This is a genomic window from Massilia sp. NP310, from assembly GCF_019443485.1.
Taxonomy (GTDB): domain Bacteria; phylum Pseudomonadota; class Gammaproteobacteria; order Burkholderiales; family Burkholderiaceae_D; genus Telluria; species Telluria timonae.
Window position 1 is genome coordinate 3267003 of sequence record NZ_CP080379.1, and the last position, 57671, is coordinate 3324673.

Consider the following 57671-nt stretch of genomic DNA (forward strand, 5'->3'; position numbering starts at 1 on the left):
GTTCAGGGCCTGGCCGGCATTGCCGCCGGCCTGCTTCAGGTTCTGCTCGAATGCAGCAGTGTAGATCCGCTTGTTGAGCGTCATGTCGAACTTGGCGCCAACGCGCACCAGCACGAAGGAGCGGACCACTTCCAGCGCGCCGATGAACAGATACGCGCCCAGCATGAGCAGCGTCAGCATCAGCAGCGTGATTTCGTTGCGGCTGGCCAGCACGCGATCGTACACCTGCAGCATGTAGATGGACGGCGTGAGCATCAGTATGTTGATGATCGCACTGAACACCCCGATGGTGATGAACGTGCTTTTGAACCCGAGTAAGGCGCGTTGGATCTCGTTTTTTTCGTCTAGCAGTTTTTTCATGGGCTGTGATCTGGAATGCAGAACAGTATCGAGCGGAACTCGGACTGGCCCCACAAGTTGCCGAAACACAAGCAAATTGCTCAGCACGCGTATTATGACCTAAAACAAACGGAAGATGTGATCCTCGTCACAAATAATTGTCATGATAGTCATTGTTCAGTGGCTCGCCATCCACAGCTGTCCCATAAAAAAAACCCGCCACCTTGCGGTGGCGGGTTTCGACTGTTTCATGCTGGCCCGCTAATGCGGGCAAAACATTAGGCGGTCGGTGCTTTCAGCGAGATGATGCCGTTGCTCAGTTGCAGGTCGTCAGCATCAACGCCGATCAGGGTGATGACGCTCACAGCGCCGCTGTCCGAACCGTAAGCAGCTTGCTCGACGTGGACTTCGGTGCGGGTGCCGTTCTGGATGAAGAAGACTTCCATCACTGCGTCGTTGCCTGCATCCAGGTCGCCGGTGTTCAGGGTGAACTGCGAACCGATGAACAGCGAGTCCGAACCCGAACGGCCGAAGCTGGTGATCGACACGGTGTCAGCGTCGCCCAGGACGAAGATGTCCGAACCCGAGGTAGCGGCTTGAGGACCGTCGACATCCAGGAACTTAGGAGCAACGTAGCCAGCAGCGGTGAATGCGGCGCCTGCATCGGTGACAGCCTTGGTCAGAGCGTTGAACTCGGTCAGGTCAGCACGTGCTTCGGTCAGGTCGGCGACGGCGTCGGTCAGCTTCTCGATGTTTTCGTTAGCGGTGTTCACGCCGGTGACAGCGGTTTCAACGCGGAGCACGACAGCAGCGTTAGCGCCACCCAGGACTGGCTCGTTCGAAGCTTGGGTCAGGGCGGTAGCAGCCAGGCCAGCGTCGATGTCAGCGGCGATGTCGGTTGCCAGTGCGTCGCGCAGGGCGGTCACGCCTGGGTAGTCAGCTTCGGTCACGCCGTTGGTCAGGACCAGGTTGCCACGAGCATTGATCGAGATCAGGTTGACGGTGTCACCGTCGGCGTTTTCGAAGGTCACGACCGGGGTGGTGCCGGTAGCAGGTGCAGCGACCAGGGTCACGTCCAGGGTGCCGCCGACACGTGCGTTCAGCGAAGCTTGAGCGACGTCCAGTTCGACTTGCGATGCAGCAGCAGCTTCCTTGGCTTCTTCGTTAGCCACGGTAGCCGAACGCTTGTTGGCGATCGCTGCGACCAGAGCTGCGCTCACGGCAGCGGCTGCGGCATTGGCATCGGTCAGTTCGGTGTTGGCGCTGGTCAGAGCGACGTTGTTCAGACGAACTTGCTCAGCCAGCAGAGCTGCCTGGACGCCAGCAGGTGCGCCGGCGTATGGAGCACCACCGACCAGCAGGTCGACCGCATCGATTGCGTCGTCGCGAGCGTCGGTCAGGGTGGTCAGTGCGGTACCCGAAGTCAGTTCGTGATCTTCCAGGAAGTCAGCCAGATTGTCCTGAGCAGTTTCATAAGCGGCCAGGCCGGCGGTCACGGTGAACGGGGTGCCAGCCTTGACGACTTCGGCGACTTTCGCGTTCAGGTTAGCGGTGCCGATGGCGGTAGCCAGCGATGCGTCGGTGGTCACGCCGGTGATGAATGCCTTGGCCAGGGCCACGGCTGCGGTGCCGTTGTAGCCAGCGATTTCAGCTTCGGTGTCGACAGCAGCGGTGAAGGCGGTAGCGGCAGCAACCTTGTTCTCGATGATTTCAGCGTCGGTGGTCAGTGCGGCAGCAGCGACTTCAGCGACGATGGTGTCGACCTTGATGGTGCCGTTGTTCAGCAGGTTGATCCAGTAAGCGCGGCCAGCGGCGTCAGCAGGACGACCAAACAGGTTGGTGTAGATCTGGTCAACGATCTGGGCGTTGGTCTTGCCGAAGTACGAAACGATGTACTCTGGCGAAGCAGCGAAGGTTGCCGACACAGCAGCGGTCGAGCCTTGGGCTTCGACGATGTTGGTCCAGTAGTCCAGGCCAGCTGGGTCAGCTGGACGGCCGAAGTATGCGACGTACAGTTCTTGAACTGCTGCGACGTGGGTAGCGACGATTGCCATGTATTACTCCAATAAAATAGATCGATCGATCGAAATGTTGTTTCGTTATTGCAAGAGTGCTGGCACCCTTGAAGCCCAACGGACCGCATCATGACAGAAGCGGACTCATGTGTTGTGTGATGGCCGTCACACAACGGACAAAGTTCTCGAAAAAATTACAAAATCTGGACAAATTCTTTGCCTTCGTCCGTACTCAACGGCGATTCTCTAACATTCTCACCTGCGGCAGAGCGTCAATATCTCGTCTTTATTCCGTGTCGGCGCTTACATTTTGAAACACTCGATACATATCATTTAATTTCGCATTTAAATATGTGGGAAATAAAAAAAACCCCGGTTACCCGGGGTTTGCAAAATACGTGAGCAAGTGGATCAACGCCATGTAGCGCCACCGTTGACTGTCCGCCGGTCGTCGATCCGACCGTCAAAAATCGTCGCAGCGGTGCTGGATGGACCACGCTCGTTGGTGATCAACCCCTGGATGTTCAGGTAGCCCAGGCGGCCGTCGGCAGTGCTGTACAAGCGCCCATCGCCGGTCATGGTGCCCTCCCCGCGCAGCTTGACGGTATCGGTCCGCGTGACGAGGTCCATATTGGTGGAGAAGCTTCGCTTGCCGAAGTCCACATTCAAGCTGCCCCCGGATAAAGTCGCCTTGCTGGTCACCGTATTACCGCTGCCATATTCGGTCACGACATATGCCTCGCTGCTGCGCAGGCCAAAGCCAACGCTGCCGTTATTCGGCGTGACATATTCATTCCCGCGGGAGCGATACAGCGCAAAATAACCGTTCAGTGCAATCAGCTCTCTGTCCTTGCCCTGGGTCGCATAATCGATCACCGGAGGCTCGCCTTCAAAGGGCTGCCAACGGCCCCAGATCGCCGTGCGTTCGAGCGGGTTGGGCACGCCGACCGGCGGCCCGACCGGGTCGACCGGACCTGGCGCTGGCGCCGGCGCCGGCTCCGGCACTGGCACCGGCGTTGGCGTCGGTCCAGGCCCCGGATCGACCGGGAGGCCCGGATTGGCATTGACGACCTTGTCGATTGCCTCGTTCAAGCCGATGTTCTTGGCCACCTCGACGTTGACCTTCGGCTGGTCGTTATCTTTCTTGGACAGCGGCTCGTCCGGCCGCGCCGGCGCGGCTTTCCCCGCTCCCTGCGCGCTTTCTTCCAGCACCTGCGGCGCGGCCTGGCCGCGCGTGACCTGCACCAGCTGTCCGCGCTGGGCCGCGCTCAATTCGCGGCTGGTCGCGCCTTCGCACGGCCCGGCGCCATCCGGACGGCAACCACCCACGAAGCCACTGACCACCACGCCGCCCGAGAACACCGACACGCGCGAGGTGTCGTTATCGGTAAACACGGTGAAGTCCGTGCCGCGCACGCCGATCGCGGCAACCGGAGTGTTGAAGCGGAAATTCTGGCGCGCGTGCTTGACCGCGTCGCCCGATTTGCTGCGCGCCGTGCCGCTGATCAGCTCGAACTTGACGCGGGTATTGGCCGGGTTCTTTTCGTCGATACGGTAGGTGACGATGCGCGCCTGGGTCTGCGGGCGCAGGATGAACAGGCCGTTATCGGCCGTTTTCACATAGATATAACCGTCGGCGCCAGTGGAGAGCATCTGCCCTTCCTCGACCTGGCTTCCTTCCACGGCGGGACGGTCGCCGGCCTTTGCAGCCCCGGCGACGAAGACGATCTTGCCCGCGTCGGCGGCATGGGCGAACTGTGCGGCGCATGCGAGCGTTGCGATCAACAATAATTTTTGCAAGATGGTTCCCCTTTCTTCTCCACTGTACCGTGCCGTCAAGACAGTGATCTGTGATAACCATCACATTCTAGCGCAAAGGCCCGATCCGACCCATCAGCCGACCTATCAATTACTATTGATGACGTTTCAATAAAAACAATGCAATTGAGCAACCCGAACGCTATACTTGCTCACCTTTTCTGATCGACCGACCTAATATAAGAGCGCAGCGCGTGGCTGAACCGAGAAATCAAGCACGACCCCGGGGACGCTGGGTCATCGCTGCGCTGGCCTTCGTCGTGACCCTGTGGTCGCAATATGGCATGCACGCGCCGTTGTCGCTTTCCGACAACAGCTGGATGCGGCTGACGCTCAACCAGGTGTCGTTCCTGCCCAACGAATGGCTGCGCGATGCTTTCCTGCGCCTGCAGGTGAGCGATGCCCCCGAGCCGCGCATCCTGGTGGTCGACATCGACGAAGCCTCGCTGGACGAACTCGGTCCCTGGCCCTGGCCGCGCGAACGCCTGGCCCACCTGGTCGAGATCCTGCTCACCGGCTACGAGGCGCGCGGCGTCGCGCTCGACATCCTGCTGCCGGCGCCGACCGGCACGGAGGGCGACACCCGCCTGGCCCTGCTGGCGGCGCACGGCCCGGTGGTGCCGGCCCAGGCCTTCGACTTCGATTTCGCCGGCAACCGGCCGCAGCCGGTGCTCGACGGCCACCTGGGCGGCGCCGTCAAGGGCTACGCCGGCGGCGTCCCCGCCACCGGCTATATCGGCAACTATCCCGCGCTGGCGGCGGCGCCCCATATCGGCGCGATCGGCTTCATCCCGGATCCCGACGGCGCCCTGCGCCACGTGCCGCTGGTGACCCGCTTCGGCGGCCAGGCTTACCCTGCGCTGGGCCTGGCCCTGCTCAACTGCTGCAGCGGCAAGGCGCCGCCGGCGCTGGACGACACCGGCATGATGCGCATTCCCTACGCACGCGACTGGCGCGCCTACACCGTGGTGAGCGCCGCCGATATCCTGGCCCAGCGCATCGTCCCGGCCAGCGCCAGCGGACGCCTGGCGCTGGTCGGCTCGTCCTCGCTCGGCATGGGCGACCGGGTCTCGACCCCGCTCGCCGCCAACCGTCCGGGCCTGGGCGTGCAGGCCACCATCCTGTCGGCCCTGCTCGACCGCCAGGAGGGCAAGCTGCCCGCGCCGTGGCCGGGACGCCTGATCGCCTGCCTGTTCGCCGCCGCCTCGTGCATCGCCTGCACGCTGCTGTTCCCGCGCCTGTCGGCCGCGGCCGGCGTGGTCCTGCTGGGCGCCAGCTCGGCGCTGTGGCTGCTGCTCGCCTGCCTGGCGGCGCCGCACGATCCGGACTTCGCGCCGGTCGGCCCGCTGGCGACCAATCTGTTCCTGCTGGCGGTGGCCGTTCCCTACCAATGGCAACAGGCCCAGCGCCGTTCGCGTCACCTGCTGCAGACGCTGCGCCAATACGTGGCCCCGGCCGTGGTCGAGCAACTGCTGCGCAGCGAAGAGCAGGACCCGTTGCGTCCGCGCCGGCGCGACGTCACCACCCTGGTGGCCGACATGGAAGGCTATACCAGCCAGGTCGAGACCCTGCCGGTGGAAGAAGCGGCCAGGCTGACGCGCGATTTCCTCGACTGCCTGACCGGCCCCGTGATCGCTCACCAGGGCACGCTCGACAAATATACCGGCGACGGCATGATGGCGTTCTGGGGTGCGCCGCTGCCGCTCGACGAGCACGCCGACCTGGCGCTGGACGCCGCCTGCGCCATGCGCCGCCGCGTTGCCGAACTGAGCGCGGCGCGGGTGGCGCAGGGCCACAAGCCGCTGCGGGTGCGCATCGGCATCGAAAGCGGCGCCGCGATGGCCGGCGACTTCGGCACCTCGTTCCGCAGCATCTATACTGCCGTCGGCGACAGCGTCAACACGGCCGCCCGCCTGGAGCAGGTCGCGCGCGATTTTCCGCACGATATGATCATCGGGCCCGGCACGGTCGAGCACAGCCGGCGTCACCGCTTTCTCCCACTGGGCGAACGCCACTTGCGCGGCAAGGAAAAAGCAACTCCCCTCTATACTCTCGATACCAGCATGAATCCGCAGGCCAGCGCCAGTCGCGCCACCATGGAGGGCGCGCCGTGAGCCAGCCGTCCGCCATCATCCGCTCGCTCGTTTGCCTGGCCGTCGCGCTGGCCCCCTGCTGGGGGCTGGCGCAGTCCGCCGCCGCGCCGTCCGCCACGCCGGGCGCGCCGACCGCCGCGGAGCTGCTGTACCAGGAAGCCCTGCAATCGTTGGCCGAGGGCCGCAGGAACGACGCCACCGAGCAGATGGCGCGGCTGATCGGGATGGTGCCGCAGCATGCCGGCGCCTGGCTCGACCTGGCGCTGATCCAGTGCAGCCTGGGCCAGGGCGACGAGGCCGAACGCCTGTTCGCCAACGTCGAAACGCGCTTCAATCCACGGCGCGAGATCCTGGAACTGATCGCCGAGGCGCGCGACACGGGCTGCGTCAGCTGGACCCCGACCGTCTCGGGCACCGTCAGCCTGACCCGCGGCGTGGACGACAACGTCAACCAGGGCGCCAGCAACTCGTCCTTCGTGGTGGAGGGGCCGGACGGCAGCGTCGAACTGCCGCTGCTGGAAGACTTCCTGCCCAAGCGCGACGGGTACACGCAAGTGAGCGCCGACTACGTGCGCGACGTCACCGCCAACGGCACCCTCGGCTTCCTGCAGTTGCAGGGCCGGCGCTACGACCAGCTGCGCGACTACGACACGGCGGCGCTGTATGGCGGCCTGGAGTCGGCCTGGCGCCTGAAGACCTGGCTGCTGCGCGCCACCGGCTCGCTTGGCGTCTCGGGCATGGGCGGCCACCTGTACCAGCGCCAGGGCCAGGCCCAGTTGCGAGTGACGCCGCCGTTGCCGCTGCCGGCGCGCACCCAGCTGCACCTGATCGGCGCCGTCACCCGCAACGATTACGCAACGCTGAGCGCCTTCGATTCGAACCTGTTCGAGGGCCGCGTGCTGCTCAGCCATCATCTGGACGGCTTCAGCGCCACCGCCAGCGCCGGCCTGATGTCCGACCGGGCGCTGGGCGACCGCCCGGGCGGCAACCGTCACGGCAATTACCTGAGCCTGAACCTGCGCCAGCCGATCGCCTGGGGCCTGACCGGCGAACTCGCCTGGACGCGCCAGACCTGGGACAGCGCCAGCCCTTATTCGCCCGAACTGCTGATCGACCAGGTGCGCGCCCAGCGCACCCAGGTGGCGCGCGCCTCGCTGAGTTACCGGATAGGCAAGCAGCAGAGCGTCGTGCTGGAAGCACGCGCGGTGCGCAACCGCGAGAACATCTCGATCTTTCAGTACAATAACCGCCAGCTGCAGCTGAGTTGGCAGTGGCATACTCAGTGATCCAGGCGGTACAATCGCTGTCTTGAATCTGGCGGGAAGCGATTGGCGAGATGGGTCTGGATGTGATGTTGTTCGTATGCGCGGCCCTCGGGCTATGCGTAGGGTGCCTGGTGCCCAACCGCTGGCTGCCGCCGCTGCCGAACGATAAATTCCTGCATTTCGCCGCCTATGCCGTATTGACCGTGCTGGCGCTGCGCATCGCCCGGACCGGAAGCGAGGCCGCATGGTGGCTGGCCGGCCTGCTGATCGGCGGCTGGCTGATCGAATGCCTGCAGGCGCTGGTGCCTGACCGCCGCTTCTGCTGGCGCGACATCGGCGCCAACGCCGCCGGCATTGGCGGCGCCGCCATCGCCATGTTCCTGATCGGGCATTTTTGACGAGACCGAAGCAATCGATGAGTTCCACTACCAAGCTATCAGCACTCGCCAGCGCTGCCGACGCCGCCAACGGGGCCGCCCCGCAGTTACAGGAACGCCAGATCCAGGTCCACCTGCGCAAGATTCCGCTCCTGGCCGACCTGAGCGACGAGGAAATCGCCCAGGTCAAGGGTGAGCTGCGCTACCGCCACTTCCCGAAGCGCTCGGTCGTCCTGCACAAGGGCGGCATCGGCGACGCCCTCCTGTTCCTGCTGTCGGGCCAGTTGCAGGTGATCGACGTGACCGAGGACGGGCGCGCGGTCGGCCTGCGCATGCTCGCGGCCGGCGACTTCTTCGGCGAGATCGCCCTGATCAACGGCTCGACCCGCTCGGCCTCGGTGATCGCCACCTCCGAGGTGCTGGTCGCGTTCTTGCCGGCCTCGACCGCCATGCACCTGTTCTCGCACTCGCCGTCGGTGGCGCGCAAGATGCTCGGCCACCTGGCGCAGAAGATCCAGCGCGATTCCGAATTCCGCGCCTTGCTCAGCATTAACAACACGACGCGCCGCATCTATACCTATATCACCCTGATGCAGCAGAGCGAAGACAAGGACGGCCGCCGCGTGGTCGAGAACCTGCCGACGCACCAGGACATCGCCAACATGATCAATACCAGCCGCGAAACCGTCACCCGGGCGCTCTTGCTGCTGGCCCAGCAGGGAATCGTGCAAAAGGATGCGCACCGCTTGATCATTCTCGATCCCGATGGCCTGCACAGGCTGGCGCAGGGCGGCTGAAGCGCCGGCTGCGGGAAGCGTGTCGCGGCCTGTCTCGCCAATTGACAGGTCGTTACAATTGAACAATTTGTGTGCTGGACCGTGGGGTATAATTCCGCTCTTCACGCTCAGCATTACTATGACGACAACTCTCCTGCCCTCCCCCGAGGCGCCTCTGACGACGACCCCATGATTTCGCCCCTGATGCTGCGAGGCCTGTGGGCCTACCGCGGTTTCGTGCTGGGCAGCGTCAAACGCGAATTCCAGTCGAAATACGCCAATGCCATTCTGGGCGCCCTGTGGTCGGTGCTCAGCCCCCTGGCCATGATCCTGGTGTACACCGTGATCTTTTCCGAGGTCATGCGCACCAGGCTGCCCGGCGCCGAATCCGGTTTCGCCTACTCGATCTACCTGTGCGCCGGCATCCTGACCTGGGGCCTGTTCGCCGAAATCGTGGCGCGTGGCCAGAACATGTTCATCGAACAGGCCAACGTCATCAAGAAGATCAGTTTCCCACGCATTTGCCTGCCGGTAATCGTGGTGCTCAATGCCCTGGTCAATTTCGGCATCATCTTCGGCCTGTTCCTGGTATTCCTGATCGCGACCGGCAACTTCCCGGGCCTGATGTTCGCCGCCTTGCTGCCGGTGCTGCTGGTGCAGGTGCTGCTGGCGATCGGGCTGGCCATGATCGTCGGCGTGCTCAATGTGTTCTTCCGCGACGTCGGCCAGTTCGTGACGATCGCGATGCAGTTCTGGTTCTGGCTGACGCCGATCGTCTATCCGGCCTCGATCCTGCCGCCGGAAGTGCGCGGGATGCTGGCCTGGAACCCGATGGTGCCGCTGATCGAAGCCTGGCAGGCGATCCTGGTGCACGGCACGGCGCCCGACTGGACATCGATCGGATGGGTCGCGCTGCTGGCCCTGCTGCTGTGCGTGTTCGGCATGCGCCTGTTCCGCAAGCGCGCCGGCGAAATGGTGGATGAACTCTGATGGGCACGATTACCGTTTCCAACCTGGGCAAGGCGTACAAGACCTACCCTACCCGGCTGTCGCGCCTGGCGGAGTGGATCCTGCCGTTCCGCGGTCCACGCCATTCCCTCAAATGGGTGCTGCGCGACGTCAGCTTCCAGGTCTCGCCGGGCGAAGCCGTGGGCCTGATCGGCATCAACGGCGCCGGCAAAAGCACCCTGCTCAAGCTGATCACCGGCACCACCCAGCCCAGCACCGGCCACGTGGCGATGGAAGGCAGCGTCGCCGCCCTGCTCGAGCTCGGCATGGGCTTCCATCCCGACTTCACCGGCCGCCAGAACGCCTACATGGCGGGCCAGCTGCTGGGCATGTCGGTCGAACAGATCCGCGAGCTGATGCCGCAGATCGAGGCCTTCGCCGACATCGGCGACTACATGGACCAGCCGGTGCGCGTGTATTCGAGCGGGATGCAGATGCGGGTCGCGTTCTCGGTCGCCACCGCGCGCCGTCCCGACATCCTGATCGTCGACGAGGCGCTGTCGGTGGGCGACGCCTATTTCCAGCACAAGAGCTTCGACCGCATCCGCCAGTTCCGCAAGGAGGGCACCACCCTGCTGCTGGTCTCGCATGACAAGCAGGCGATCCAGTCGGTGTGCGACCGCGCCATCCTGCTCGACGGCGGGCGCCTGGCGCGCGAAGGCCGGCCCGAGGAAATCATGGATTACTACAACGCCATGATCGCCGAGCGCGAGAACGACACCGTGCGCCTCAAGGAGATCGCCGACGGCAAGGTGCAGACCGTGTCCGGCACCGGCGAAGCGACCGTGGCCGATATCGCGCTGCTGGACGAGAACGGCGAGCGGGTCGAAGTGGTCGACGTCGGCAGCCCGGTCACGCTCGAAGTGAAGGTGAAGGTCAACGCGCCGATCCCGCGCATGGTGCTCGGCTACATGATCAAGGACCGTCTCGGCCAGGCGATGTACGGCACCAATACCCATCTCAAGGCGCTGCCGCTCGACGACGTCGCGGCCGGCGAGGAAGTGGTCTACCGCTTCGCCTTCCCGATGAACCTGGGGCCGGGCACCTATTCGGTCGCCACCGCGATCGTCAGCACCGACACCCACCTGGTCAACAACTACGAATGGCGCGACCTGGCGCTGGTGTTCACGGTGATGAACATGCGCCGTCCCCATTTCGAAGGTTCGGCCTGGCTCGACCCGGCCATCGACATCCAACGCACATGACTTTCGTATCCTACGCCCAGAATTCCGAGGACGTGCTGCTGTGGCGCGCGCTCGGCCACGTCAAGCACGGCTTCTACATCGACGTCGGCGCCAACGACCCGGTCGAACACTCGGTCACCAAGGCCTTCTACGAGCGCGGCTGGCGCGGCATCAGCATCGAGCCGCTGCCCTCCTTCCACCAGGCGTTCGAAGAGCAGCGCCCGCACGACGTCAACCTGGCCATCGCGGCCGGCGCCGCCGACGGCGAGCTGACCCTGTATGACGTGCCCGCCGTGCGCGGCTGGGCCTCGCCCGAGCAGTCGGTGGCCGAGATGCACCGCGCCGAGGGCCACGACGTGGCCGAACTCAAGGTGCCGGTGCGCACCCTGGCGTCGGTCTGCGCGGAACACGTGCGCGGCGAGATCCACTTCCTCAAGGTGGACGTCGAAGGATTCGAGGGCGAGGTGCTGCGCGGGATGGACTTCGCGCGCTGGCGCCCGTGGGTGCTGGTGATCGAGGCGACCCTGCCCAACAGCCGCGAGACCAACCACGAAAGCTGGGAGCACCTGGTGACCGGCCAGCGCTACCGCTTCGCCTGGTTCGATGGACTGAACCGCTATTACGTGGCCGAGGAGCATCCCGAGCTGCTGGTCCACTTCGGCATCCAGCCGAACGTGTTCGACGGGTTCATCTCCTGGCACCTGGAGCATGCCTGGCAGGCCGAACGCACGCTCAACGAGGCGCTGGCCGGGGCCGGCCAGCGGGTGCGCGAGATGTCCGAGCAGAGCGAGCACTACCGCGCGCAGAACACCGAGCTGCTGTGGCAGATGGACGGCGCCAACCAGCGCGCCGACCAGGCCAACGCGCGCGCCGACTATGCGCACGAACGCGCCGAACTCGCCGAAGGCCGCATCGCCGCCGTGAACCAGGAGCTCGACCGCGTCCACGCCGACGCCGCCAAAATGCATGCCTGGGCGATCGGCATGCAGAACCAGATCGCCGCCATGGAACAGAGCACGTCCTGGCGCGTGACGCGTCCGCTGCGCCGCGCGGGCAGCCTGGCGCGCAAGCTGCGCGGCCCGAACCTGCTGGCGCGCATCGTCAAGCGCCTGACCAGGGTCGAACTGCTGCGCCGCCTGTTGATACCGATCCTGCTGCGCTATCCGGCGCTGGGCCGGCGCGTGGCGGTGACGCTGGTCGCCGTCAAGCAGGCGGCGCCCGATCCGCTGCCGGCGGACGTCACCCACGTCCCCGACGAACTGAGGGGATTGCCGGTCTCGGTCCGCAACGTGCTGGCCGACCTGCAGCGCGCCCGCAATCCACACACAGGCACTTGAATCATGCGCATCATTATCGATCTTCTCGCTCATCCCGGCAGCGTCGCGCCGGCCGCCCTGGAACTGTGCGCCGCGCTGGCGCGCCAGGCGGATGGGCGGTGCGAGTTGTGGGTGGCCGCGCCCCTGCACGACATGGACGCGCTGGAAATCCTGCGTCTCGAACCAAGGCTGGCCGGGCGCGTGCGCGCCTTCGAGCTGTCATCCGACACGCGCGTCGGCGCGCTGCTGCGCCGCCATGCGATTGCCGGCCTGGCGCCGGCCGCGGTGCTCGTCCTCGAAGGGCAGCCCGGCGCCGCTGAAGCCACGCCCTGGCCGGTGCTGTCGCGCGACCCCGCCGGCGCCCACGCGCCGGACGCGCTGCTCGACGCGCTGGTGGCCGCGGCCACGACGGCACACGCGCAGCCCGCGCCGATGCCGTCCGGCCGCCCGAAACTGGCCTACGTCTCGCCGCTGCCCCCGGTCCATTCCGGCATCGCCGACTACAGCGCCGAACTGGTGCCCGAGCTGTCGGCGTTCTACGACGTCGAGCTGGTGGTGGCCCAGGACAAGGTCGACGACCGCCGCCTGGACGGCATGCGCCTGCGCGACCCCGACTGGCTGCGCGCCCACGCCCACGAGTTCGAGCGCGTGGTCTACCACTTCGGCAATTCGCACGCCCACCAGCACATGTTCGAGCTGCTGCGCGACGTGCCCGGCACCGTGGTGCTGCACGACTTTTATTTCTCGGGCGTGCTCGACAACCTCGAGCGCGAAAAATACCTGCCCAAGGGCTTCCTGCGCGCGCTCTACGAATCGCACGGCTATACCGGCCTGCTGTCGCACCGCAAGGAAGGCCGCAATCCGTCGATCTGGACCTATCCGCTCAACAAGGCGGTGCTCGACCACGCCAACGGCGTGATCGTGCACTCCGACTTCTCGCGCACCCTGGCCGACGAATGGTATGGCCCCGGCGCCGCCGACGGCTGGCGCACGATCCCGCTGCTGCGCGGCCGCCCGGACGGCGCCGCCAGCGACGCCGAACGCGCCGCGGCGCGCGCCGCCGCGCGCGGCCGCCTGGGCCTCGACGACGATGCCTTCGTGGTCTGCACCTTCGGCATGCTGGGCAGCACCAAGCTCAATGCCGAACTGCTGGACGCCTTCCTGGCGTCGCCGCTGGGCGCCGATCCGCACTGCCGGCTGGTGTTCGTCGGCGCCAACGATCCCGGCCCCTATGGCGAGCAGCTGGCCGAACGGATCGCCGCCAGCGCCGCGGCCAACCGCATCCGCATCACCGGCTTCGTCGACGCCGCGGCGTACGCCGACTGGCTGGCCGCCTGCGACGGCGCGGTGCAGCTGCGCAATGCGACCCGCGGCGAGACCTCGGCCTCGGTGCTCGACTGCCTGCTGTACGGCGTGCCGACCGTGGTCAACGCCCACGGCTCGACCGCACTGCTGCCGGACGACGTCCTGGTCAAGCTCGAGGACCGCTTCGAGACCGCCGACCTGGCGGCCGGCCTGGCCGGCCTGCGCGCCGACCGCGCGCTGCGCGAACGCCTGTCCGGCAACGCGCTGGAACACATGGCGCGCCATCACGCGCCGCCACAGGTCGGCCGCCTGTACCTCGAGGCGATCGAGGACTTCGCGCGCAATGGCCGCGACGCCGTCTACCGCCGCGTGGTGAACTCCGCGGCGCCGCTGGCGGCCCAGGCCGAGCTGCCGGCGCTGGCCGCCGCGATCGCGTTCAACCGCGCGCCGGCGCCGCAGCGCCAGCTGCTGGTCGACGTCTCGGCCATGGTGCAGTCCGACCTCAAGACCGGCATCCAGCGCGTGGTGCGCAGCATCCTGCTGTCGCTGTTCGCCGCGCCGCCGGCGGGCTTCCGGATCGAGCCCGTGTACTCGGTCGGCGCGAATCAGCCGTATTGCTATGCGCGCGGCTTCGGCATGAAGCAGGTGGGCGAATCCGAGCTGGCGCTGGAAGACGCGCCGTGCGAGATCCGTCCCGGCGACGTGTTCTTCGGCCTCGACCTGTTCACCAACGGCACCTCGCAGAACGAGCAGCGCCTGCTCGAGATGCGCGCGCGCGGCGTGGAGGTCTATTTCGTCGTCTACGACGTGCTGCCGATCCTTCGGCCCGAGGTGTTCCCGTTCGGGACCGAACAGTATTTCGGCGACTTCCTGCGCACCGTGCATAAAGTGGCCGACGGCGTGCTGTGCATCTCGCGCGCCGTGGCCGACGAACTGGCCGGCTGGGTGGAGAAGGAAAAGCTCGAGCGCCGCAGCCCGCTCAAGCTGGCCCACTTCCACCTGGGCGCCGACATCGACGCCAGCGCCCCGAGCTTCGGCCTGCCGCCGGACGCCGACCAGGTGCTGGCCGCCCTCGGCCAGCGCCCCAGCTTCCTGATGGTCGGCACGGTGGAGCCGCGCAAGGGCCACGCCCAGGCGCTGGCCGCCTTCGAGCTGCTGTGGGAGAGCGGGGTCGACGTCAACCTGGTGGTGGTCGGCAAGCAGGGCTGGATGGTCGAGAAGGTGTGCGAGCGCATGGCCGCCCACCCCGAAAAGGCCAAGCGCCTGTTCTGGCTGGCCGGCATCTCGGACGAGATGCTGCTCAAGCTGTATGCGAATTCCTCGGCCCTGCTGGCGCCGTCCGAAGGCGAAGGCTTCGGCCTGCCGCTGATCGAAGCCGCCCAGCACGGCATCCCGATCCTGGCGCGCAGCCTGCCGGTGTTCCGCGAGGTGGCCGGCGAGCACGCCGCCTACTTCGAAGGCCTGGCGCCGCAAGACCTGGCCGACGCCGTCACCGGCTGGCTGGCGCTGCAGCGCGCCGGCACGGCGCCGCCGTCGACCGGCATGCCGTGGCTGACCTGGGACGGCAGCGCCCGGCAAGTGCTGGACGCGCTGGTGCGCCAGCGCTGGTACAAGACCCTGCCTGGATCAGCACAGGCGGGCGTCAATACCCGATAATAATAAAACCCCATGAACGTCACCGTCACCCAAGCCATGAACGCCATCGACCAACCGGCCGGCGCCCGCGCCGCCGGCGCCGCACCTGCGCCCGCAACGATCGCAGTGGTGATCCCCAGCTACCGCGTCACCCGCCACATCATCGGCGTCATCGCCGGCATCGGCCCCGAAGTGGCGCGCGTCTACGTGGTCGACGACCGCTGCCCGGACGGCAGCGGCGAGTTCGTGCGCGCCAACTGCCGCGACCCGCGCGTGACCGTGCTCGAGCACGCCGAGAACCAGGGCGTGGGCGGCGCCGTCATGACCGGCTACCGCGCCGCCATCGCGGACGGCGCCAGCGTGATCGTCAAGATCGACGGCGACGGCCAGATGGACGCGTCCCTGATCCCGGTGTTCGTGGCCCCGATCCTGGCCGGCGAAGCCGACTACACCAAGGGCAACCGCTTCTTCAACCTCGAACGGCTGGGCGCGATGCCGCCGGTGCGCCTGTTCGGCAACGCCATGCTGTCGTTCATGACCAAGCTGTCCTCGGGCTACTGGCACCTGTTCGATCCGACCAACGGCTATACCGCGATCCACGCCGATGCCGCGCGCTACCTCCCCTTCGACAAGATCAGCAAGCGCTACTTCTTCGAAAGCGACATGCTGTTCCGCCTGAACACGCTGGGCGCGGTGGCGGTCGACGTGCCGATGGACGCGGTGTATGGCGACGAAGTGAGCAACCTGAAGGTCTCGAAGGTCATCACCGAGTTCGCGGTCAAGAACGTGCGCAACTTCTTCAAGCGCCTGTTCTACAACTACTACCTGCGCAATCTGTCGGTGGCCTCGCTCGAGCTGCCGATCGGCGTGCTGCTCACCACCTTCGGCCTGGTGTATGGCGTCGCGCACTGGATCGCCTCGGCCCAGAGCGACGTCGAGACCCCGGCCGGCACCGTGATGCTGGCCGCGCTGCCGGTGATCATGGGCGTGCAGCTGATCCTGGCCTTCCTGAACTACGACATCGCCTCGGTGCCGAGCCGGCCGCTGCACAAGAAGACGCTGTTCCGGCGCCGCCGCGATGATTGACGCCGCGCGCCTGCGCCAGTTCGGCGTATTCGTGGCCGGCGGCCTGCTGTGCGCCGGCATCGACGTCGGCCTGATGCAGCTGCTGGTCATGAAAGGATTCCACCACACGGCCGCCGCCAGCGCCGGCTTCGTGGCCGGCCTGCTGGTCAACTACGCCTTCCACAGCCGGGTCACGTTCGACCAGGCGGCGTCGAAAAGCAGCTTTGCCCGCTACATGTGCGTGGTGGGCCTGAACTATGGTTTGACCATCGCCTGCGTCGCGCTGACGGTGGCCCTCGTCGACAACCCGCTGGCCGGGAAGATCCTGTCGCTGCCGCTGGTGGCGGTGAACGGATACCTGCTCAGCCGCTACTGGATCTTCAAGTGATGCGCATCGCTTCCATTGCCCATGACCAGGCCACGCTGGCGCAATACGGCGCCCTGTTCGCCGCCTGCTTCCCCGGCGCCGACAAGTTCACGTCCGAGTATCTCACCTGGCTGTACGCCGCCAACCCGGACGGCCCCGCGGTCGGCATGGATGCCTGGGACGGCGAGCGCCTGGCGGCCCACTACGTCTGCATCCCGCAGCGCGCCTGGGTCGAGGGCCGCGAGGCGCTGGTCCTGCTGTCGCTGAACACCGCCACCCACCCCGACTACCAGGGCAAGGGCCTGTTCACCAAGCTCGCCGCGGCCACCTTCGAGGCCGGCGCCGCCGCCGGCTTCGACGGCGTGTACGGCGTGGCCAACGCCAACAGCACGCCGGGCTTCGTGCGCAAGCTGGGCTTCCAGCTGGTGCGCCCGCTCGAGGCGCGGGTCGGCCTGGGCACGCTGTCGCACGGCCCCAAGGCGCCCGCCGCGCAACTGTCGTTCGAACGCAGCTGGAGCCCCGAGGCCCTGGCCTGGCGCTGCGCCAACCCGCACAATCCGGTGCACCGCCGCGCGCATGGCGCGCGCCAGCAGTTCTACGCCGCCGCCTTCGGCCTGCGCCTGCCGGCCTATGCCGAGCTGGACGGGCCGCTGCAAGCCGCGCCGGACAACGGCGCCGCGCCGCTGCTGTCGCCGCTGCGCCTGCTGATCGGCCTGGCCCCGGACGCCAACGCCAGCTGGTGGAATTACGCCAGCATCCCGCAACGCCTGCGGCCTTCGCCGCTGAACCTGATCTACCGCTCGTTCGTGCCGCGCGTTTCCGCGCTCGATCCTTCCCGTATCCAGTTCAGCTTCCTCGACTTCGATGCCTATTGAGCCGGTCGCCCTGTTCCTGTTCGCGCACCAGGACGACGAGTTCGGGGTGTTCGAACGCATCGCCACCCTGCGCCGCCAGGGGGTGCGGGTGGCCTGCGCTTATCTCACCGACGGTCAGACCGCGAAGAGCAGCGCCGCGCAGCGCAACGCCGAATCGCTGGCGGTGCTCGCGCAACTGGGCGTGGCCCCCGGCGACGTGATCTTCGCCGGCCAGCAGCTGGGCATCGGCGACGCGCGCCTGCCGCTGCACCTGGAACAGGCCGGACGCTGGATCGGCCAATGGATCGACAGCTTCTGCCCGATCGAGGCGATCCATGTGACGGCCTGGGAAGGCGGCCACCACGACCACGACGCCCTGCATGCGCTGACGGTGACCCTGGCCTGTGAACGCGGCCTGCTGGCGCGCACCTGGCAATTCTCGCTGTACCAGGCCGAGGGCCTGGGCGGACCGCTGTTCCGGGTGCTGGCGCCGATGGCGGCCAACGGCCCGGTCGAAGCGACCCCGATCTCCTGGGCCGCGCGCCGGCGCTACCTGCGCCTGTGCCTGTCCTATCCGTCGCAGCGCAATACCTGGATCGGCCTGTTCCCCTTCGTGCTGCTGCACTACCTGCTGCGCGGCGAGCAGGCGCTGCAGAAAGTCGATCCGGCCCGTCTCGACGAGCGTCCGCACCCGGGCCCTTTGTACTACGAAAAGCGCAAATTCTTCGACTGGGAGCGAATGCACGCGGCGATCGCGGCATGGCGCGCCCTGCCTTCCCGACCATAATAAAAAGGAAACCACGATGCTGCCTGCGGCCACGCCTGCAACCGACAAACGCGAATGGCTGATCCTGGCCGCCGGCCTGGCGGCCGTCCTCGCCTGGCTGGCGCTGCGCAACCACGGCCTGTATCCGGCCATCTTCGCCGACGAGTGGTACTACAGCAGGATGTCGCGCCTGCAGCCGCTGGCCGAAGCCATCGTGCCGTCCTATCTGTACCTGTGGCTGTTCAGCGCCACCAGCGCCTGCGGCACCGGTTTCTATGATTGCGCGCGTTTCGGCAACGTGCTGCTGTATGTCGGCGCCGGCCCCTTCATCTACATGATCGGACGCCAGGTGGCGCGGCCCATGGTGGCGATCGCCATCACCCTGCTGTGCCTGATGGGGCCGTTCAACCTGTACACCGCCTTCTTCATGCCCGAGGCCACCTATTACTTCGGCGTCCTGGTGCTGAGCTGGATGCTGCTCACCCAAGCGCGCTGGGGCTGGGCACGCCTTGCGCTGTCGGCCGGCCTGGTGCTGGGCATGATGAGCCTGGTGAAAGTGCATGCGCTGTTCCTGCTGCCAGGCCTGTGCCTGTTCCTTGTGATCGCCGCCCGGATGGAAGAATCCGCCGACAGCGGCGGTGGTGGCGCTGGCGACCGCAGTGGCCGCGGCTGGCTGCGCGAGGGCGCGGGCGCCGCCCTGGTGCTGGCCGCCAGCGCCCTGGCCGTCAAGTTCGGCCTCGGCTACGTGCTGGCCGGCGACGCCGGCCTGAGCCTGTTCGGCAGCTTCTACGGTTCCACCGCCAGCTCGAGCGCCGGCAGCAAGCTGGGCCTGCTGGCCGCGGCCGGCTTCATCAACGGCCGCGGCCACCTGATGGCGCTGGCGATCCTGCTGCCGCTGCCGATGGCGATCCTGCTGCAATGGGTGCTCAGCCGCGCCACGCGCGAGGCCGCCGCCCTCCGCTTCAACCGCCTGGCGCTGTACGCCTTCCTGATGCTCGGCTCGGCCGCCGGCATGACGGTGGCCTACACCGCCTCGATCGCCGGCGTCGGCCCGCAGGAAGTGCTGCGCCTGCACCTGCGCTACTACAGCTTCACCTTCCCGCTGCTGCTGCTGCTGGCCGGCGCCGCATTCTCGATGCCGGCCCTGCGCACCGCCGCGCCGCGCGCGCGCGTCGCCGCCGCCGTGCTGGTGGGCGCCGCCATCGTGGCCGCGCTGGCGCTGCTGCCGCACTATGCGCTGGCTCCGATCGACAGCCCGGAAATCACGTCGATCGACGTCGCGCTATGGAGCGGCTGGATGGTCGGCGGCCTCGGCCTGCTGGCGCTGGCGTTGTGGGCGTTCGGCCAGCAGAGCGCGGCCTCGCTGTTCCTGTTCGTGCTGCTGCCGACCACCGTGGCGCTGGGCGCCCAATTGACCACCGCCTACCTGGCCCAGATCGTCTCGGGCTGGGCGCCGGACCATGCAGGCATCGCCGCGCGCGACCACGTGCCGCGCCAGGAGCGCAACCAGATCACGATCGCCGCCTCCCGCGAGGTGGACATCATGCGCGCCCAATTCCACATCGACGACAATGACAGCGCCATGCTGGAACTGGCGCCGGGCGCCCCGATCGAAAGCTACCAGCTGCCCGTGCGCAAGAAGTGGCTGCTGGTCATCGGCCAACACCCGTTGCCAGCCGACGTCAAGCCGGTAATCAAGACCGACGATTACACGCTGGTGCGCCTGGCCGGCGAATTCCATCCGATCGGCGCCTTCCAGCTGTCGCAGGAACTGGTCGAAGGCGGCTTGCTGACGCGAATGGAGGGCCTGTCGCATGCCGAGGGCTGGGGGCGCTGGTCGGATGGCAAGCAGGTGACGCTGCACTTCGCCCGCCCGCTGCCGAAGCGGCTGGACCTGATCATCAAGGGGCGCGCCTATGCCGACAATGCGGGCCTGCCGTTCACCGTGCGCGTGGGTGAGCAGAGCGCCACCTTCCGCCTCCCGGGCAGCGTCCAGGAAGCGCGGCTGCGCCTCACCACCGACGGCACGCAGCGCACCCTGACGATCGACGTGCCGAAGCCGATCTCACCGAAGGCGCGCGGCGAGTGGCCTGATCCGCGCGAACTGGGCATCGGCCTGGTCGAGATCGCAATCGGCAACAGCGCTGAACAATGAAGAGCCTTGATGGCGTGAAAAAATAGTGGCGCAGCAAGCCTCGGCGGCATAGCCCCCTATTTAGCGTCCCTGCGGCGCCTCTGTGCGCTCACGAACGGAGGCGCACCGGCCACGACGGCTAGAGTGGTTCCAAAGGGGACGGCATGCCGCCGCCCCGAACCGCCCAGGATACCCCATGGTACTCGGACCGACGAAGGAAGATTCACTCAAGAAAGATCTGGACGTCCAGGGCGGCGGCCAGAGCCGCGGCGTGCCGGCGAATGCCGAGGTCGAAGGCAATGCGGTCCACCCGATGGGCCCGCCCGAGGACAATCCCGGCATCCACCACTGGCAGTCCGGCTACATCGAGCGCGAGGGCTTGCACGACCGCGGCAACATCTTCTTCGCCGCGGTCGAAATGACCCGCATGCCGATGCTGATCACCGATCCGCGCCAGGAAGACAATCCGATCGTGTTCGCCAACGGCGCCTTCGTCGACCTGACCGGCTATCCCATCGAGCAGATCCTGGGCCGCAACTGCCGCTTCCTGCAGGGCCCCGACACCGACCGCGCCACCGTGGCCGAGCTGCGCCGCGCGGTCGAGGAACAGCGCGCGGTGGCGGTCGACCTGCTGAACTACAAGGCCGACGGCACGCCGTTCTGGAACGCCCTGTTCTTCGGCCCCATTTTCGACCAGGAAGGCAAGCTGCTGTACTTCTTCGCCTCGCAGATGGACATCACCGAGCGCCGCAACAACCAGGAATCCTGGCTGCAGGCGCAGAAGATGGAAGCCATCGGCCAGCTCTCGGCCGGCATGGCCCACGATTTCAACAACCTGCTGCAAGTCATCAACGGCAACCTCGAAGTCGCCCTGCTGGGCACCGGTCCCCAGCACAAGGCGGCCGAGCCGATCCGGCGCGCCCAGCGCGCCACGATGCAGGCCGGCAAGCTGACGCAGCAGCTGCTCACCTTCGCGCGCAAGCAGCGGCTGGAGCCGAAGCGCCTGAGCCTGAACAGCCTGGTGGTCGAGTTTTCCGACATGCTGGTGCGCACCCTGGGCGAGAAGATCGACCTGCGGCTCGACCTCAAGCCCGGTCTGCCGGCCTGCACGATCGATCCGACCTATCTCGAGATGGCGCTGCTCAACGTGGTGCTCAATGCGCGCGACGCGATGCCGGGCGGCGGCGCCGTCACGGTCGGCACCGCCGTGCTGGGCGACGAGCGCCGCCGCCTGCTGGGCCTGCCGGCGGGCGACTATGTCTGTATCTGCGTGAACGACGAGGGCGAAGGCATGACGCCCGAGGTCAAGCGCCGCGCCACCGAGCCATTCTTCACCACCAAGGGACCGGGCACCGGCCTGGGCCTGGCGATGGTGCATGGTTTCGTGCAGCAATCGCACGGCAAGCTCGACATCGAGAGCGAGCCGGGCCGCGGCACCCAGGTGCGCATGGTGTTCCGGGTCGCCGAGCAGGCGGCCAGCGACGACGCTTCACTGGCCGAACGGCGCGGCGGCACGCAAGATGAGCCGCAGCAGCGGCGCTGCCGCATCCTGGTGGTCGAGGACAACGACGACGTGCGCGAACTGGCCGAAAGCATGCTCGAAATGGCCGGCTACGACGTGCTGTCGGCCCCCAGCGGCGAGCGCGCGCTCGGCCTGCTGGAAAGCGGCGAGCAGGCCGACCTGCTGTTCACCGACGTGATCATGCCGGGCGGGATGAACGGGCTGGAGCTGATCGAGCGCGTGCACGCCAGGCGTCCCGGCCTGCCGGTGCTGGTCACCACCGGCTACATGGACGAACTGCCCGGCCGCGGCAAGCCCAGCGGCACGCTCGACGTGCTGTCCAAGCCCTACCAGCACCAGGACTTGCTGGACCGGGTCGGGGCCGCGCTCAAGCGGGCCGCCTGAGCATTCCGAGGATCGCGCCCGCCACGAGAAGCCGCCTTCAGGACGCGCTCTCGGCCACCGCGCGCACATAAGGCAAGCCGACTCCCCAGCCCTGCTTCCGCCCCTTCCTGGCGGCATCGGCGCGGCGATACATCTGGAAGATGCACTCCTGTTCGGCAGGCGGGATGGGCGCTCCCTCGTTATGGACGGTCAACAGCAGGCGTCCATGGACCTCCTGGATCTGGATATCGATGGGCGAACCGGGGACGCCATACTTCACCGCATTCGACACCAGATTCTCGGCGGCCCGCTTGAGCGCCGCGCGGTCCCAGCAACCGATGACGCTGCCACCCTGCACGTGCACGCGCGGCCCGTGGGCGGCCAGGGTGTCGGCCTGGACTTCCTTCATCACCTCGAGGATGTCCACGCTGTCCATGCTGAGCCGGATGTTCTCGCCGCTGTGGAATGCCATCGTGTCGAGCAGCTCGTCGACCATGCCGCTCATGCGCTGCAGATTCGTCAGCGCCTTGGCCGCGACGGTCTTGATCCTGGTCGGGTCATTGCTCGGCAGGATGAGTTCGAGACCTGTCATGGTGGCGCTCGGGGGGGCCGCGCAGGTCGTGGGTGAGCGCCTGTCGCGCCTTGCGCCCGGCGCACATGCCGCTGCTCGCCGCCATGCTCTGCGCCCTTCCCGCCCTGGCCGAACCGGGCGCGGGCACAGCGTCTCCCTCGTCGTGGGCGCTGGGCGTCGGCGCCATCACCTTCGACAAGGCCTACGCCGGCATCGAGCGCGAGCACCTGCCGCTTCCCTTCGTCCCGTACGAGAACCGCTGGCTCTCGATCGCCGGCCCGCAGGTAGGCTTCAAGCTGCTCGAACTCGCCCCGGCGCCGGCGCACACGCTGAACCTCGACCTGGTGGTGCGCTACGACGGCAGCGGCGACGACGACATCGAGGACACGCCGGTCCTGGCCGGCGAGCGGAAAAGCGGCGCCTGGGCCGGTGCTAGAATCGAATGGAAGAGCAACCGGGCCGTCCTCGGCGCCGAAGCGCTGGGCGCGCCCGCCGGTTCGCTCGTGAGCGTGGAGATCGCCCGCGACAGCCTGTCGGTGCGCGACCATGGGCCGGGCGTCGAGGCTGCGCAGCTGGCGCTGCTGTTCGAACGCTTCTGGCGCGGACCGCACCGGCGCAACCTCGGGGCGGGATTGGGTCTGTCGATCTGCCAGGAGGTGGCGCGGGCGCATGGCTGGCGCCCCGCGGAACGGGTGGAACCGGGGCTGCGTTTCAGGCTCGCCGTCGCGCCATGAAAAAAGCCGGCATGGAGTGCATGCCGGCCTGGTTTGCTATCTCGATCAGGCTTGCGCCTTCGGTCCGCCGCCCAGCAGGAAAGCCAGCTTCTGCTTGGCCGGCTTGGCCGGCGCGTGCGGCGCCGCATCGACGTCCTTGCGCGGGCTGCTGGTCGGTTCGTAGGGCTTGAGGAACCACGGATCGATCTTCTCGCGGCGCGCGCCCGGACCGAGTCCGGAGCGCGGCGCACGCGCCGCGCCGCCGCGCTCACCGCGCTCATCGCCGCGGCGGGCGCCGCGTTCGCCGTCGCGCGAAGCGTAGTCGCGGCCACCTTCGCGACCACCTTCGCGGCCCTCGCGGCCGAACTCGCGCCCACGGCTGCCGGGGGCCACGAAGCCTTCCAGCGTGCCGCGCGTGATGGTCTGCTTGATCAGCTTCTCGATGTCGGCCAGCAGGCGCTCGTCCTTGTCCGAGTACACCGACAGCGCATCGCCCGAGGCGCCGGCGCGGCCGGTGCGGCCGATGCGGTGCACGTAGTCTTCGGCGTTGTACGGCAGGTCGTAGTTGATCACGGCCGGCAGGTCCGAGATGTCGAGGCCGCGCGCGGCGACGTCGGTCGCCACCAGCACTTCGACGCTGCCGTTCTTGAACGCGTCCAGCGCCGCCATGCGCTCCTGCTGGGTCTTGTCGCCGTGGATCGCCGACGCCTTGACGCCGCGCTTCTCGAGGTGGCTCGACAGGCGCGAGGCGCCGATCTTGGTGTTCGAGAAGATGATCACCTGCTTCATGTCGCGCGAGCGGATCAGGTGCTCGACCACGTCGCGCTTCTGTTCCTCATCGACCTTGTACACGATCTGCGTGACTTTCTCGGCGGTCGCATTGCTGCGCGCGACTTCGATGGTCAGCGGGTTGTTCAGGAAGGTGTTGGCCAGCTTCTTGATCTCGGGCGAGAAGGTGGCCGAGAACATCAGGTTCTGGCGCTGCTTCGGCAGCAGGTTGATGATGCGCTGCAGGTCGGGCAGGAAGCCCATGTCGAGCATGCGGTCGGCTTCGTCCATCACCAGCATCTGCACCTGGCCCAGGCTGACGTTCTTCTGTTCGATGTGGTCGAGCAGGCGGCCCGGGGTGGCGATCACGATCTCGACACCGCGGCGCAGGATCTCGGTCTGCGGCTTCATGTCCATGCCGCCGAACACCACGGTCGCGCGCAGCGGCGTGTGCCTGGCGTAGGCCTTGACGTTGTCGGCCACCTGCACCGCCAGTTCGCGGGTCGGCACCAGCACCAGGGCGCGCACCGGATGGCGCGCCGGCGACATGCTGGCGTTCGCGTGCGGCATCAGGAGCTGCAGGATCGGCAGCGAGAAGCTGGCGGTCTTGCCGGTGCCGGTCTGGGCCGCGCCCATCACGTCGCGGCCCTGCAGCACCACCGGAATCGCCTGGGCCTGGATCGGGGTCGGATGGACATAGCCCTGGTCCGAGAGCGCGCGCTGGATTTCCGGCGCCAGGCCGAAGTCGGCGAAGCGTACCGTGGGAGCCTCGGCGGCGGCCGGCGCCGCGGCCGGGGCGGCGGGCATGGGAGGCGTGGCACCAGCGGTGGCGACGTCGTTGTTGTTCGCGATGTTGCTCGGAGAATCAGACATATTATTTAGTTGCATTCATTCGTTCAGCTCTACGCTCGGGCATGTTCTCCCCGTCGCGGGTCGATGGACGCGCGGCGAAGGGCGGAACGGGAACCGGGCTCCGGCGCGCATGGCAGGCAGGGGACCGGGGATAAGCCGGCAAGCGGGACAGCCCGGCGGCAGGCCGGAGTAACGGACGTAGAGACACTTTTAGCGGGTGACACGATACCCGAAATCGCCACCCATGTATATGCCGGCCTGTTTTCAGACAGTTTACCAAAAGAAAGCGACTCCCTGCCGCGCGGCGGCGCGGACGGGCTCTCCCGCGGGCCGCCTCACCGCGTCCAGCCGCGTTGCTGGGCCGCGCGTTCGGCCACCGGATCGAGCACGGTGCCGGCGATGCGCGCGTCGATCGCCTCGCGCACGACGGGCGGCGGCTGGCTGCCGTCGACCCAGGCGGCCCCGCCGCCATCCTGGGCCAGCACCGGGATGCTCCAGCGCCCGCTCTTCAGGCAGGCCAGGCCGGCGGTGGTGTCGACCACGAAGCTGCGGCAATAGCCGCCATCCCTGGCGACGAAGGTGACGCCGATGCGCACCCCGCTGTCGGACGGCCCGGGGCTGGCCAGCTGGCCGTCCAGCGCCGCCACCAACGGCCCGCGCGCCACCAGGGCGCCATCGACGTGGTCGAGCGTGGCCAGGCCGGGCGCCTGCGCCAGGCTGTGCCAGCCGAAGGCGCCCACGACGGCGCCCGCCAGCAGCGCCGCGCCGACCGCCACCCAGTGGCGCTTGCACCAGTTGCTGTAGGCGATCTGCGGCGGCGGCACCGTGCGGCCGGGGCGCAGGCTGTTGAGCTGCACCACCTTGGCGCCGCAGGGCGGCACGCTGCGCTGGGCATGGCTGCCGTCGTGACCGTTGGCCGAGACGCCGATGCGCCCGTTGCGTGTATTGCCCTTGAGCTGCAGCTCGGCCCGGTGTTGCGCGATGCGCGCCGCCAGCACCGGATCGGCGCGCATGGCCCGCTCGACCGCCGCGCGCGCCGGCTCGGCGAGTTCGCCGTTGATGTACCCGATGAGAAGATCGTCAGAAAATTTCATGCCGGGCCCCTGCGCTGCTTCCCTAAGAAGTGATCAAGCCATGTTCATCCAGCACGTCATGCAGCAATTCGAGCCGGATCACGGGGTTGTCGAGCATCAGCATATGATGCTTTTGCTGGTTCGGCAGCGGCAGCAGCTCGCACCAGCGGTTGGCCACCCAGCCGCAGTCGTCGAGCCGGAACGGCGGCTGCACCGGCCAGCGGTGCTGGGGGACGTCGTGCAGCGAATTCAGTACCCGGTCGAGCGCGTCGGAGGCGCCCTGCAGTTCGGACGGGATGTTCACGCTGCGATCGTCCTCGACCAGTTGCGCCTCGGCCATCCACAGGCCGTTGACGCGCTGCTCGGCGGTGACGACGGAAAAGCGCGCGCCGCCGCGGCACAGCACCTGCAGCAGGCCGGGCGTCTCGGTGGTGGTCTCGGTGACCGAGGCGATGGTGCCGGCGGCCACGAAGCGCTCCTGCTCGGCATCGGGCCGGCGCACCTCTTGCCCATGCGTCAGCAGCACCACGCCGAACGGGGTGCCTTCAAGGATGCAGCGGCTGATCATGTCGAGATAGCGCACCTCGAACACCTGCAGCGGCAACACCCCGTCCGGAAACAGCACCGTACTGAGCGGGAACAGTGGCATGGAAATCGTCGACATGGCTTCCATGATGACAGAATCGGCGCCATCGCGGGTGTACGATTGCGGTCGGCCGATGACCGGTTTATTCGTCCGGTGACCTCAGCGGCAGGTAGCGCACCCACTGGCGCACGTCGTCCAGGCGCCAGCGAAGGCGGCCCCAGCCGGGGCCGGGCGCGTCCACCACCCTCACCCGCACCACCTTGCCGGCGACCGGCGGACAGGCATACGTATACAGGCCGGCCTCGCCGAACGGCAGGCGCAGCTCGCGCCCCGCGCCGATCTTGAGCGGACCGAACACCACCGGCACCCTGCCGTCGTTGCGCAGCAGCAGCACGTCGCGCACGCCGCGCGTCAGCCGGATCTCCGCCGGCAGCGCCAGTTCTCCCCCGACCGTGGACGGGAAGGCCAGCAGCAGTTCATGGCTGCCGCCCCGCAACGGCGCCACCATGCCCAGCAGCAGGGCCAGGCCGCACAGGCCGGCCAGCGCAGTCAAGGGCCAATGGCGTTTCAGCAGCGATGCGAGTGCGGAACTCATCCCGCCTTTGCACTCTTGCAAGGAAAGTGTTTCAGATTAGAATGTTTCATTTAGCAGAGCATCACGTGTGCCAGATTGACAAACTTCATTGACAAAGGCGCAAAGTCGCGTGCGCCCCGTCAATCCAAGGATGCGTATGCTACGTAGTCCGGTCTCTCCGATCAACCCCGCCGCTCCGGCTGTCACGCACAAGGACATGCAGCAGACCGCCAACCACACTCCAGCCCCGCCCCCGGCGCCCCATGCCGGCCATGCGCCAGTCCTGATGGCGCTGCTGGTGTTCGTGCTGACGCTGCTGGTCACCTTCGGCGCCTGGTCCAGCGCCCAGCGCAGCGCCGAGGCCCAGCTGCACGAAGCCTTCGATTACCGCACGCGCGACATGGGCTATGCCATCGGACGCCGCCTGCTGGTCTACGAGCAGGTGCTGCGCGGCGCGCGCGGCTACCTGCGCGGCTCGGTCGACCTGAGCCGGGCCGAGTTCGCCGAGTATTACGAGGTGCTGCGCCTGGACCAGTCCTTCCCCGGCCTGGAGGCGCTGGCGATCGCCAGCGCGATCCCGCCCGGCGCCCTCGCCGCCCACGAAGCCCGGGTGCGCGCCGAGGGCTTTCCCGACTACCGCGTCCATCCGGCCGGCGACGGCCAGCCGCGCACGGCCATCTCGCACATCCAGCCGTTCAACGCGCGCAACCTGCGCGCCTTCGGCTTCGACATGTACAGCGAGCCGGTGCGGCGCACGGCGATGGCGGTGGCGCGCGACAGCGGCCAGGCCGCGCTCAGCGGCAAGGTGGTGCTGGTGCAGGAAGGCGGCGCCAGCCGCGATGCCGGCTTCCTGATGTACCTGCCGGTGTACCGCAGCGGGCGCGACGTCGACACCGTCGAGGAACGCCGCGCGGCGCTGGTGGGCTGGATCTATTCGCCGTTTCGCATGAAGGACCTGATGCGCGGCGTGGGCGGCATCGCCGCGCCCCAGCTCGACGTCGAGATCTACGATGGCGACCACATGGCCCCGGACGCGTTGCTGTACCGCTCCCCCGGCGCCGGCCACGCCGGGCCGCCGCGCTTTTCCACCGCCACCCGCATGGCGATGGCCGGCCGCACCTGGACCGTGCGGATGGCGTCCAGCGCCAACCTCGAGGCCACGCTCGACCACGAGCGCCCACAGATGGTGGCCGCCACCGGGGTCGTGCTGGGCGCGCTGGTGAGCATGGTGGTGTGGTTGCTGGCCGGCTCGCGCCGCCGCGCGCTGCAGCTGGCGCAGGCCATGACGCTCGAGCTGCGCGAATCGCACGGCCGCATCGCGGCCGACCAGCGCCGTTTCAAGACGATCCTCGAGACCGCCTACGACGGCTTCGTCGCCGTCGACCGCCAGGGCCGCATCACCGACTGGAATGCGCAGGCCACGCGCATCTTCGGCCTCGACGCCGCGCAAGCGATCGGCAGCCCGGCCGAGCAGCTGTTGCCGGAAGAACGGCGCGCCGCCTTCCGCGCCACCTTCGACGCCTTCATCCGCGGCGGCGCCGGCCCCATGGCCGGCCAGCCCACCGAGACCGAGGCGCTGCACGCCAGCGGCCGGCGCGTGCCGGTGGAGCTGGCGGTGGCCCTGCTGCCCCCTGGCGACGGCGCGGGCGCGACCGTGTTCGTGCGCGACATCACGCCGCGCCGCGAAGCCGAGGCGCGCGAGCTGCAGCGCCAGCAGAGGCTCGATGAAGCGCGCCAGGCCCTGGCCCGGGCCCAGAAGCTGGAAGCGGTCGGCAAGCTCACCGGCGGCGTGGCGCACGACTTCAACAACATCCTGCACATCATCAGCGCCAACGTGCAGCTGATGCTGCGCGCCGAAGGTCCGCCCAGCCGCAAGCGCCTGCACAACGTGCTCGACGCGGTGGAGCGCGGCTCGAAGCTGGCCGGCCAGCTGCTCGCCTTCGCCCGCCGCCAGCCGCTGCATCCGAGCGTGGTCGACGTCGCCCAGCTGCTCGAGCGCAGCGACAGCCTGCTGCAGCGCGCCGCCGGCGACGGCATCGTGCTCGAACGCACCACCGAGCCAGATCTATGGCCGACCCTGGTCGACCCGAACCAGCTCGAACACGTGCTGCTCAACCTGGTGATCAATGCGCGCGACGCGATGGACGGCAGCGGGCGCATCGCGCTGCGGCTGGCCAACCTGACGGTCGACGCCGGCGCCAGCCCGCTCGAAGGCGAGCCGGCGCCCGGCGACTACGTCGTGATCTCCATCGCCGACGAGGGCCACGGCATGCCGCCGGAGGTGATGGAACACGCCTTCGAACCCTTCTTCACCACCAAGCCCGAGGGCAAGGGCACGGGGCTCGGGCTGTCGATGGCGCACGGCTTCGTGCGCCAGAGCGGCGGCCAGATCCGGCTCGAGAGCGCGCCTGGCGCCGGCACCACGGTGACCATCTACCTGCCGCGCCATGTCGCGCCGGTGCTGCCGGCGCTGGCGGAGCCGGACGTGGGGGCGCATCCCTAGCGCCGCAGTCGGACGCAGGCTGTTAGATTCGCAAGTCCGACGCTTCTGGAGGACTTCCGTGACCATCACGCACGACCAACCCGTTTCCGTGCACCGCGCGGTGCCCGGCACCGGCGGCATCGACAACGCGCTGGCCCTGCTGGCCGAAGGCTACCGCTTTATCGGGCGCCGCTGCGAGCGGCTCGGCAGCGACATCTTCACCACCCGCATCATGCTGCGCCAAGCGGTCTGCATGCGCGGCCCCGAGGCCGCGCGCCTGTTCTACACGCCCGACCGCTTCACGCGCAAGCGCGCCATCCCGCCCACGGTCCTGATGCTGCTGCAGGACTTCGGCAGCGCCGAAACCCTCGACGCCCAGGCGCACCGGCGCCGCAAGGCCTTGATGATGTCGCTGCTCACGCCCGACTACCAGGCGCGCATGGTGGCCTGTTTCGAAGACGCCCTGCGCGCACGCCTGGCCGCCTGGCCGGGCCGGCACAGCGTCGTGCTGCTGCGCGAGGCCGAGGCCGCGCTGGCCGACGCCGCCTGCCGCTGGGCCGGAGTGCCGCTCGCCGCCGGCGAACTGGAACGACGCACCGAAGAACTGGCGGCCATGGTCGATGCCGCCGGCAGCTTCGGGCCGAAGAACCTGCGCGCGCAGCTGCTGCGCCAGCGCTGCGAGCGCTGGGCGCGCGCGCTGGTCGAGGCGGTGCGCGCCGCTCGGCTGCCGGCCGATCCGGCCAGCGCGCTGGCCGTGATCTCCCGTCACCGCGACCACGAAGACCGGCTGCTGGACGTCAAGGTCGCCGCGGTCGAGCTGATCAACCTGCTGCGGCCGATCGTGGCGGTGGCGCGCTTCATCGTCTTCGGCGCGCTGGCGATGCACCAGTTTCCCGAGTGGCGCGCGCGCCTGGCCGGCGCCGACGACGCGCTGCTGACGATGTTCGCGCAAGAGGTGCGCCGCTACTATCCGTTCTTTCCGGCGGTGGGCGGGCGCGCGACCGGCGACTTCGACTGGAAAGGGCTGCGCTTCGCGAAGGGCGACTGGGTGCTGTTCGACCTGTACGGCACCAACCACCATCCCGACCTGTGGCCGGCGCCGCAGCGCTTCGATCCGGAGCGCTTTGCCGGCTGGCGCGACGATGGCCACAGCCTGGTGGCGCAAGGCGCGGGCGACTACCTGAACGGCCACCGCTGCCCGGGCGAACCGGCCACGGTGGAACTGGTGAAAGCGGCGCTGCGCCTGCTGGCCGGCGAAGCGCGCTACCGCGTGCCGCGCCAGCAGCTGCAGGTCAGCCTGTCGCGCATGCCGAGCCAGCCGGCCAGCGGGATGGTGCTGGAAACGGACGGGGTTCAGCCGACCCGCGTGCGGTAACTGCCCGAAATGCGGTTGCGCCCATGCGCCTTGGCGTCGTACATCGCCAGGTCGGCGCTATGCAGCAGCGCTTCGGCGGCGGCCGCCGCATCGCCTTCGCCATCGCCGGCGCCGCAATCGGGGTACAGCGCGTAACCCAGGCTGCCCGAGATGCGCAGGATGCGCTCACCGTCCTCGAATGGCTGCTCCAGCCGCGCCAGGATGGTGGCGGCCACCCGCTCGGCGTCCTGGGGCTGCTGGCAGCGCGGCAGCAGCACCGCGAACTCGTCGCCGCCGACCCGCGCCAGCGTGTCCGATTCGCGCAGCGCCGCGCGCAGGCGCTGCGCCACCATGCGCAGCAGGCGGTCGCCCACCGCGTGGCCATGGGTGTCGTTGACCGGCTTGAAGTTGTCCAGGTCAAAATAGACCAGGCCGACCTTGTGGCCCTCGCGGTTCGCGGTGAGGATGGCCTGGCGCATGCGGTCGTGCAGCAGCACGCGGTTGGGCAGGCCGGTGAGCGCATCCTCGTGCGCCATGCGCCGCATGCGCTGCTCTTCCCGTTTGCGCGCGTCGATGTTGGAGAAGGTGCCCACCATGCGCAGCGGCTCGCCGCGCTCGCCCCTTTCGGTGACGGCGCCGCGCGCCTCGATCCAGCGCCAGCCGCCGTCGCGCGTGCGCAGCCGGTATTCCATCGCGTAATCGGCAGTCAGGCCGTCGACGTGCGCGCGCAGGCCGGCGCGCACCTGTTCCAGCTCGTCCGGATGCACCAGCTCCGCCAGGCCCTTCTCGCCGAACCACGACACCGTCGGATGCTCGCTGTCGAGGATGCGCTGCGCGCTCGGCGACAGGGTCGCGATGCCGGTGGCGATATCGCAGTCCCACACGCCATCGCCGGCCGCGTTCAGGGCCAGCTTCCAGCGCGCCTCGGCCGCGGCCAGGGCCTTGAGCGCGCGCCGGCGGCGGTCGGCCGCGCCGATCGCCGCCCAGCCCAGCGTGGCCAGCACCAGCGACACCACCAGGCCGGCGCTGCGCATCACCTCGCGCTGCTGGGCGAAGCGCGCCTCGGCATCCGGCACCGCCTGGCCCACCGTGACCACCAGGCCGTATTCGGGCAGTTTGTGCCAGGCATAGAAGCGCTCGATGCCGTCCAGGCGGCTCGCCTTGCGGAAGGCGCCACTGATGCCCACATCGCGCGTCTGCGGCGCGTCGGGGATCGCCACGCCCATGTGGCGGTTGCCGTCCGCGCGCGAGCTGCGCGCGATCACGGTGGCGTCCAGCCGCATCAGGCTGACGGCGGCATCCGGGCCGAGGTCGATGCTGTCGTAGAAGCGCAGGAAGTATTCGGGCCGGATCGCCACCGCGATCACGCCGGCCAGGCGGCCGTCCGCGGCGCGGATCAGGCGCGTAAACTGCACCACCCACTGCTGCGAGAGACGGCTGCGTTCGGGGCGGCCGACGTAGAGCCGGTCGCCGCCGCGCTCGCGGTGGACGGCGAACTGGCGCAGGTCGCCCAGCGCCAGGCCCTGCGGCGCCGTGGCGCCGCCGACGGCGGCGTCGGTGTACAGCAGGCGCCCCTGGGCGTCGGTGACGGTGATGTGCATTGGCACCCGCAGGTGGCGCGCATGCTCGGCCGCGCTGCGCGCGAAGTTGGCGGGATCGCGCTGCCAGGTGCCGCGCAGCTGGACCAGCGACAGGTCGACCAGGGCGACGGTGGCCTTGACTTCCTCGGAGAAGGCGCGCGACAGGTTCCGCACATTGGCCTGGGCGCCGCTCTCGGCCAGGGAGGCGAAGCGCGCCTGCTCCACCGCCACCCCACCCCATACGAGCGCCAGCATCAGCGTCAGGTAGAGCGCGAACTGGCGCAGCACGCGCCGGTGGAAGTAGCCGCCGAACCGGGCCACGATGGGATTGGACGATGTGGGATAAGGCATCAAGACGATGGCCGGCGCGAGCCAGGCGGCAATCGGACAGCAGGCGGAAAAGGAGTCGGGCGTAGAACGATTCCTGCCACTGCCGAACAGACGCGTCCGTCGTCGAGCCGGACATTATACCGAGTCGGACGCCAAAAGTTGCAGAACGGAACTTAAAAGTTCCAGTCCGATATTCTCGGCTGCTTCCTTTTTGCATAACCGGATCGATAACAGGGATGATCGCTCCTCTTGCCGCGCCGGATGCTAGAGTGACGGTATGAAACTGTTCTATAACGTGGCCGGGGTACTGGCCGTCCTGCTGGGCATCCTCGGCATCTTCCTGCCGCTGCTGCCGACCACGCCCTTCCTGCTGCTGGCCTCGGCCTGTTTCGCGCGCGGGTCCGAACGCCTGCACCGCTGGCTGCTGGCCCATCCCGTGTTCGGAAAATACCTTGCCAACTTCGAGGCCGGACACGGCATTCCGCTGAAGGGCAAGATCGTCGCCACCGTCATGCTGTGGGGCTCGATGGCATGGTCGACGCGCCATTTCGACAGTGTCGCCATCCTGATCTCGATGGTCGTGATCGGCGCCTGCGTGAGCACCTATATGTGGTGGTATCTGCCGACGCTCAAGCTGCCGCCGAAGACTGGGCCGGTCCAGGAATCCCAACCGGAGCGTTAGAAAATTTCATGCTGCCGCCGATTTTGTAATATTATTAGTTACATGAAACGCGACAGCAAACTCTCTTCCGTCCTCCACGTGCTGCTGCACCTGGCCCATAGCGAGCGCCCGATGACCTCGGAGCAGATGGCCGGCATGCTCGGCACCAATCCGGTGCTGGTGCGGCGCGTGCTGGCCGGGCTGCGCGAGCGCGGCTACATCAGCTCGGAGCGTGGCCACGGCGGCGGCTGGACCGTCACCTGCGACCTGGCCACGGTCACCCTGCGCGACGTCTACGACGCGGTCGGCGCCCCCACCGTGTTCGCGATGGGCAACCGCAACGAGCACAGCGCATGCCTGGTCGAACAGGTGGTCAACGCCTCGCTCGCGGACGCCTTCCAGGAAGCCGAGGCGCTGCTGGTGCAACGCCTGGGACAAGTGACGCTGGCCGACCTGTCGCGCGATTTCAACCTGCGCTACGACAACCATCCTCATCGACAGGCCGAACATGAACATCACGAATGACTACGACGCCATCGTCATCGGCGGCAGCTATGCCGGCCTGTCGGCCGCATTGCAGCTGGCGCGGGCGCGCCGCAAGGTGCTGGTGGTCGACGCCGGGCAGCGCCGCAACCGCTTCGCCAGCGACTCGCACGGCTTCCTGATCCGCGACGGCCAGCCGGCGGCAGACATCGCGCGCGAGGGCCGCGCCAACGTCGCCGCCTATCCCAACGTGGCCTGGCATGACGGGCTGGCGCAGGGCGCGCGCCCTGACGCCGGCGGCTTCATCGTCGACCTCGATGGCGCAGACAGCGTGCGCGGCCAGCGCCTGGTGCTGGCCACCGGCGTGCGCGACGAGCTGCCGCCGATCGAGGGCCTGGCTGAACGCTGGGGCAAGAGCGTGTTCCACTGCCCCTACTGCCACGGCTACGAACTGGACGAGGGCCGCATCGGCGTGCTGGCCAGCGGCCCGCTGTCGGTGCACCAGGCGCAGATGCTGCCGCACTGGGGCCAGGTGACGCTGTTCACCAATGGCGTGTGCCCGCTCGACGAGGCGCAACGGGCCGACCTGCAGGCACGCGGCGTGCAGGTGGACGAGACGCCGGTTGCGCGGCTTGCCGGCGACGCCACCGTGGTGCTGGCCGATGGCAGGCGGGAAGCGATGGCCGGCCTGTTCACCTTCGGCCGCCTGCACATGGCCAGCCCGATCGCCGCGCAACTCGGTTGCGCCTTCGACGAAGGACCGCTGGGCCCTTACATCCGCACCGACGAAGGACGCCAGACCACGGTGCCGGGCGTGTTCGCCGGCGGCGACGCCATGCGCGCCGCCAGCTCGGTGGCGCTCGCCGTTGCCGATGGCGCGATGGCCGGGGTCGGCGCCCACCGTTCGCTGCTGTTCGGCCTCGCGCCGCAGCACTAGCGGCAGGCGCTAGCAGGCGTCGACGTAGCGGCCGCGCGCGTCGGCCGGATAGCTGACCACGATGCGCTCGGTGTCTTCGTCGGCCTCGTAACGCACCCAGACCAGGCCGTCGCGCGATTCGAAGCGCTCGGGCGCGGTCGCCACCAGCGGGATCTGATGCCAGCGGCCGAAGTCGGCCACCACCTGCTGGTCGCTGGCGGCAATCCCGAGCTTCTGGCCGTTGGACAGCCGGTAGACGCCGTCGATCGACTCGATCACTTCGGCGCTGGGCATCACCCGCTGCGGCGGCGGCCCGGTGCGCGAACAGCTGATGCCGGCCACCGGCACCTGCATCTCTTGCAGCGCCGGTGCGGCAACGGCGGAAGATGGTCCCAGCAATGCCACAACGCCAGCCGCGAACGCGGCGGCAACGAAACTCGTGCGCATATCGTTCTCCTCGGTCGAAAGCGGGCATGGCCGCGCCATCGGCGGCGTTCCCGTCCCATATGACACCGGCCCGCCCCCCGAGTTCTGGCTGCGCGCCGGCCAGGGCCGTGTTGCCGGATAATGAAACGCCTTAACGCGAGAATCACCCATGGAACTCATTTTCCTCGGCACGTCGTCCGGCACGCCGACCCGGCAACGCAATATGTCCGGCCTCGCGCTGCGCCTGCGCGGCGCGCGTTCGTGGGTGCTGGTCGACTGCGCCGAAGGGACCCAGCACCGCATCCTGCGCACCCCGCTATCGGTGATGAGCCTGCGCGCCGTGTTCATCACCCATATGCACGGCGACCACTGCTATGGCCTGCCCGGCCTGCTGGCCAGCGCCGGCCTGCTGGGCCGCAGCGAGCCTTTGACCATCGTCGGCCCGCCGCCGCTGCGCACCATGATCGAGTGCATCATGCAGGCCAGCGAATTGAGCCTGCCCTTTCCACTCGCCTGGCTCACGCCCGACGACCTGGCGCATGGGCCGCTGTTGCCCGACCTTGCCGTCGACGCCACCGCGCTGTCGCACCGTATCCCGTCCTGGGCCTACGGCTTCACCGAGGCCGCGATCGAGCGCCGGCTCGATACCGAGAAGCTGCGGGCCGACGCGGTGCCCTCGTCGGCGCTGTGGGGCGAGATCCAGCAGGGCCGCGACGTGGTCCTGCCGGACGGCCGCGCCATCACCGCCGCCGATTACCTGCTGCCGCCGCGGCGCGCGCGCCGCATCGTGGTCGCGGGCGACAACGACAGCCCGGAACTGCTGGCCGCCGGCGCGCAGGGCGCCGACGTGCTGGTGCATGAGGCAACCTATACCGAGGAAGTGCTGCAGAAGATCGGTCCCGGCCCGCAGCACAGCTCGGCCATGCGGGTCGCGCATTTCGCCCAAGGCGCCGGCGTGCGCAACCTGGTGCTGACCCATTTCAGCCCGCGCTACCAGGAAGGCGGCCCGCTGCCGCTGGCGCTGCTCGAAGAGGAGGCGCGCGCCCGGTACGGCGGCCACCTGCTACTGGCGCGCGACCTCGATCATTACGTGCTGGACCGCACCGGCGAACTGCGGCAGGCCGTCATATAACTACCGTCCCGGCGCTGGCGCCCCACCCGATCGTCACCTGCACCGCTGCGTCCTCAACATTGGGATAATCATATGGCCATGAAAATCCGTGCCTATATCCTGATCATGACCGGCGCCATCGTGCTGCCGATCGCCATCTTCGCCGCCGTGGCGCTGGAAACGCTGCTGCGTTCCGAGCGCGACGCCGCCCTGAGCACGATGAAGGAAGCCGCCGACGCCACGGCGCTGCTGGTGGACAATGAGCTGAGCAGCGCCGAAGCCGCGCTGCGCGTGCTGGCGCAGTCGCCGCACCTGGCCAGCGGCGACATGGAGAACTTCTATCGCCACGCGCGCACGGCCGACCGCGGCGACGGCGGACGCACCATCCTGTTCCTGGCCAGCGGCCAGCAGGTGATCAACACCGTGGCGCCGCTCGGCGCCACGCTGCCGCCGCCGCCCGACTACGTGCGCACCCGCACCCGCGACGTCATCGAGAGCGGCCGCACCGTGGTCTCGGGCCTGATCAAGGGGGCGGTGCAGCAGATCCCCGTCACCACCATCAACGTCCCGGTGCCGATCGATGGCGGCCGCCGCTACGTGCTCGGTTCGGTGTTCTCGCCGGATTACTTTTCCAGGGTGATCGACCGGCGCGCGATGCCGGCCAGCTGGAAACTCTCGGTGGTCGACCGCGCAGGCTATTTCATCGCGCGCTCGAGCGAGCCGGCGCGGCTGGGCCATGCCGCCAACCCGCTCCTGATGCGCGCCGCCGCGGGCCGCCAGCAAGGCATGGTGCGCTTCGACACCCGCGCCGGCGTGGATGCCTACCACGCCTTCACCCGTTCGCCGATGTCGGGCTGGATCGTCACCGTCAGCGTGCCGGCCGCCGAGATCGACGGCGTGGCCCGGCGCGCGGTGATGCTGGTGGCGATCGGCATGCTGGCCGCGCTGCTGGTGGCGGCCGGCGCCGCCGCGCTGTTCGGGCGCCGCCTGGTGAACGCGACCCATGGCGCGGCCGCCAGCGCGACCGCGCTCGGCCATGGCGGCCTGCCGCCGCGGCCGCGCACCGGCATCGCCGAATTCGACCACCTGCAGCGCTGCATCGGCGAAGCCGGCCGCAAGCTGGCCGCGGCCGAGGGCGAACGCAGCGCCCTCCTGCAGCGCGAACAGGAGGCGCGCGCGCTGGCCGAAGAGCAGGTGCGCATCCGCGACGACTTCCTCGCCATGCTGAGCGACGAGCTGCGCAATCCTCTGAGCGGCATCGTCGGCGCGGTCCAGCTGCTGCGCATGGACAGCCCCCGGCCCGAGCTCAAGAGCCAGGCCCAGGACATCCTGATGCGCCAGAGCCGCCACCTGACCCGCATCGTCGACGACCTGCTCGACCTGGCGCGTCTGGCGCGCGGCAAGATCAAGCTCGACATGGGGCCGGTCGAGCTGTCGGCGGTGGTCGAGTCGACCGTGGCCGCGCTGCGCATGGCCGGCCGCGTCCAGCACACGCTGACCACCCGCCTGGAGCCGGCCTGGGTGCGCGCCGACCGCACCCGCATCGAACAGGTGGTCACGAACCTGGTCACCAATGCGCTCAAGTACACGCCGCCGGGCGGCGCGATCGAGATCGCGCTCGAAGCGCATGCCGGCAAGGGCCAGGCGGTGCTGACGGTGCTTGACGACGGCGTGGGCATCGCGCCCGACCTGATGCCGCGCCTGTTCGATATCTTCGTGCAGGGCAAGGTCTCGCTCGACCGCTCCCAGGGCGGACTCGGGATCGGGCTGTCGCTGGTGCGCAGCCTGGTCACGCTGCACGGCGGATCGATCGATGCCGCGAGCGCGGGGACCGGCCAGGGCAGCGTCTTCACCCTGCGCCTGCCGCTGCTGGAACACGCGCTGGTCGACACGCCGGCCGCGGCAGCCCCGGCGCGGACGGCGCCGGCCACCGTGCTGCTGGTCGAGGACAACGAGGATGCGCGCCGCATGCTGGCGGCGCACCTGGAGGCATCGGGCTACAGCGTGCTGGAAGCGGACAACGGCATCGACGGCCTGGCGCTGGCCCATGAAGCCCGGCCCGGGCTGGCGATCCTGGACATCGGCCTGCCCGGCCTGGACGGCTACCAGCTGGCGGCGCGCCTGCGCGCCGACGCCGCCACGCGGCCGATGCGCCTGATCGCCCTGACCGGCTACGGCCAGGCGAGCGACCGCGAACGCGCGCTGGAGGCGGGCTTCGACGCCCACCTGGTCAAGCCGGTCAAGTTCGACGAACTGGCCAGGGAGCTGGCCGGCGCTTGAACCCGCGGCCCGCTATCGGTCATGCCTTGCGCGGCAGCAGGTCGCGCACCACCGCGTTCAGGCGCTCGACCGACACCGGCTTGCCGAGATGGGCCGAGAAGCCCGCCGCGCGCGCGCGCGCGATGTCGGCGTCGCGCCGCATGCCGGTGATGGCGATCGCCGGCAGGCTTGCGCACTTCGGCAGCGCGCGCACCATGCCCAGGAATTCGTAGCCGTCGATCTCCGGCATCGAGATGTCCGAGATCAGGAGGTCGACGTCTTCCTGTTCGAGGATCGCCAGGCCGCCTTTGGCGCTGGAGGCCTCGAACACGATGGCGCCGCTCATCTCGAGCAGCGACTTGAACACCATCAGCATGTCTTCCATGTCGTCGACCACCAGGATGCGCAGCCCGGCCAGGTCGTCCGATGCCGCCTCGCCGCCGCCGCACGGCGCCGCCTTGTTTTCGAACAGCGGCAGCCAGACCGAGAAGCGCGCGCCCTTGCCCACGCCTTCCGAAGCGACGTCGACCCGGCCGCCGTGCAGGGCCACGATCTCGCGCACCAGCGCCAGGCCGATGCCCAGGCCGCCCTTGGAGCGCGTGGTCACCGACATGCTCTGGCCGTACATGTCGAACACGTGCGGCAGGAAGGACGGGGCGATGCCCTGGCCGCTGTCGATCACGTCGATGCGCAGCGCTTCTTCCTCGCGCTCCAGGTGGACTTCGATGCATCCGCCGCCGGGAGTGAACTTGATCGCATTGCTGAGCAGGTTCATCACCACCTGCTCGATGCGCACCACGTCGGCCAGCACCGGCATGCCGTCGGCGCCGCCGGTGAGCTCGATGCGCAGGCCCTTGGCCGCCGGATCGTTGCGCGCGGCGTCGACCACGCCCTGCAGCAGCGTGTCGAGCACCACCGGCGCCATGGTCAGCGACAGCTTGCCGGTGCGCACGCGCGACATGTCCATCAGGTCGTCGATGATCTTGGCCTGGCTCATGACCGAACTGCGGATGATCGTGGCTGCGCGCATGAAGTTGGGCGACTGGCGCAACTCTGGCATGCGCGAGAGCAGTTCGACGTTAATGTGAATCATATTGAGCGGATGGCGCAGCTCGTGCGACATCACGGCCAGGAACTCGTCCTTCAGCGCCGCCGCGCTTTCGGCGTCGGAACGCACCGTCTGCTCGTGGGACAGCGCCTGCTCGCGTTCCTTGCCCTGGCGCTCGCGCGCGGTCTCGTCGCGCGCGATCTTGGCGTAGCCATAGAATTCGCTGTTGCGCAGCGGCGTGGTGACGCCGCTGCAGTAGAAGCGGCTGCCGTCCTTGCGCAGGTGCCAGCGTTCGTCCTCGGCGCGGCCGTCCTCGCGCGCGCGGCGCAGTTCATCCTCGGGCACGCCGGCGGCGATATCTTCGGGCACGAACAGGCGGTCCAGATTCTGGCCCTGCATTTCGTCCGCCGTGTAGCCGAACAACGTCTCGGCGCCCTTGTTCCAGCTGGTGACGCGGCCCTCCTCGTCCATCGTGATGATGGCGTAGTCCTTGGCGCTTTCGGCCACCATGCGCATGCGCGCCTCGCTGGCGCGCGCCTGTTCCTCGGCATGGCGGCGCGCCGTGATGTCGAAGAAGGTCATCACCGCGCCTTCGATGCGGTCTTCGTTGGTGCGATAGGGCAGCAGGCGCACGATGTAACAGCGGCCGTCGTTGCTGCGCACTTCGCGCTCGACCAGGCGCAGCGTGTCGAAGGTGGCGCTGACGTCCTCGGCCAGCTGGTCGTAGTCGAGCTTATGGGTCAGGTCGAGCAGCGAGCGGCCGACGTCGGTCGCGATGATCGAGAACAGGTCGACGGCGCGCGGCGTGAAGCGCTTGATGCGCAGGCCACTGTCGACAAAGATGGTGGCGATGTCGGTCGAGGCGATCAGGTTGTTCAGGTCGTCGTTGGCCTTGCCGGTTTCCTCGACCTTGACCTTGAGCTCGAAATTGACCGTCACCAGCTCTTCGTTCACCGATTGCAGCTCTTCCTTGCTGGTTTCGAGTTCCTCAGCGGCCGAGCGCAGCTCTTCGTTGATGGCCTGCAGCTCTTCGTTCGAGGCGCGCAGCTCTTCGGTGGAGATCTCGGAATACTCGATCGTCTCCTGCAACTGCTCGCGCTTGCGCTGCAGCTCGGCCTCGAGCTGGGACAGGACCACGTCGTGGCTGCCGTCCGGACGCGGCGGCTGCGCGCCGTCCGGCCCTTCCTCGACCCGGTTGAACAGCACCAGCAGGTAGTCGGTTTCGGACTCCTCGTCGCGGAAGGCGCGCACCGTGGCCGCCACCGCGCCCTGCGCCTCGCCGCCGGCCAGTTCGATCGGCCGGCATTCGACGCTGCCGCCGTTCTGCGCCACCTGGTACATGGCCGAGCGCAGCTCCAGGCGCAGTTCGGGCAGCACCAGCGTCAGCAGGTTGCGCGACGGTTCGCCGCCGCCCATGCGCAGGTACTGGCCGGCCTGCTCCGACACATAGACCAGGTTGCCCTCGCGGTCGACCACGACCGACGGCGGGGCGAACTGGGCCAGCGCGCGCTGGTGCATCTCGGCATAGGTGCTGGCGCGCCTGCCGGGCAGCTTGGGCCGGCTGACTTCCGGCAGGCGCACCCCGTACAGGGCCGAGGACGGATTCTGGTAATGCAGCTGGCGCCCGGTGGTGCGCGCGCGGTAGATGCGATTCTTCTTGTCGACCGGGATGAAATAGTCGGCCACCGACTCGGCCGACTCGGACGAACCGAGGAACAGGTAGCCGCCGGGCTTGAGCGCGAAATGGAAGGTCTGCAGCACCCGCATCTGCACGTCGCGGTTCAGGTAGATCAGCAGGTTGCGGCAGCTGACCAGGTCGAGCCGCGAGAACGGCGGGTCGCGCAGCAGGTTGTGCGAGGCGAACAGGATGCGGTCGCGCAGCGACTTGCGGATGCGGTAGCGGCTGTCCTCGCGCTTGAAATACTGGCGCAGGCGGCTGGGCGCGACGTCGGTGATGATCGAGCCCGGATAGGTGCCGGCGCGCGCGGCGTCGATCGCATGGTCGTCGATGTCCGAGGCGAACACCTGGAACGCCGGCGGCGTTTCCATCAGCGCGGCCTGGTCGGCCATCAGCATCGCCAGCGAATACGCCTCTTCGCCGCTGGCGCAGGCCGCGACCCAGGCGCGCACCTCGTCGCCGGCGGCGCGGTCCTTGAACAGCTCGGGCATGATGTCGCGCTCGAGCGAATCGAAGGCTTCGCGGTCGCGGAAAAAGTTGGTCACGCCGATCAGCATGTCGTCGAGCAGCGCCTTGTTCTCGCCGACGTCGCCGCGCAGCAGGTCGCGGTAGTCGGGCAAGGTGCGCATCTGACGCACCTGCATGCGCCGCTCGATGCGGCGCAACACGGTGGCGCGCTTGTAGTGGCGGAAATCGTGGCCGGTACGGGTCAGCAGCGAGGCGATGATCTCCTGCAGCGCCTCTTCGGTGCCGGCTTCCAGCTCGGCCGGCGTGGCGGCATGTTCGATCGGCGCTTCGAGGTTGCCCGGCGGCGGCAGTTCGATGCGCTTGGCGTTGTCCCACAGGTCGACCAGCTTCTGCGGCATCTCGACCACGGGCATGACGAAGTCGACCGCACCGGTACCGATCGCGGCCACCGGCATGCCGTCGTGTTCCGCGTCGTCCGGCAATTGCACGATGGTGACGCCGCCCTGCTCCTTGACCCGCGACAGGCCCACGGCGCCGTCGGAGCCGGTGCCGGACAGCACGATCGCGACCGCGCGCTCGCGGTGCACCTGGGCCAGGGTGCGGAAGAACAGGTCGATCGCCACGTGCTGGCCGCGCGGACGCTGCAGCTCCTCGACGATCAGGAGGCCATCCATCATCGTCAGGTGCACGTTGGGCGCGATCACGTAGACGTGGCCGGGTTCGATCTGGACCCGCGAGGTCACCTGCACCACCGGCATGCGGGTGGCGCGCTGGAGGATCGATGCGGCCGAGCTCGGATGCCTGGGCGACAGGTGCAGGATGACGACGAAGGCCATCTCGTGGGACGACGGCATGTTCTCGAACAGGCGCTGCAGGGCGGGCAGGCCACCGGCCGAGGCGCCTATCCCGACCACCGGGAAATGGAGGTTGCTGGGAACGATGCCCGGCTCGGTGGGCAGGGCACTGGTGGCGACGGCGGGATCGGACATCTCGAGGCTCAATGATGTAGTTGTGTGGGAGTCTAGTCGATGCGCCATGTCTTTTGGACGAAATGTAAGAAAAAAACTTAATTTCCACGCAACCAAATTCGCACGATTGTGCTTGTCGGCGTTGCCATGCACGCAGGATTCGCCGCAGCCAGCCTTTCATTCTTCGCGCCAAGCCATTCACCATGCATGCTGATCGATTCGGCATGCCCGGGCGGAGCTTCGCCTGCCCGGCTTGTGCGGCGCCAAATCCAGCGCACGGCGACGGCGCACTTTGAATCGACGGGCCCGCCAGTTCGACGCAAGCCCTTGTTTATCAAGGAGAATTATCATGTGGCACACGCCTTATCGCATTGCCCTGTTCCTGCTGTCCTTCGCCGTGGCCGGCGCCGCCTGCGCCTACCCCGAGTACCGGGTGACGATCGTCGGTCCGCCCGGCAGCAGCGCCGCCGACATCAACCAGGCCGGCGCCGTGGCAGGCAGCTACCCGGTCGGCGGAACGAACCATGGCTTCATCAACCGCGGCAAGAGCCTGGTCAAGCTCGGCGCGCTGGGCAGCGCCAGCGGCGCGGTGGCCGTCAACGACAAGGGCGAGGTGCTCGGCAACTGGGTCGGCGCCGACGGCCGCTTGCGCGGCTTTATCTATTCCTGCGGCGCGCAGCGCGACATCGGCGTGATCGGCGCCGGCTCGATCTACAGCGACATCAACAACGCGGGCTTTACCATCGCCACCAGCTACGCCGACAGCGACCCGAGCGGCTACCTGCGCGCGCCGAACGGTCGCTTGACGGCCATCGGCCACCTGCCGGTCGAGCACCCGATCACCCAGGTCTACGCGCTCAACAACCGCAACCAGGTCGCCGGCAAGTCGGGGCCGCTGGAATTCCCGGAGCAGCCCTACCGCGCCATCATCTGGACCAGGGGCACGCTGCGCGACCTGGGCGACTTCGGCGTGACGCCCAACAGCGCCAATGCCATCAACGACCGCGGCCAGGCCACGGGCTTCGCCTCGGTCACGACCGGCGGCCCGCACGACCGCGTGGCCTATTTGTACAGTAACGGCCGGCTGCTCAATATCGACGGCGCCAACGTTCCCGGACAGACCTACAGCGAAGGAACGGGCATCAATAACCACGGCCACATCGTCGGCAACCACCAGCAACTGCAAGGCTTCGTCTGGCGCGGCAAGCGGATGCAGAGCCTGAACGCGCTGGTCGATCCGAAGCTGGGCTGGAACATCGGCGCGCCCGAAGCCATCAACGACGCCGGCCAGATCGCCGCCACCGCCGTCCGCGCGGGCGTGCAATATGCGATCCGGCTCGACCTGATCCGGCCGCACGGCCTGGCGGCGCCGGCGCCGGACGCCGACCAGGCGGCCGAACTGGCCGCCGTCGCGCCGCCGCCAGCGCAGGCGGCGGCGCTGGCGCGGGCCGAGGCCGAAGCGCAGGCGCGCGAACGCGTGCAACCGGTCGCGCAGTAAGGCCGCCACTCTCATCCATCGAGGAGATCGTCATGTACCTGCATCATCGCGTGTCGCTGGTCCTGCTGTCGTTCACCGTGGCCGGCGCTGCCAGCGCCTATCCCGAGTACCGGGTGACGGTGGTCGGCCCGGCCGGTAGCTGGGTCTACGGCATCAACAACGCCGGCGTGGTGGTCGGCGACTATGCCGCAGGCGGCGACCGACGGCGCGCCTTCCTCAACCGCGGCAAGGGCCTGGTCGACCTGGGCGCCCTGACGGGCGTGTGGAGTTCGGCCAGCGGCATCAACGACCGGGGCGAGGTGGTCGGCAACTGGCGCAGCGCCGACGGGCGCCAGCGCGGCTTCATCTACGCCTGCGGCAAGGCGCGCGACATCGGCACGATTCCCGGCAAGGTCACCGGCTACAGCGACATCAACGACGCCGGCTACATCACCGCCTCGGGCCGCAATCCGGCCACCGGTGAAACGCTCGGCTACCTGCGCGCACCGAACGGCGCCTTCACCCACCTGGGCGCGATTGCCTGGGACGGCAACGGCGCGCCGGAAACCGTTCCCGCCGCGCTCAACAACCGCAACCAGATCACCGGCCGATCCGGGCGCTTCAATTCCCCGGAGCCGGGATACCGCGCCTTCGTCTGGAAGAACGGCGCGATCCGCGACCTGGGCGACCTGGGCTCCACGCCCAACCTCGGACTCGCGATCAACGACCGCGGCCAGATCACCGGCCAGGCCTTCCTGCCGGCCGGACCGCGCGACAGCGTCGCCTTCCTGTACAGCCATGGGCGCATGGCCGGCATCGACGACCGCCCGGCGACCGAGTACAGGTTCAGCGCCGGCGCCGGCATCAACAACCGCGGCCACGTGGTCGGCACCAGCGACCACCTGTCGGGCTTCATCTGGCGCGGCAAGCGCATGGAGAGCCTCAACGCGCTGATCGATCCGGCATCGGGCTGGGACATCAGCAACCCGGTCGCCATCAACGACGCCGGCCAGATCGCGGCCGTGGCCTCCCGCGACGGCGTGCGCTACGCGGTGCGCCTGGACCTGATCCGCCCACACACCGACCCGGCGCCGGCGCTGGAGCCCGAGGCCCGGGCCGAGCTGCTGGCCTTCCCGGCGTCGCCGGCGCTGGAGGCGGCGCTGGCCAAGGCCGAGGCGCAGGCCCAGGCACGCGAGGTGGCGCGGCCGGTGGCGCAGTGAGTCTTGCAGCAAGCCTCGCAGTAGACCTCGCAGTAGACCTGATCAATCCAAGGAGATCGTCATGTACTTGCGTCATCGCCTGTGCCTGGTCCTGATGTGGTTCACGCTGGCCGGCGCCGCCGGCGCCTACCCGGAGTACCGGGTCACGGTGGTGGGCCCCGCCAACAGCTCGGTCGCCGGCATCAACCAGGCCGGCGTGGTGGCCGGCACCTACCAGCCTGCCCCCGGCGTGACCCGCGCCTTCCTCAACCGCGGCAAGGGCCTGGTCGACCTGGGCGCCCTGAAGGGCAGCCAGAGCAGCGCCACCGGCATCAACGACAAGGGCGAGGTGCTCGGCAACTGGCTCGGCGCAGACGGCCTGTCGCGCGGCTTCATCTACTCCTGCGGCAAGGCGCGCGACATCGGCGCCATTCGCGGCAGGATCACCAGCCACACCGCCATCAACAACGCCGGCCACGTCACCCTGTTCGGCATCGATCCGGACACCAACGAGACACGCGGCTACCTGCGCGCGCCGAACGGCGCCCTCACCAGCCTCGGCGCGCTGCCGGGCATCCCCTCGGTGAACAATCCGTTCGCGCTCAACAACCGCAACCAGGTCACCGGGCAGTCCGGCCAATATAACGTTCCAGAGGATGTTTTCGGCGCCTATGTCTGGAGCAAGGGCGTTATCCGTGACCTCGGCAACCTGGGCACGGTGCCCAACCGCGGCAATGCGATCAACGACCGGGGCCAGATCACGGGCGAGGCGACGCTGGCGACGGGCTTTCGTGACCAGGTGGCCTTCTTGTACAGCAACGGCCGCATGGTCAGCCTCGACGACCGCCCCGTCACCGAGGACATCTACAGTGGCGGCGCCGGCATCAACCTCCGCGGCCACGTGGTCGGTTTCAGCAACCACCTGTCCGGTTTCATCTGGCGCGGCAAGCGGATGGAAAGCCTGAACGCGCTGGTCGATCCCAGGCTGGGCTGGAACATCGCGAACCCGCGCGCCATCAACGACGCTGGCCAGATCGCGGCCACGGCCTACCGCAACGGGGTGCAGTATGCGGTGCGCCTGGACCTGATCCGTCCCCACCCCGACGCGGCGCCGGCGCCGGAGGCGGATGCGACGGCCGGGATGGCATCGCTGTCGCAGTCGCCGGCCCTGGAGGCGGCGCTGGCCAAGGCCGAAGCCCAGGCCCAGGCGCGCGAGGTGGCGCGGCCGGTCGCGCAGTGATGAAGCGGTTGGCGCGCGCAAGGCGCCGGAGTGCGCCAACCGGTGACGACGCGGGTCCCATGCGGCCTGCGCCACTCCGGCGCGCTTTCCAACAACCCAAGGAGATCGTCATGCATTTTCGTCATCGCCTGTCCCTGGTCCTGATGTCGTTCACCCTGGCCGGCGCGGCCTGGGCCTATCCCGAGTACAAGGTCACGGTGGTGGGGCCAGCCAACAGCACGGCCGCCGACATCAACAATGCCGGCGTGGTGGTCGGCTATTATCCTTATTCCCCGACGGCCAATCACGCCTTCCTCAATCGCGGCAAGGGCCTGGTCGACCTGGGCACGCTGAAAGGCACGGCCAGCGTCGCCGTCGCCATCAACGACAAGGGCCAGGTGCTGGGCCAATGGACCACCAGCGGCGGCCAGCAGCGCGGCTTCATCTACGACTGCGCCAGATTGCGCGATATCGGCGTCATCGGCGGCAGGTTCACCACCTGGCGCGACATCAACAACGCCGGCTACATCACCGCCTTCGCGTCCGATACGCCCTTCAATGAAGGCATCAGCAGCTTCCTGCGCGCGCCGAACGGCGCGCTGACGGATATCGGCGACCTGCCCAACGACTTCCCGGGCCCGCCCCCGATCACCTTCTCCGCTTCGCTCAACAACAAGAACCAGATCGCCGGCGAATCCGGGCCGCTGACCTTCCCCGACCAGCCGCTGCGTTCCTTCATCTGGACCAAGGGCAAGATGCGCGACCTCGGCGACTTTGGCTTCACGCCCAACGGCGCGCTGTCCATCAACGACCGCGGCCAGGCCACCGGCTATGCCGGGGTGCCGACCTTCTTCCACAACCGGGTCGCCTTCCTGTACAGCCGCGGGCGCCTGATCGACATCGACGGCCGTCCGCCCACCGTGGAGCGCTCGAGCGAAGGCACCGGCATCAACAACCGCGGCCACATCGTCGGCGGCAGCGATCACCTGTCCGGCTTCATCTGGCGCGGCAAGAAGATGCAGAGCCTGAACGCGCTGATCAATCCAGCCTCGGGCTGGGACATCCGCGATCCCCGCGCCATCAACGATGCGGGACAGATCGCGGCCAATGCCTATCGCAACGGGATACGGTACGCGGTGCGGCTCGACCTGATCAAGCCGCACGTGGACGCCGTGCCGCCGGCCGAGCATGACGAGGAGCCGTCGGTGGAGACGCCGCCTTCGCCGCAGGCCGCGGCGAAGCGGGCGCAGGAAGAGGCTGAAGGGATCGCGAAAGAGGTGGTGAAACCCGTGGCCCAGTAAGGCGGCAAGGACGCGCGCGCTACCGGAGCGCGCGCTCCCTGGTCGCATACCGGCTCGGCGACGACACCAGTCGCGGCTTCGTCAACCGGGGCAAGGGCGTGGTGGTGCTGGGGCCGCTGCGCGGCGTGCCCAGCAATGCCGCCGCCATCAACGACAGGGGCGAAGTGCTCGGCAACTGGATCGCGCCGACGGCCTGTGGCAAGGTTATGTCTATGCCTGCGGCAAGCAGCGCAACATCGGCCTCATCTACGCCAGCACCTTCTACCGGGACATCAACAACGCCGGCCACATTATCGCGAATGCCGCCACGACGGATCGCCCCGGCCTGCATGGCATCCTGCGCGCACCGAACGGCAGTTTCCGGGACCTGGGCAGCGTGGCCGCCTGGTCAACATCGCCCCCACTCCCGCCACCGGGCTGCGGTATAGCGAAGGCAAGGGCGTCAACAACCACGGTCATATCGTCGGCGACAGCAGCGAGCTGGGCGGCTTCATCTGGCGTGGCAAAAGAATGCAGAGCCTGGGGACGCTGATCGATCCCAGGCTGGGGTGGACCTTCATCAATCCCGTGGCGATCAACGACGCCGGGCAGATCGCAACCAGCGCCGTGCGCAATGGCGTGCAATACGCCGTGCGGCTGGACTTGATCCGCCCCTACCCGAGCGCCGCGCCGGCGCCGGACGCCGATGAGGCGGCCGAGATGGCGGCCCTGGCGGCGCCACCGGCGCAAGAGGCGGCGCAAGCCAGGGCCGAAGCCGCAGCGCAGGCGCGCGAGGTGGCGCTGCCGGTGCGGCAATAAGGGGCTTATGCCGCGTCGGCGCGATCCGTCCTGGCGGCCTGGACCCGCTTGAGCGCGCTCTCCGGATCCAGTCCCGCCATGATCAGGTTGATGATTTCCTGCTTGTCTTCCTGCCCGATCCACTCGCAGTCCTTGCGGTGCGAGCAGAAATAGGCATACCAGGAGACATCGGCCGGGCGCTCCTTGCGCGGCTTCAGGCGGGCCGGCACGGCGGCGCGCTGCGCGCTGGCGAACGCCGGCAGTTGCGCGTCGGCGCCCGACCAGTCGAATGCGGCGGCGGCGCGCCGGTCGGCTTCCCAATCGCCATCGTATCCCTTGGACGGCAGCATGCTTTCCTGGTCGACCGCGAGACTCGACAGCCTGGGCCAGGCATGGGCGGCGCAAAAGGCGTCGACAAAGCGCAGCTTCATGCCGATGCCGATCGGGACCGCCCGGCCGAGCACCGCATCTTTCGGATGCAGCGAGCGCGCCAGCGTCAGCAAATCCTTGAAGCCGATCGGCGCGCCCTGCCCCGATCTCGCGTGGTGCGCCAGCGCTTCGTAGACGCGCACGCCGACCTCGATGTCGTTGACGGTGATTTGCTGCTCTGCTCTGGCGTTGCCGGTCATGCGCCTTCTCGGGACGGGTGGTCGATGGGCATCATTATGCATGAGTGCGACCTCGACCTCTCTCGGCTCAGCGCTTGACCGTGCGCCCAAGGAAGTCGCGCATCAGGCGTGCGATCTGCTCGCCGTCCTCTTCCAGCGCGAAATGGCCGGTGTCGAGCAGGTGCAGCTCGGCCTTGGGCAGGTCGCGCAGATAGGGGGTGGCGCCTTCCGCCGGAAAGATCTTGTCGTTCTTGCCCCAGACGATCAGCATCGGCGGCTGGTGCTTGCGGAAATACGCCTGCCAGCCCGGATACAACGGCGGATTCGTGCCGTAGCTGTAGAACATCTCGAGCTGGATCGCCTTGTTGCCGGGGCGGTCCATATAGGCCTGGTCGAGCACGGCGGAATCGGGACTGACGTGGCCGGCAGGGTCACGGTAGCCTTCGGCATACTGCCAGCGCGTGGCGTCGAATTCGAACAGGGGCCGCAGCTTGGCCGCGTTGGCTTCGCTCTTGTCCTTCCAGTAGGCCTTGGCCGGCGCCCAGAACGGATTGTCCAGCCCCTCGTCATAGGCGTTGCCGTTCTGGACCACGATGGCGCTGATGCGCTCCGGATGGCTGGCGGCGAGGCGATAGCCGATCGGCGCGCCATAATCCATCACGTACATGGCGTAGCGGGTCAGGCCAAGCTTGGTGGTGAACTTGTCGATCGTCGCGGCCAGGTTGTCGAAGCTGTAGGTGTAGCGCTCCATCGGCGGCTGGTCGCTCTGGCCGTAGCCGGGATAGTCGGGCGCGATCACGCGGTAGCGGTCGGCCAGCTTCGGGATCAGCTCGCGGAACATGTGCGACGAGGTCGGGAAGCCATGCAGCAGCAGGATGGCCGGGGCGTTCTTCGGGCCGGCTTCGCGATAGAAAACCTTGACGCCGTCGACGTCGACCTTGTGATAGCTGACGGTGGCCGCGGCCCGTGACGCCGGCGCTGCCGGGGCCGGCGCGGCGCCGTGGACTGGCTGGATCAGCGCGGCAAACAGCGTCGCGCAGGCGGTGAGCGCAAGGCCCACGCGATGGAGGCGAAGAGCAGTCATGATCATCCTCTTTCAGGTTCATTGTCGTGAATAGAACGGCACTGCTGGCGTTACCCGTGACAGGTGACGCCAGCAGTGTCGCGCGGCCGGGCTGGGAGGAGAATCGGCGCTGGACGCAATTCAGTGTTACGTCTCGAGCAATGGCGTCGCATGGCGCATGCGGTCGTGGCGTGCCGGCGTGTTTCGTTGTGACGTCTCGCGCCTTCACAGTCTCGACGCGATTTTGGGAAAATGACGTGTACGGAGCCGTGTCAAAAGCTGCTTCTCATCGCATCTTCACAGTCTCGACGCGATTTTGGGAAAATGACGTGTACGGAGCCGTGTCAAAAGCTGCTTCTCATCGCATTCACGCACTTGCCCGCGCCGCGCGGATGCTGGCGGTGATCGGCGCAGCGCTCAGGCTGCGTTCCGGCACGGATGTCGATGCCGCCGTCCACGCGCAGATCGGTCCTTCTCAGCTAGGGAGCCGTCGACACGCGAAGGTCGGTTTGCCCGGCAAGGCGCGGGCTAATCGTTTGCGTCAGATATTGCGCGGCGGAGCGGCTGTATGAAGGCCGCATATGCATGGTGTCGGTGTACGCCGGCGCGCCGTCCGCGCCGAGGACAGGGCACATATTGTCCTTGCACAGGGATGTACTGGGGTCGATCAGCTCCGCGCCGACGGATCGTGCGATCTCGATGATGTGGTTTCGCGATGCCGCATTATCTGCAATGAATCGATCGAGCTTGAGCGGTTCAATGCGCGGCAGTGGCTTGATGCTGTCGAACCGCGACCCGGTGATCATGTTCCGAGGGTCGAACGATGGCCCCATTGGCGGCTGCTGCAACAGGAATACCTGTTTGCCCAGTGCCTTCAGTTCCTGCAGGCTGCGCGCGAGCGTGCGGTAAGCTTCTTCTTTCGCAAGCTGGTCGGGAAACTCCAACAGCTTGACGCCATCATCGAACGCCAGGCTCCCGCCATGAGGGTCCTGGAAATAGCCGGACCAGGCGGCGCCCACGACGACCGCTTCGACTTCCGGACGCTTGGCAAACGCGTAGCCGTCTTCCACTGTCGCCAGACAGCGGATGTATTTGTATCTCGGCAAAGGGATGACATGAGGAATCGGCAGGCAACTTCCGTGTGTGGCGAAAACAGCCGAACGAAACCGTCCAGGCTGGTCCGAAATGGCATGTTCAATGAATGGACCATAATGCTCCACGACTGAATCGCCGAGAAAAACGGTCACGCCAGGCGCGCGGCCATCCACCTTCTGGAACAAGGAATTCCCATAGCGAAGGGGACTGAGTCTAGCGCCCGGGAAATCGCTGTCATTGAGCGCATTGAGGTAGATTTCCGCGCCTGGCGCGTGAAGACGTTCCCGAATGAAGCCCGCATGGATGAGCACCCCTGCAAGCACCATCACGGCCATGCCGGTGGCAAGCGTGCGCACTGTCCGGCCGTGCACGCTTGCTCTACGTATTGGCAATTCAAGGAAGCGGTAGGTGAGGATGGCAAGCACGAAAGCCGCAGCAACCAAACCGGCGCGAACGAGAAAACCGGGCTTTTCGCCATTGACGATCAAGCCATACGACAGCAAGGGCCAGTGCCAGAGGTAGAGGGGATAACTGATCAGGCCTGTTGCGACGACCAGACGCGTGCTCAACAGCTTACGGTTGATGACTGTGCGAGGACCAGCCATGATCAGCAGGAATGCTCCACCAACCGGGAGCAGCGCCCACCAGCCCGGGAAAGCGTCTTGCGTGCCGATGAAGGCAAAGCCCGCGACCAGCAACAGCGCACCGGCGATCGAGGCCAACTGCGCCCAGCGGCCGGACCAGTCGCGGAAACGCAGATGCAGATAGGCTCCTATGCCACCTGTCATCAATTCCCAGAAGCGTGTCGCCGGAGAGTAAAAAGCGGCCGTTGCGTCGCTCGACGTGAGCGCCAGGTTGGCCATGAAGGAGCCGGCAAACACGGTGCACAGCAGGACCAGGACTCCGGTCCTGTACTTGACCATCAACCAGAGCATCAAGGGCCACAGCAGATAGAACTGCTCCTCGATGCCGAGCGACCACAGATGCAGCAAGGGCTTGGTCAATCCTGCGTTGTCGAAGTAGCCGGCCTCGCTCCAGAGCAATAAATTGGAGACGAACAACCCACCCGCGCTGACATGTCGTGCGACCTGCTTGAACTCATCGGGTAACAGGACGATCCAGCCGAAGCCGATGGTGGCGACAAGGACGAGCAGCAGTGCCGGAAAAATACGCCTGACACGGCGCGCGTAGAATTCGAGGATGCTGAAGCGATCCTGTTCCAGTGCAGACAGGATGATCGAGGTAATGAGGTAGCCGGAGATGACGAAAAAGATGTCTACCCCGATGAAACCGCCGGGCAGATAGTTTGGCCAGCCGTGATACAGCACTACTGCAATGACTGCTACCGCGCGCAAGCCGTCGATATCGGGACGGTAGTCGGTGAGTTTCTGATGACGGGATGCCGCTGCAGTGTTCACGCCCCCTCCGCTCGTTCAAGTTGACAGGCAAGCAAGCCATGTTGATGCTTACACATCTGAACGTGAGCGGGAATCGATTTGAACGGGCTTTAATGACAATCAAAGTGCTCGCTACTGTGGCAATTTCTCAGAGCACATTAATTGGACTCAACACAGCCCGCTGCTTACTTGTTTACTCGGACGGCATCAAAGAACCAGCCCTTCCAAAATATAACCAGCCTGTTCCGATTCAAGATAAAAACCGTAGTGCAACTTATTTCAACAGCCGTGACCGGATTGGGTAGCTTGAGTCCTTCGACGTTCGAATTCCATCCTTTACGCAAATACAAGGTCGGCTCAACTTTCTGCGCTTCAAATTCCGTATCTCCGCAATCTTGGTCACCGAACGCGACTTTATCTTTCCTTATCGTAAAAATATGACCGACTAGTTGCGCTGCTTCGCGTTCATCAAGTGATGTGATGTCAGCGCTATCAATCGGCTTGGTAAATCGCCATTGCCCCGTTACGATACGTTCTATCGAATCTGATGCGTTGACTGAAGGCGACGCCACAAGAGTGAGCGCCAAGAAAAATTGCAGGAAAATGGCGCCGCGTATCAAGGCTATAAGTCCAGGGACTGACATTTGTAATTCTCCTCATTTGCTAGTGGCAGCAGCTTTTTCAGCTCGGAATGGTGCGCTCTCTTCGGCACGCCTCTTGATTAACCCAGGAGCTATCACCAGCTTCTTTTTTCCTTTCTCGACTACAGTAACCTTGATCATTAACGACATATTGTTGGCAGCACCGGCAAAATCTCCTCGATTCACAAATCTAAAAGTTTCTCTGGATCCGTTCGCGCCCGCGTTATAAGCCAGACTGCAAAGCGCATCGAACTGAGCTTGATTAAGTGCAACAGTGATATTGCGGTGAATGATTGCCTCCGTCTCCGCAATCTTTCGCTCAAATTCTTGGTCAACCATCTTGACTGATACCTTCTTGCCCAACTCTTCTTTTGTGCAAACACCTCTGTGAGCGAGGATACCTACGCCCCAAGTGCAATGCCCCTTGTTTTTCCCCATATCGTTGTAATACCGATATATGGCCTTTTCGGTCGCCCGAAGACGGGCGCGTCCATCCGGCGACATTTTCATTGTGGCATTGGGTCGTGGAGACTTGGGATTGTTGCTACTCATATCTAGCTCCATAATCGAAAGAAATGCTCAACTTATCATTATGGAAATCAGAGTCATTGATGTCTCACAAGCAGGCTCTGCATTAGTTAAGGCAGCATAGTCAGCTCAACAATACTGGAGGAATCATGGCAATTGACGTCTATTTGCAAATCGATGGGATCAAAGGCGAGTCGCAGGACGACAAGCATAGAGACTGGATTGAATGTACATCGGTGAATTGGGGACTCATTCAACCCCGTAGCGCAACCGCATCGACCGGCGGGGGCCATACGGCAGAAAGAGTCGAGCTCGAAGAGGTTACGTTCAGCAAAATGGCGGACTTGTCATCGCCAATTCTTATGCAGACCTGCGCGATGGGCAAGACCATTCCAAAAGCAAAGTTCGAATTCATGCGCGCCGACGGCAACGGAAACCCAATCAAGTATTTCGAAATAGACCTGGAAAATATCCTGATCGGCGCAATTTCACCCGGCATCGAGGCAGGCGCGATTTTACAAGAGCATGTGAGCCTGAAATTCTCCAAAGTGAAATGGAAATACACGCAACAGAAAATCGGCGGTGGCGGTGGCGGCTCGACGGTTGGTGGATGGGATTTAGCCGCCAATAAGGTTGCGTGAGCGAATAAATTCAGGAATCCCCGAAACACCGGGGATTTGTCGTTTTTGCAATTGGTCGTGCCAGAAAAGCAGTATGAGTGACAAAGCGCGGCTGGATATCTTGCGGCCCCGTCAAAGAGCGCCAAGGCAAGCCGGGCCCTGCGCTGGCATGCGCTCCAGCCCTTACCGGCAACGATTCTCGCGTGTGCCAAGAGTTGCACAGCGCAAAGTAAAAAGGGTTACGCAATTGCGTAACCCTTCAACTTTGTTGGTAGGCCTCCCGTGAGTCGAACACGGCACCAACGGATTATGAGTCCGCTCCATATCGTATTTCCTTACGTTGATATATGTTGAATATTCATCGCAACACTCTGAATTAACTCACTATTTTCAGATATTTAGTCACCGTAGCGTTGACTTGAGTTGAACGATTGCCATAAGATTTGCCTACACAGCGCCTACATGGCGTCATCCAAAGCAACACAAGGCATGCATGGCAAAAGAGAACTTCACCGCGGAACGTATCAAATCCTACACCTGCAAGGAAAACAGTCCTCAGACCATCTACTGGGATGCGAAAGTCGCCGGCCTAGGCTTTCGCGTTACGAAATCGAACAGCCGAGCTTACATTTTTGAGCGCCGGCTACATGGAAAAACTGTACGTTTGACGATTGGTGATCCTGGTACATGGACGATCGACAAAGCTCGAGCAGAGGCAAGCCAACTTGGGACGTTGATCGATCAAGGCATTGACCCTCGTGAAGTGAAAGCTGCGGTGCGGGCAGCACATCAGGCTAGAACAGCGGCGGAGGCTGCGAAAGCAATGACTGTGGGTCAGGCGTGGAACGCCTACCTTGACGATCGTCGCCCCTACTGGGGCGCGCGACACTACGAGGACCATATTAAGAAAGCTCAGCCTGGAGGCATTCCTTCTGTACGCGGCACACGCGGAAAGGGAGTGACCATTGCAGGCCCCCTGTACTCCCTGATGGCAATGAGGCTTTGTGATCTTCAGCCTGCGGTGGTTGAAGCATGGGCAGAAAGCGAGGGCGCCGCTCGTCCGACTTCGGCTCGCTTAGCGTGGCGCTTGTTGAAGAGCTTCCTTGCGTGGTGCGCTGAGCAGCCGGAATTCGCCTCAGTCGTCATCAGTAAGGCAGCCAGTACCAAGAAGGCCCGAACCTCGTTAGGAAAAGCGCGGGCTCAAGAAGATGTTCTTCAACGCGAGCAACTGGCAGGCTGGTTCTCGGAGGTACGGAAGTTGCCCAATCGTGCCGTAGCGGCCTATCTGCAAACAGTTCTTCTTACAGGCGCTAGACCTGGAGAGATCCTAGATATGCGCTGGACCGATATCGATTTTAGGTGGCGGAAGATGACGATCCGAGACAAGGTTGAGGGAATGCGCACGGTCCCATTGACACCGTATGTAGCGGCCATCCTCGACAGTCTTCCTCGTCGTGCCGAGTATGTGTTTGCTGGCGCGGAAAGCAAGACTGGTCAGCCAGTGAAGCCCATGAGTAAGCCTCATAAAATCCATGAAGGAGCCTACAAAGCTGCTGGTGTGGACAAGCTTACCTTGAATGGCCTTCGCCGCTCGTTCAGAACCCTAACGGAATGGATCGAGATCCCTGTCGGGGTTGTGTATCAAATCATGGGGCACAAGCCTAGCGCGACCGCTGAGAAGCACTACACTGTTCGACCGATTGACCTTTTGCGCCAACACCACGAAAGCATCGAACAGTGGTTTCTCACCTATGGGAACGTCAACCCTCAAGCTGCGACACTTTCGAGGCACGTTGAAACGGTTGCAGCAGACTAGATGCCTTCATGATCCTGAGCTCAGCTATTTCAGGCCGAGATGTTTGTTGCGGTTTAACAACAAAGCGGGAATAACGACTAAATTCCAAGTTTTTCCAAAGTCAGCCATAAAGTACCGAGCGCCAGCCGGTTCACCGGGAAGTCTCCCGGTGCCGTGCAAAGTTTAGGAGTTGGCGAATGTACAATGCTGTCCCTCTTCCACCGGTTCTTGCTGAAATTGCGACCACTAGTGACCACCTGGTAACTGATGAGCTTGCTCACGTTCTTCGCCGCGCGAGCCAGACCCTTCGCAAGGCTTACAGCACGACAGGACACTATCTCGGCATTAGGCCGAAAAAGATCGGCAACCGCCTGCTTTGGCCGATTGATGACGTAGCGACGTTGCTGCGTGGAGGCGTGAAATGAGCTTCCCAGTAGCTATCAAGCGCCTGACTGGACAAGGAATTATTACTAAGGCAGCTAAGCACAACCTACGTGAGATCGCTGTAGAGATCGGTGCAGACGAACGAATCGATCAAGCGTCCATTGCCGATAACATCATTCTGCGAGGTCCAGCTAACGCTGAGGGAGTTGCCGCGCTTCGAGGAAGCCTTCTCGATGGTGCCCAGCTTAAGAGAAAGCTTCGGGTTGACACCGTGCACGGGCTTGAAGTTCTGTTCACATGGCCGTTTCCTGCCGTAGAGTGTCCGCCACAGTACTTTGAAGACTGCACGCGCTGGGCTGAAGTCCATTTCCGAGTGCCAGTCTTGAGCTCAGTTGTGCATCATGACGAAGGCCAACCGCACTGCCATGTCTTGCTGCTCCCGCTCGTCGATGGGCGTATGAACG

The 57671-nt window shown here is 66.6% G+C and carries 48 protein-coding genes (2 of these 48 cut by a window edge); 31 read left to right on the forward strand and 17 right to left on the reverse strand.

Translation table 11 applies throughout. The annotated features are described in order from the left end of the window. The 3 genes from KY496_RS14325 to KY496_RS14335 form a co-directional block, all read right to left on the reverse strand. Positions 1 to 360, reverse strand: partial view of a type I secretion system permease/ATPase gene (locus KY496_RS14325; RefSeq protein WP_219861199.1) — the 5' end (the start) only. 1449 nt of this gene lie to the left of the window's left edge; the window shows 360 of its 1809 coding nt (coding positions 1-360); its start codon is at positions 358 to 360; its stop codon lies off the left edge, out of view. 257 nt (positions 361 to 617) lie between these two features. Next, positions 618 to 2393, reverse strand: coding sequence for a DUF4214 domain-containing protein (locus KY496_RS14330; protein ID WP_219861201.1), 1776 nt, complete (start codon positions 2391 to 2393; stop codon positions 618 to 620). 372 nt (positions 2394 to 2765) lie between these two features. Next, on the reverse strand, positions 2766 to 4193 hold the full coding sequence (locus tag KY496_RS14335; RefSeq protein ID WP_229520278.1) for a FecR domain-containing protein: 1428 nt from the start codon (positions 4191 to 4193) through the stop codon (positions 2766 to 2768). Between the two features lie 173 nt (positions 4194 to 4366). Here KY496_RS14335 and KY496_RS14340 point away from each other — a divergent pair, with 173 nt between their 5' ends. The 14 genes from KY496_RS14340 (at position 4367) to KY496_RS14405 (ending at position 22223) form a co-directional block, all read left to right on the forward strand. Next, positions 4367 to 6286 carry a CHASE2 domain-containing protein gene (locus KY496_RS14340; RefSeq protein WP_229520279.1) on the forward strand — a complete coding sequence of 640 codons (1920 nt, stop codon included), beginning with the start codon at positions 4367 to 4369 and terminating at the stop codon, positions 6284 to 6286. Then, positions 6283 to 7551 carry a M48 family metallopeptidase gene (locus tag KY496_RS14345; RefSeq protein ID WP_229520280.1) on the forward strand — a complete coding sequence of 423 codons (1269 nt, stop codon included), beginning with the start codon at positions 6283 to 6285 and terminating at the stop codon, positions 7549 to 7551. Before KY496_RS14340 ends, KY496_RS14345 begins: the two co-directional genes overlap by 4 nt. A gap of 110 nt (positions 7552 to 7661) precedes the next feature. Beyond that, a complete protein-coding gene (locus tag KY496_RS14350) occupies positions 7662 to 7928 on the forward strand; it encodes a VanZ family protein (RefSeq protein ID WP_229410123.1) in 267 nt (88 codons plus the stop codon). 17 nt (positions 7929 to 7945) lie between these two features. Then, positions 7946 to 8704: a Crp/Fnr family transcriptional regulator gene (locus tag KY496_RS14355; protein ID WP_229520281.1), complete on the forward strand. Its 759-nt coding sequence runs from the start codon at positions 7946 to 7948 to the stop codon at positions 8702 to 8704. A gap of 168 nt (positions 8705 to 8872) precedes the next feature. Next, positions 8873 to 9673, forward strand: coding sequence for an ABC transporter permease (locus KY496_RS14360; protein WP_273033845.1), 801 nt, complete (start codon positions 8873 to 8875; stop codon positions 9671 to 9673). After that, on the forward strand, positions 9673 to 10896 hold the full coding sequence (locus KY496_RS14365; RefSeq protein WP_071361466.1) for an ABC transporter ATP-binding protein: 1224 nt from the start codon (positions 9673 to 9675) through the stop codon (positions 10894 to 10896). Before KY496_RS14360 ends, KY496_RS14365 begins: the two co-directional genes overlap by 1 nt. Beyond that, entirely contained in the window at positions 10893 to 12212 is a 1320-nt protein-coding gene (locus KY496_RS14370; RefSeq protein ID WP_219861203.1) for an FkbM family methyltransferase, read from the forward strand. Before KY496_RS14365 ends, KY496_RS14370 begins: the two co-directional genes overlap by 4 nt. Positions 12213 to 12215: 3 nt before the next feature. After that, complete coding sequence (locus tag KY496_RS14375; protein ID WP_219861205.1) at positions 12216 to 15152, forward strand: glycosyltransferase; 2937 nt, start codon at positions 12216 to 12218, stop codon at positions 15150 to 15152. 12 nt (positions 15153 to 15164) lie between these two features. Next, on the forward strand, positions 15165 to 16217 hold the full coding sequence (locus KY496_RS14380; RefSeq protein WP_370659796.1) for a glycosyltransferase family 2 protein: 1053 nt from the start codon (positions 15165 to 15167) through the stop codon (positions 16215 to 16217). Continuing rightward, complete coding sequence (locus KY496_RS14385) at positions 16210 to 16584, forward strand: GtrA family protein (RefSeq protein WP_005665468.1); 375 nt, start codon at positions 16210 to 16212, stop codon at positions 16582 to 16584. The genes KY496_RS14380 and KY496_RS14385 overlap by 8 nt, the downstream gene beginning before the upstream one ends. Continuing rightward, entirely contained in the window at positions 16584 to 17438 is an 855-nt protein-coding gene (locus KY496_RS14390) for a GNAT family N-acetyltransferase (RefSeq protein ID WP_184237101.1), read from the forward strand. The genes KY496_RS14385 and KY496_RS14390 overlap by 1 nt, the downstream gene beginning before the upstream one ends. Beyond that, positions 17428 to 18204: a PIG-L deacetylase family protein gene (locus KY496_RS14395; RefSeq protein WP_219861207.1), complete on the forward strand. Its 777-nt coding sequence runs from the start codon at positions 17428 to 17430 to the stop codon at positions 18202 to 18204. Before KY496_RS14390 ends, KY496_RS14395 begins: the two co-directional genes overlap by 11 nt. A gap of 16 nt (positions 18205 to 18220) precedes the next feature. Next, positions 18221 to 20338: a hypothetical protein gene (locus tag KY496_RS14400; RefSeq protein WP_219861209.1), complete on the forward strand. Its 2118-nt coding sequence runs from the start codon at positions 18221 to 18223 to the stop codon at positions 20336 to 20338. A gap of 175 nt (positions 20339 to 20513) precedes the next feature. Continuing rightward, positions 20514 to 22223: a response regulator gene (locus tag KY496_RS14405; protein ID WP_219861211.1), complete on the forward strand. Its 1710-nt coding sequence runs from the start codon at positions 20514 to 20516 to the stop codon at positions 22221 to 22223. Positions 22224 to 22260: 37 nt separating this feature from the next. On the opposite strand, the gene KY496_RS14410 is transcribed toward KY496_RS14405, so the two are convergent. Further along, positions 22261 to 22794: a sensor histidine kinase KdpD gene (locus KY496_RS14410; protein ID WP_219861213.1), complete on the reverse strand. Its 534-nt coding sequence runs from the start codon at positions 22792 to 22794 to the stop codon at positions 22261 to 22263. A 32-nt stretch (positions 22795 to 22826) separates the two neighbouring features. Here KY496_RS14410 and KY496_RS14415 point away from each other — a divergent pair, with 32 nt between their 5' ends. Further along, entirely contained in the window at positions 22827 to 23507 is a 681-nt protein-coding gene (locus KY496_RS14415) for an ATP-binding protein (RefSeq protein WP_229520282.1), read from the forward strand. Between the two features lie 45 nt (positions 23508 to 23552). Here KY496_RS14415 and KY496_RS14420 read toward each other — a convergent pair whose 3' ends face one another. The 4 genes from KY496_RS14420 to KY496_RS14435 all read right to left on the reverse strand — a co-directional run bounded on the left by KY496_RS14420 (position 23553) and on the right by KY496_RS14435 (position 27360). Then, entirely contained in the window at positions 23553 to 25127 is a 1575-nt protein-coding gene (locus tag KY496_RS14420; protein WP_219861215.1) for a DEAD/DEAH box helicase, read from the reverse strand. 314 nt (positions 25128 to 25441) lie between these two features. Beyond that, positions 25442 to 26200, reverse strand: coding sequence for a hypothetical protein (locus KY496_RS14425; RefSeq protein ID WP_219861217.1), 759 nt, complete (start codon positions 26198 to 26200; stop codon positions 25442 to 25444). Positions 26201 to 26222: 22 nt separating this feature from the next. Continuing rightward, positions 26223 to 26843 (reverse strand): LON peptidase substrate-binding domain-containing protein, encoded by a 621-nt coding sequence (locus KY496_RS14430; RefSeq protein WP_219861219.1) that lies wholly within the window; start codon positions 26841 to 26843, stop codon positions 26223 to 26225. A gap of 64 nt (positions 26844 to 26907) precedes the next feature. Next, on the reverse strand, positions 26908 to 27360 hold the full coding sequence (locus KY496_RS14435; RefSeq protein ID WP_219861221.1) for a hypothetical protein: 453 nt from the start codon (positions 27358 to 27360) through the stop codon (positions 26908 to 26910). A 136-nt stretch (positions 27361 to 27496) separates the two neighbouring features. Between KY496_RS14435 and KY496_RS14440 the strand changes: the two genes are divergently transcribed. Next, positions 27497 to 29842, forward strand: a complete 2346-nt coding sequence (locus tag KY496_RS14440) for a CHASE domain-containing protein (protein WP_219861223.1) — start codon at positions 27497 to 27499, stop codon at positions 29840 to 29842. Between the two features lie 58 nt (positions 29843 to 29900). After that, positions 29901 to 31196 (forward strand): cytochrome P450, encoded by a 1296-nt coding sequence (locus tag KY496_RS14445; protein ID WP_219861225.1) that lies wholly within the window; start codon positions 29901 to 29903, stop codon positions 31194 to 31196. Here the strand turns inward: KY496_RS14445 and KY496_RS14450 are convergent. After that, entirely contained in the window at positions 31175 to 33106 is a 1932-nt protein-coding gene (locus KY496_RS14450) for a diguanylate cyclase domain-containing protein (RefSeq protein WP_219861227.1), read from the reverse strand. The two genes, KY496_RS14445 and KY496_RS14450, sit on opposite strands and share 22 nt — an antisense overlap. Before the next feature lie 256 nt (positions 33107 to 33362). Between KY496_RS14450 and KY496_RS14455 the strand changes: the two genes are divergently transcribed. Genes KY496_RS14455 through KY496_RS14465 form a run of 3 tightly spaced genes read left to right on the forward strand, consistent with a single transcriptional unit; the run spans position 33363 to position 35166 of the window. After that, on the forward strand, positions 33363 to 33767 hold the full coding sequence (locus tag KY496_RS14455) for a YbaN family protein (RefSeq protein WP_219861229.1): 405 nt from the start codon (positions 33363 to 33365) through the stop codon (positions 33765 to 33767). Positions 33768 to 33809: 42 nt separating this feature from the next. After that, on the forward strand, positions 33810 to 34271 hold the full coding sequence (locus tag KY496_RS14460; protein WP_005665442.1) for an Rrf2 family transcriptional regulator: 462 nt from the start codon (positions 33810 to 33812) through the stop codon (positions 34269 to 34271). Continuing rightward, complete coding sequence (locus tag KY496_RS14465) at positions 34255 to 35166, forward strand: NAD(P)/FAD-dependent oxidoreductase (protein ID WP_219861231.1); 912 nt, start codon at positions 34255 to 34257, stop codon at positions 35164 to 35166. The genes KY496_RS14460 and KY496_RS14465 overlap by 17 nt, the downstream gene beginning before the upstream one ends. A 9-nt stretch (positions 35167 to 35175) precedes the next feature. Here the strand turns inward: KY496_RS14465 and KY496_RS14470 are convergent, their stop codons facing one another. Then, positions 35176 to 35592 carry a hypothetical protein gene (locus tag KY496_RS14470; protein ID WP_005665437.1) on the reverse strand — a complete coding sequence of 139 codons (417 nt, stop codon included), beginning with the start codon at positions 35590 to 35592 and terminating at the stop codon, positions 35176 to 35178. A 148-nt stretch (positions 35593 to 35740) separates the two neighbouring features. Here KY496_RS14470 and KY496_RS14475 point away from each other — a divergent pair, with 148 nt between their 5' ends. Further along, on the forward strand, positions 35741 to 36703 hold the full coding sequence (locus KY496_RS14475) for an MBL fold metallo-hydrolase (protein ID WP_005665436.1): 963 nt from the start codon (positions 35741 to 35743) through the stop codon (positions 36701 to 36703). A 78-nt stretch (positions 36704 to 36781) separates the two neighbouring features. Next, complete coding sequence (locus KY496_RS14480; RefSeq protein ID WP_219861233.1) at positions 36782 to 38962, forward strand: ATP-binding protein; 2181 nt, start codon at positions 36782 to 36784, stop codon at positions 38960 to 38962. A 19-nt stretch (positions 38963 to 38981) separates the two neighbouring features. Here the strand turns inward: KY496_RS14480 and KY496_RS14485 are convergent, their stop codons facing one another. Beyond that, positions 38982 to 43124, reverse strand: a complete 4143-nt coding sequence (locus KY496_RS14485; protein WP_219861235.1) for a CheR family methyltransferase — start codon at positions 43122 to 43124, stop codon at positions 38982 to 38984. A 328-nt stretch (positions 43125 to 43452) separates the two neighbouring features. On the opposite strand from KY496_RS14485, the gene KY496_RS14490 reads away from it, so the two are divergent. The 4 genes from KY496_RS14490 (at position 43453) to KY496_RS14505 (ending at position 48299) form a co-directional block, all read left to right on the forward strand. Next, positions 43453 to 44601 (forward strand): HAF repeat-containing protein, encoded by a 1149-nt coding sequence (locus tag KY496_RS14490; protein ID WP_219861237.1) that lies wholly within the window; start codon positions 43453 to 43455, stop codon positions 44599 to 44601. A 32-nt stretch (positions 44602 to 44633) separates the two neighbouring features. Then, positions 44634 to 45800: an HAF repeat-containing protein gene (locus KY496_RS14495; RefSeq protein WP_219861239.1), complete on the forward strand. Its 1167-nt coding sequence runs from the start codon at positions 44634 to 44636 to the stop codon at positions 45798 to 45800. A 61-nt stretch (positions 45801 to 45861) separates the two neighbouring features. Further along, the gene (locus KY496_RS14500; RefSeq protein WP_184237051.1) at positions 45862 to 47019 is read left to right on the forward strand and encodes an HAF repeat-containing protein; all 1158 of its coding nucleotides are present in this window, start codon (positions 45862 to 45864) and stop codon (positions 47017 to 47019) included. 110 nt (positions 47020 to 47129) lie between these two features. After that, positions 47130 to 48299: a DUF3466 family protein gene (locus tag KY496_RS14505; protein ID WP_219861241.1), complete on the forward strand. Its 1170-nt coding sequence runs from the start codon at positions 47130 to 47132 to the stop codon at positions 48297 to 48299. Positions 48300 to 48318: 19 nt separating this feature from the next. Here KY496_RS14505 and KY496_RS14510 read toward each other — a convergent pair whose 3' ends face one another. Further along, positions 48319 to 48630, reverse strand: a complete 312-nt coding sequence (locus KY496_RS14510; protein WP_184237044.1) for a hypothetical protein — start codon at positions 48628 to 48630, stop codon at positions 48319 to 48321. A gap of 179 nt (positions 48631 to 48809) precedes the next feature. On the opposite strand from KY496_RS14510, the gene KY496_RS14515 reads away from it, so the two are divergent. Further along, the gene (locus KY496_RS14515) at positions 48810 to 49097 is read left to right on the forward strand and encodes a hypothetical protein (protein ID WP_184237041.1); all 288 of its coding nucleotides are present in this window, start codon (positions 48810 to 48812) and stop codon (positions 49095 to 49097) included. Between the two features lie 5 nt (positions 49098 to 49102). Here the strand turns inward: KY496_RS14515 and KY496_RS14520 are convergent, their stop codons facing one another. From KY496_RS14520 to KY496_RS14540, 5 genes are all read right to left on the reverse strand, one after another. Further along, complete coding sequence (locus KY496_RS14520; RefSeq protein WP_184237039.1) at positions 49103 to 49705, reverse strand: hypothetical protein; 603 nt, start codon at positions 49703 to 49705, stop codon at positions 49103 to 49105. A 67-nt stretch (positions 49706 to 49772) separates the two neighbouring features. Continuing rightward, positions 49773 to 50768: an alpha/beta fold hydrolase gene (locus KY496_RS14525; RefSeq protein ID WP_219861243.1), complete on the reverse strand. Its 996-nt coding sequence runs from the start codon at positions 50766 to 50768 to the stop codon at positions 49773 to 49775. Between the two features lie 458 nt (positions 50769 to 51226). Continuing rightward, positions 51227 to 53260 (reverse strand): acyltransferase family protein, encoded by a 2034-nt coding sequence (locus KY496_RS14530; protein ID WP_219861245.1) that lies wholly within the window; start codon positions 53258 to 53260, stop codon positions 51227 to 51229. 164 nt (positions 53261 to 53424) lie between these two features. Next, complete coding sequence (locus KY496_RS14535; protein WP_157225449.1) at positions 53425 to 53883, reverse strand: hypothetical protein; 459 nt, start codon at positions 53881 to 53883, stop codon at positions 53425 to 53427. A gap of 12 nt (positions 53884 to 53895) precedes the next feature. Then, positions 53896 to 54432, reverse strand: coding sequence for a lysozyme (locus KY496_RS14540; protein WP_081589861.1), 537 nt, complete (start codon positions 54430 to 54432; stop codon positions 53896 to 53898). A 125-nt stretch (positions 54433 to 54557) separates the two neighbouring features. On the opposite strand from KY496_RS14540, the gene KY496_RS14545 reads away from it, so the two are divergent. The 4 genes from KY496_RS14545 to KY496_RS14560 form a co-directional block, all read left to right on the forward strand. Next, on the forward strand, positions 54558 to 55049 hold the full coding sequence (locus tag KY496_RS14545) for a type VI secretion system tube protein Hcp (RefSeq protein WP_005665418.1): 492 nt from the start codon (positions 54558 to 54560) through the stop codon (positions 55047 to 55049). A gap of 472 nt (positions 55050 to 55521) precedes the next feature. Further along, a complete protein-coding gene (locus KY496_RS14550) occupies positions 55522 to 56844 on the forward strand; it encodes an integrase family protein (RefSeq protein WP_219861247.1) in 1323 nt (440 codons plus the stop codon). Positions 56845 to 57020: 176 nt separating this feature from the next. Then, positions 57021 to 57248, forward strand: coding sequence for a hypothetical protein (locus KY496_RS14555; RefSeq protein WP_219861249.1), 228 nt, complete (start codon positions 57021 to 57023; stop codon positions 57246 to 57248). Further along, positions 57245 to 57671, forward strand: the 5' portion of a protein-coding gene (locus KY496_RS14560) for a plasmid recombination protein (protein ID WP_219861251.1). The gene runs 365 nt beyond the window's last position; only the first 427 of its 792 coding nucleotides appear in the window; the start codon lies at positions 57245 to 57247; its stop codon lies beyond the right edge, outside the window. Before KY496_RS14555 ends, KY496_RS14560 begins: the two co-directional genes overlap by 4 nt.

What these genes read in the sequence shown, in the direction of transcription:
- KY496_RS14550 (WP_219861247.1), top strand. Translation starts at nt 55,522, where the DNA reads ATGGCAAAAGAGAACTTCACCGCGGAACGTATCAAATCCTACACCTGC.
- KY496_RS14435 (WP_219861221.1), bottom strand. Translation starts at nt 27,360, where the DNA reads ATGAGTTCCGCACTCGCATCGCTGCTGAAACGCCATTGGCCCTTGACT.
- KY496_RS14410 (WP_219861213.1), bottom strand. Translation starts at nt 22,794, where the DNA reads ATGACAGGTCTCGAACTCATCCTGCCGAGCAATGACCCGACCAGGATC.
- KY496_RS14430 (WP_219861219.1), bottom strand. Translation starts at nt 26,843, where the DNA reads ATGTCGACGATTTCCATGCCACTGTTCCCGCTCAGTACGGTGCTGTTT.
- KY496_RS14500 (WP_184237051.1), top strand. Translation starts at nt 45,862, where the DNA reads ATGTACTTGCGTCATCGCCTGTGCCTGGTCCTGATGTGGTTCACGCTG.
- KY496_RS14330 (WP_219861201.1), bottom strand. Translation starts at nt 2,393, where the DNA reads ATGGCAATCGTCGCTACCCACGTCGCAGCAGTTCAAGAACTGTACGTC.
- KY496_RS14465 (WP_219861231.1), top strand. Translation starts at nt 34,255, where the DNA reads ATGAACATCACGAATGACTACGACGCCATCGTCATCGGCGGCAGCTAT.
- KY496_RS14470 (WP_005665437.1), bottom strand. Translation starts at nt 35,592, where the DNA reads ATGCGCACGAGTTTCGTTGCCGCCGCGTTCGCGGCTGGCGTTGTGGCA.
- KY496_RS14545 (WP_005665418.1), top strand. Translation starts at nt 54,558, where the DNA reads ATGGCAATTGACGTCTATTTGCAAATCGATGGGATCAAAGGCGAGTCG.
- KY496_RS14375 (WP_219861205.1), top strand. Translation starts at nt 12,216, where the DNA reads ATGCGCATCATTATCGATCTTCTCGCTCATCCCGGCAGCGTCGCGCCG.
- KY496_RS14540 (WP_081589861.1), bottom strand. Translation starts at nt 54,432, where the DNA reads ATGAGTAGCAACAATCCCAAGTCTCCACGACCCAATGCCACAATGAAA.
- KY496_RS14365 (WP_071361466.1), top strand. Translation starts at nt 9,673, where the DNA reads ATGGGCACGATTACCGTTTCCAACCTGGGCAAGGCGTACAAGACCTAC.
- KY496_RS14440 (WP_219861223.1), top strand. Translation starts at nt 27,497, where the DNA reads ATGCTACGTAGTCCGGTCTCTCCGATCAACCCCGCCGCTCCGGCTGTC.
- KY496_RS14510 (WP_184237044.1), bottom strand. Translation starts at nt 48,630, where the DNA reads ATGCAGGCCGGGGCGATCCGTCGTGGCGGCATTCGCGATAATGTGGCC.
- KY496_RS14490 (WP_219861237.1), top strand. Translation starts at nt 43,453, where the DNA reads ATGTGGCACACGCCTTATCGCATTGCCCTGTTCCTGCTGTCCTTCGCC.
- KY496_RS14395 (WP_219861207.1), top strand. Translation starts at nt 17,428, where the DNA reads ATGCCTATTGAGCCGGTCGCCCTGTTCCTGTTCGCGCACCAGGACGAC.
- KY496_RS14370 (WP_219861203.1), top strand. Translation starts at nt 10,893, where the DNA reads ATGACTTTCGTATCCTACGCCCAGAATTCCGAGGACGTGCTGCTGTGG.
- KY496_RS14460 (WP_005665442.1), top strand. Translation starts at nt 33,810, where the DNA reads ATGAAACGCGACAGCAAACTCTCTTCCGTCCTCCACGTGCTGCTGCAC.
- KY496_RS14360 (WP_273033845.1), top strand. Translation starts at nt 8,873, where the DNA reads ATGATTTCGCCCCTGATGCTGCGAGGCCTGTGGGCCTACCGCGGTTTC.
- KY496_RS14425 (WP_219861217.1), bottom strand. Translation starts at nt 26,200, where the DNA reads ATGAAATTTTCTGACGATCTTCTCATCGGGTACATCAACGGCGAACTC.
- KY496_RS14525 (WP_219861243.1), bottom strand. Translation starts at nt 50,768, where the DNA reads ATGACTGCTCTTCGCCTCCATCGCGTGGGCCTTGCGCTCACCGCCTGC.
- KY496_RS14495 (WP_219861239.1), top strand. Translation starts at nt 44,634, where the DNA reads ATGTACCTGCATCATCGCGTGTCGCTGGTCCTGCTGTCGTTCACCGTG.
- KY496_RS14515 (WP_184237041.1), top strand. Translation starts at nt 48,810, where the DNA reads ATGCAGAGCCTGGGGACGCTGATCGATCCCAGGCTGGGGTGGACCTTC.
- KY496_RS14450 (WP_219861227.1), bottom strand. Translation starts at nt 33,106, where the DNA reads ATGCCTTATCCCACATCGTCCAATCCCATCGTGGCCCGGTTCGGCGGC.
- KY496_RS14520 (WP_184237039.1), bottom strand. Translation starts at nt 49,705, where the DNA reads ATGACCGGCAACGCCAGAGCAGAGCAGCAAATCACCGTCAACGACATC.
- KY496_RS14535 (WP_157225449.1), bottom strand. Translation starts at nt 53,883, where the DNA reads ATGTCAGTCCCTGGACTTATAGCCTTGATACGCGGCGCCATTTTCCTG.
- KY496_RS14385 (WP_005665468.1), top strand. Translation starts at nt 16,210, where the DNA reads ATGATTGACGCCGCGCGCCTGCGCCAGTTCGGCGTATTCGTGGCCGGC.
- KY496_RS14355 (WP_229520281.1), top strand. Translation starts at nt 7,946, where the DNA reads ATGAGTTCCACTACCAAGCTATCAGCACTCGCCAGCGCTGCCGACGCC.
- KY496_RS14400 (WP_219861209.1), top strand. Translation starts at nt 18,221, where the DNA reads ATGCTGCCTGCGGCCACGCCTGCAACCGACAAACGCGAATGGCTGATC.
- KY496_RS14420 (WP_219861215.1), bottom strand. Translation starts at nt 25,127, where the DNA reads ATGTCTGATTCTCCGAGCAACATCGCGAACAACAACGACGTCGCCACC.
- KY496_RS14390 (WP_184237101.1), top strand. Translation starts at nt 16,584, where the DNA reads ATGCGCATCGCTTCCATTGCCCATGACCAGGCCACGCTGGCGCAATAC.
- KY496_RS14405 (WP_219861211.1), top strand. Translation starts at nt 20,514, where the DNA reads ATGGTACTCGGACCGACGAAGGAAGATTCACTCAAGAAAGATCTGGAC.
- KY496_RS14555 (WP_219861249.1), top strand. Translation starts at nt 57,021, where the DNA reads ATGTACAATGCTGTCCCTCTTCCACCGGTTCTTGCTGAAATTGCGACC.
- KY496_RS14380 (WP_370659796.1), top strand. Translation starts at nt 15,165, where the DNA reads ATGAACGTCACCGTCACCCAAGCCATGAACGCCATCGACCAACCGGCC.
- KY496_RS14480 (WP_219861233.1), top strand. Translation starts at nt 36,782, where the DNA reads ATGAAAATCCGTGCCTATATCCTGATCATGACCGGCGCCATCGTGCTG.
- KY496_RS14505 (WP_219861241.1), top strand. Translation starts at nt 47,130, where the DNA reads ATGCATTTTCGTCATCGCCTGTCCCTGGTCCTGATGTCGTTCACCCTG.
- KY496_RS14485 (WP_219861235.1), bottom strand. Translation starts at nt 43,124, where the DNA reads ATGTCCGATCCCGCCGTCGCCACCAGTGCCCTGCCCACCGAGCCGGGC.
- KY496_RS14455 (WP_219861229.1), top strand. Translation starts at nt 33,363, where the DNA reads ATGAAACTGTTCTATAACGTGGCCGGGGTACTGGCCGTCCTGCTGGGC.
- KY496_RS14475 (WP_005665436.1), top strand. Translation starts at nt 35,741, where the DNA reads ATGGAACTCATTTTCCTCGGCACGTCGTCCGGCACGCCGACCCGGCAA.